Here is a 57,671-nt window from a genome sequence, read left to right on the forward strand (position 1 = left end):
GTTTTCTTTTTAACTCTTCAATTTTTTTATCTAAATTTTTTCCGGTAATATCTTTATCTCTGAACTTATTTATTTCTTTTTTAGATACTAATTTTTCAGTTAGTTTCGGATTTAATTGCATCCAAAAATCTTTCTTATCCGTCTCAGTTAGCTTGTCTATATCTTCTTGTGGTATTTCAATTATGTCTGCAAGTTGTCTTGCTGTTTTTAATATTTCTTCTGATTTTACACCTTTCATCTTTGTATATGTAATTGTACGTAAAGACTTATTATCAACTACTGGATTCCCTTCTCGGTCAAATATTTTTCCCCGCGGCACAGAAAGGCTTACGGTTGCATTTTCTCTCTTCTCCACTTCATTTTTATACGTCTCACCATCGATAATTTGTACTTTACCTAATTGTATAATCATGGCAGAAAACAATATAAATACACATGAGAATAAAATGTTTAACCGCATCGGTACTGCTCTACCGCTTTTTTTCTCTTGTTTTTTCACCTTGTCATAATCTCCTCCTTACTGTATTTCTATTAATAATTGAATCTATATATTAAAAGTAATGCACATTTTCTATACATTACTTTGCACAAATACTAATATATTGATAAAAACTTAATAGAAATTAAAGCAAATCTAAAGAAAAGGTAAAGTTTTCTAAATTAAATACAAAAATACCCAATAACCAAAAGCTTAGCTTTTGGTTATTGGGTATTTAATAAATTTAAGAGTTAATAATTGGACGTATCGATTCAAATCTATCATCATAATTTGATAAAGGCTTTTTACTCTGAAATTTTGGCAAGTAAATCGTTACTGTTGTTCCGACGCCAACCTCACTCATAATACTTATATTCCCTTGATGACTTTCAATAATTTTATAACTTAACATCAATCCAATACCGGTACCTTTTTCTTTTGTACTATAAAAAGGTTCACCTAATCTTTTAATTCGTTCTTCAGGTATTCCTATTCCTTTATCAATTACATTAATAATGATACCATCTTTGCCTATTTCTTTTATGTGAATTGAAATTCTCCCACCATCTGGCATAGCTTCGATTGAATTTTGCAAAATGTTAATAAATACTTGTTTCAGTTGATTTTCTGAGCATTCAATGATTATATCTTTGGAATCTGCATATAATTCAACTTGAATATTTGTCATAATTGCTTTTGTATTTATTAACGAAACGACATTTTTAAATATTTGATAAAGATTTTTCTTTTCCGTGCTTAGTTCATCTGTTTTAGCAATCGATAAAAATTCTTGAAGAATCGCTTCTATTCTTTCAATTTCAGAAAGCATTAGATCAAAATATTTTTCTTGATCTTCTTTATTAATTTGAAATAGCTGTATAAAGCCTTTAATGACTGTTAATGGATTCCTAACTTCATGAGCAACACCAGCTGCTAATTGACCGATTGCTGCAAGTGTATCTGATTTATTTAGCAATTCTTCTGTCTTTTTCCGCTCTGTAATATCACGTACAATAATCATAATTTTATCATGCAATAACGGTAAACATCTAGCTTCGAAGAAATTGATACTTTCATTAATTGTAAGTGGATATTCCACAATTACATTTGTCCCTTTTTCTTTCACTTGACAAATTGCTTCTTGAAATTTTTTTGCTACTGTAGATGGTAATACTTCGTAAAACTTTTTTCCCATAAAAGCTTCTGCGGGTACGTAAAATTTTGTAGGGGATCCTGCTTTATAATCAATAATTGTTCCATCATCTTCCGTTAAGAAACATAAATCTGGTAAAGCCTGAAAAATTAATTCTAACTCAGACGTTTGTTGTTTTAATTTCTCTTCTATTGCTTTTAAATGTGTAATATCCACACCAACAGCCCAATAACTAAATCCACTTACAGGAAACTGTTCTGATATATTGGACCACATTATCGTTTTAATTTCACCATTTTTACAAGTTAAACGCATTTCCCAGTCTCTAAAGTTCTTTCCACGAGTCAAAAATTTCTTTTGTATCTCGTGACGATAATCATGATCCGGATACAGTAATCGAAGTGCGTTTGGATTTCCAATTACCTCTTCCGCAGTATAGCCTGTCACAATTTCACATTCGCGATTCCACAAAACAAAATCTCCATTATAATCAAGTGCATCAACCATAACAGGCATGTTTTGTAAGATTGTATGTAGTTCCTCCTCTTTTCGAGTAAGTAACGTCGTATTTTTATTTTGAAATCCTTTCATTACTCCATCTATAATTAAATTTGAAAGCATTTCAAAGTATTTTTGGCAATTGAAAATTTCGCTTTTCTGAGACCATACAACAAAAGATCCTAAATATTGATTGTATAAAAAAATGGGGATTTCAAGTTTGGGAAGTTTACATATTTTCTTTTCATTTATTCCAAATGAAAATATACATTCTTTTTCAGCATCAAGAAGTTGATGTGATATGTTGGTTAATTGATAAAATTGTTCTGCCATGGTTTCTATTGTACTCACATCAATAAGTTCCATTAGCCGCGCATTCATTCCTTTTTCACCTCAATATGTAAAATTCATACAAATTTAAAATTCATACTTCTCCATTATACGAAGAATGTGCCTGTAGGTATATAGCTGAAGAATAATTATTCGAACAAATTTTATTTTTCAATTAAAAACAAAAAATATATCCGTACAAAATTGAAACTCTAATTAGTAAGTTTTTTCATCAACGATTAATTATTAGCTGTGCCAATCATGATCTTTTATGTTGCACAAACTCTCCTTAGCTCCTTACATTTGTTAAGTTTTGACATGAATTCATACGTATTAGTTGTATTATAAAAATGCATTAAATATAAAGTTCATAAATTTTTCACAATTACTATGAAAAATATAAACATTTATTCCAATATATTCTATATAATAAAATGTAATAAGGCTTCTATGAATCTCATAGAATACCTTACCCCTAATAAAAAGAAAAAAAGAATCTATTTAGATTCTTTTTTTCTTTTTATATTACATTACATATTTATATAAAGCATGTGCAACACCATGTTCTTCATTAGTCAAAGTTTCATATTGACACATCGCTTTTATTTCTTCGACTGCGTTCCCCATTGCAATTGATAGATTTGCTTTTTCCATCATGGATACATCGTTTAACCCATCACCTATCGCTACAGTATTTTCAACTGGAATATTTAGATGTTCCGCTAAAGTATATAGTCCATTTCCTTTTTGAGCGTCTCGATGATTAATCTCTAAATTATGCCAATATGAAGATGTAATTGCTAAATCAGTATTATGCAGAAACGTTTCTTTTAACTTTTTTAATTTTTCCATGTCATAAGAAAATGGTAAAAGCTTATGCACATGTATATCTGTTTCTACAATTGGTTTACAACTTTCTGCACTAAGAAATGCTGTATGTTCAAGGTATAATGCTGCGATCGTTTCCAACTCTTTCAAATCGATATTTTCATTTGAATGTTTCACATAATCGATTTCATTGCGTACACTCTCTACTCCATATTCCGGTACGTACACACCTTTATTAGTATAAAGCTGATAATATAATCCGTTTTCTTCAAGATAATTCACAATCTCGAGTGCCTGCATATTTTGAATTGGATATCTCTTCATCATTTTTTTATCATTATATATAAGCGCACCATTTTCGGCAATAATTGGACACTCCAAATTAACTTCTAACAACAATCGTTCAATATCGATGATAGAACGACCTGTACAAATTGCTACAACATGACCAGCTTCCTGACATTTTCGAATTGCTTCTGCATTCTCGTTACTAATCATTTTGTTCCCCGAAAGAAGAGTTCCATCTAAATCAATTGCGATTAATTTCATTATTTCTTCACCACTTTCTATATATACACGAGCTCATATTAAATGAAAGGTATCGTTTTCATACCCCTCTCGTAAAGCACTCTTTATTTATAATTTATGAAAAGCGTTTCAGGTCAAGAAATAATTATAAATAAAATCCAAAGCAAGGGCTTTGGACTTTAAACTATGAATTATAACGAATATATTTTGTCTCACATGTGTATACATTCTTTTCTTTAGTTGGAACGTATACTTTAAACTTTTCTAAACGTTTTCCGTAAACATGAATTGTGACAACGCTTTCATTGTCATCTATTTCAAGAATGTGACAATCAGCTGGTGGAATGACTTTATCTGTTTCTCCTTCTCCCAAATAAAGATTTCCTGTATGAGTTAAATAAACAAGTGAATTTTCAAGCTGCTTAGTTTGTATAAAGTTCTGCACCATTATTCTCCCTGTAAATACACCTTCTACTCCCCATGTGCCATCATGATCATGCAAAGGAGTCGATTGTCCATCTTTCCATACAAGAGCTAATACTTCAAAACGATTTAAAGGATCTTCATATAATAAGTGTCGTGCATATTGAGCCGAATTCGCCTTCTGTTTTTCTAACGGAAGCCATGTTTTCTTTTCTAAAAGTTCTTCTAATAATTTTTCAATCCCACAAACCATTTGATCTTCTAACAAATTACTATTTATTAAATCCGTTACAGCTTTAATAAATGTTTGGAACGTCTTACTTCCATTACACGTTAACATAAGCATCCTCCTCTACTCTTATTCACACACTTCCATACTAAATAACCAACTAAAATTTCACAATTGAGAAATAAAAGAACAAGGTACAGTAAATTTGTACCTTGCTGAACAGTTTATTGAGTTTTTAAGTAGATAGGTAAGAATTTCAAAGTTTGTTCATTTTCCAATATACATTGTTCTAAATTGAACGATGGAGATAATGCTATCTTTTCAAAAGCATTTATAAAGGTAGTTAATGCAATCTCAGCTTCTAAACGTGCAAGTGGTGCCCCTAAGCAAAAGTGAGGACCTTTACCAAATGTTAAATGCTTTTCATTTCCTATTCGGTGTATATTAAATTTAGAGGCTTGTGAAAACTTTTTCTCATCTAAATTTGCTGCACTTACCCACGCAACCACCATTTGATCCTTTTTCATTAAAGGGCCAAATATATTTGTATCCTCTGTAATTCTCCTAGCTAATGTAATGGGAAAACGATAGCGTAATACTTCCTCAATTGCTTTTGAAATTAATGTAGGTTCTTCTCTTAATTCTTTATATGTTCCTGGTGAATCCACTAAGAAACAGTAAAAACTATTAATAATTAAATTTGTAGTTGTTTCATTACCAGCCGCTAATAAACCCAATGAAAAAGTAACAATTTCTTCATCAGTTAATCTTTCGCCTTCATATTCAGCTCGTATTAAATCTGAGATAATATCATCGGTTAAATGGTATCTCTTTTCCTGAACGATTGGTAGAAGATATGCTTTAAATTCATTTAGTGCTATCCCCTTTTCTACATCCAGATCATTAAACTTTTCTTTACTATACGGCATAAATAAAATATCAGACCATGCTTTAATTTTTTTGCGGTCAGTTGTTGGCACTCCTAACAAATCGGATATAACAGTAACAGGTAAAGGAGCAGCAAACTCTTCAACGATATTAACTTCACTATATTTTCCAATATGTTGTACAAGTTCATTTGCGATAGCCTGTATTCGAGGTTTCCATTGTTCTAAACTCCTTGGAGTAAATGCTTTAGAAACGATAGAACGTACATTGCGATGTTCTGGTGGATCAGTAGAATTAATATTGATTCGAGTCTCTAAAGGAGGGATTGAGAATTGTCTTCGCTCCCTTCTACTTGAAAACAGGCGATAGTCTGATAAAACACGATTTACGTCCTCATACAAAAATACATTCCAAACATCTTGCTCTTCATCATAATGTACGGGGTGATTATCCCTCATAAATTGATACCACTCATACGGATTCCACAATTCCTCTTTCGTTTTCAGCTTTGAAATTTCATGAACTAAAATCACATTTTCAGGCGAAGCCATAGTCCTTTCCTCCCTTTTCTTTTACAATAAAAGTGATAGGTCGGTAATTCAAAGTTGTATAATCTAACATATGTTATTTTAACATATACTAAAGGGGATTTTTCGTAGGAGAACTTGAGAAATAAATAAGGGGGATTTTTATGTATGTCGATATTTTATTGCTCGCAGAATTGACGTCAGGGCCAAAATATGGGTATGAAATAAAGAAAAATATCCAAAATCGGTTAGGAGAGAATTTTGAATTAAATCATAATATGCTTTATCCTTCTCTTCGACGTTTTGAGAATATGGGGGCTATAACGAAAAAGGTACATACACAAGTCGGAAAACCAAACCGAAATATGTATGACATTACTGAAGCAGGAGAAGAAATTTTTTCTGAAATGTTACGCGAGTTTCCCGAAAAACTCGCGACAAATAATGCAGAATTTCTTGTTCGTATCGCGCTATTTGAAAAACTTGATTATGAAGCTAGAAAAGAAATTTTAACAATACGCCAAAACGTACTACATAAACAGCTTACTGCTATTCAATCTTTAGATGCTAGTTCATCTTTTATTACAGAAGTCATTGAATTTAGTAAATCGCGTATTGAACATGAATTGCTCTGGATTACATCACTTATGAAGAAAATATGAAAAATAACAAGAAAAGTTAAAAACAATGAATGAAAATGAGATTTATTATCAATACTATAATTAATAAAAGGGCAACCACGATTTGGTTACCCTTAAAAATTTATACTTCCGGATCGAAAGTTTTGCAATCTGTTTCTTCTGTAGTCGATGCTTGTTTTCCTTTATGACTTACTACATAAATTGCGTCTGCGCTACATTTATTACCGTTAGCCCAAAATTTACAATTGTTTACTTCACATAAAACGTCTTGTGCCATAGTATCACACCTCCTCGTTCTATTATCATTAACAAAATTCGGAGGTATGATACTCTTTGTTATGCATTTTTTATTCCATTTTTAGCTTTCTTAATGGCTCTATATCCCCTTGTACAATAGCATCTATATTTTCAGTTATTTTTTCAATATCAAAATGCCACCATTGAATTTGCAGTAATTCCTCTATTATTGTATTTGTAAATCGTTCCTTTATTTTATTTGCGGGGTTTCCACCAACAATTGTATATGGTGCAACGTCTCTAGTCACAACAGATTTAGCTGCAATGATTGCACCATCTCCTATTTTGATTCCAGGCATAATGGTTGCATCCATACCAATCCAAACGTCATTCCCTACAACTGTATCCCCTTTGTAAGGTAGATCAGACAAATTAGGTGTATGCTTCTCCCACCCATTTCCAAATATATTAAATGGGTATGCCGAAAATCCATCCATCCGATGATTCGCTCCGTTCATAATAAAGGTAACTCCATTTGCAATACAACAAAACTTTCCAATGATAAGGCGATCTCCAAGAAATTCATAATGATGTACTACACGCTCTTCAAATGTTTCTCCATCTTTCGCATCATAATATGAATAGTCACCGGCGAGTATATTAGCTTTCGTTATTGTATTTTTTATAAAGTGAACATTTTTATTTCCTTCAATGGGATGTTTAACATTTGGATTAGGATTCATGTTGCACAGCACTTCCTTTACCGTTTATTTCACTTTCTACCGCTATTACTGGCTTTAAATTGTATATAGGTAAAATAAATAATAATCCAATTATAAATAGTAAAGCTGTGCCTTCGTACATCGTACTTAATGAGAACATTTCTTTTAATGAACCAGCAATACTCATTGTTACTACCATTGAACCGGTGAATAGCGGACTTAAAATGCCATTTACACGACCAATAAAATCAGTATCACTATTTTGAATAATGAGCGTATTAATACCTATTTGAATACAAGGAAGAGCTAAACCGCTAAAAAGTTGTGCTGTGAGTGTTACCCATAAATTGGTGGAATAACCTATAATACCGATGCCGATTGCCTGACCAAGCATACCGATAATTAACATCTTTTGCGGCGCAACGTTTTTTGCAAACACCATCGCTAAAGCACCGCCAACAATCATTCCTGCACCATTTACTGTTAGTAACCATTGTAAACTCTCTTTTGATAATCCTAACTGATCAGTTACAATAAAAATACCTAACGGCTGAATTAAACCAATTCCTAGTCCTGCTGCCATAAAACAAAGCCCTAGCAAAGTTAATGCTTTTTTCTTTTTCACATATTTAATACCATCAAGCATTTCCTGTAATATAGTGATTTCTTTCTTCTCATTATCATTCTCAAGATCTTTCGGAAGAAATAACAACACAGCTGCTGCAAGTAAAAAAGCGATACCTGTAATAATGATTGAAATATAAATTCCAAAACTATGAAAAATAAATGTTCCAAGAATCGGTCCTAACACCATAAATATCGCAAATATTGTTTGATAAATAGACATTGCTAATTGAATTTGTTCTGCCGATAAATGCTGTTTAAACAATTTCATGCCAGATGGCTGAGAAAATTGCGAAAGGATTGCAGAAATAAGTGTGACAAAAAACACGATTTTCCACGTTCCAAACATTAGAGTAATTAATACTGCAAATACTGATAAAGAACTTAAAGTCTCACACCATATCATAGTCCTCTTCGGCTTCCACCTATCAGCAAACGTTCCACCAATAAAGGAAAAGATGAAAATTGGAGCAAACTCCGCCACTGAAATCATCGAAATAGCAAAAGCATCACCTTTTGTCATTTCCATTACGTAAAGTAATACCGCAAAGTTCCGAACCCATATTCCAATTTGTAAAAATAATGCTGATGCTAAAATCACTTGAACAAACCGATTTTTTAATACTTGTGATACCCCATTGTTTTGTTTCGTTACTACATTTGTCGACATAAAAAAGCCTCCTATTTCATGTTCTGAACAGGAAGCAGCACAAATCATATAAAAAGACTATATATTCGCAGAGCGAAATACATCCCTTTTCTATAAATGTACAGACTAATCCTATTCAGAAGAATATTTCGTTTTTTAACGAAGATCTCTTATAAATAGAATTAGTTGATCATTGGGATGTTTTCACCCTTCCGTTTCGAATTTAAATAACACATACATACTCTATGTAAAACATTTTCAATGTATGCATGTCTCCCTTTAACTATTCTAGAAAGTTAAAGGCAATTCCTCTAAAGAACGCATTAAATAGTTACCTTGCCATTTAATGTCTTTACGATCGCCTTTTATTTGTAGTTCAGGCATTCGTTTGAACAAAGTAGTAATAGCGATCTTTGCTTCTAACCTCGCAAGTGGAGCTCCTAAGCAGAAATGACTACCATGGCCAAAGGCAATGTGACGGTTGTTCTCCCGTGTAATATCAAATATTTCTGGATTTTCAAATACTGTTTCATCACGGTTCGCTGAAGCCAATGCGATAATAACCATATCTCCTTTCTGTATTGTTTGATGGTGAATTTGAAAAGGTTCTGCTGCCCATCTTGCAGTTGTAACCTCAACTGGAGAATAATAACGCAATCCTTCCTCAATAGCCGAATCAATTAGTTTTGGATTATCTTTTAATAACTGTAATTGATTTGGATTTTCAAGAAGTGCTAATACTGTATTTGTTATTAAATTTACCGTTGTTTCGTGTCCCGCTACAATTAGTAACATGATCATCGAATATAGTTCTCGGGCGCTAAGTTTATGCCCTTCACTCTCTGCAAGTATTAAAGCACTCACCAAGTCTTCTTTTGGCTCTTTTCGTTTCACATCAACTAAATATTGAAGATATGTAATAAACTCAGATAGTTGTTTTTCAGTTTCTTTTATTTCTTCAGGTGTTTCTGGTGATGCAATAACAGCATGAGACCAAATTCTAAATTTCGCTTGATCTTCTTTCGGAATACCGAGCATCTCACTTATCACAATAATTGGTAATGGAAATGAATAATCATCCACAAGATTTAATGTACCTTTTCGCTCTATATCACTTATCAAATCATCTGCTATTCTCTGAATTCTTCCGTCTAATTGTGCAATCATTTTCGGTGTAAAAGCTTTTTGAACTAAAGATCGTAAACGACTGTGGTTAGGTGGATCTGAATTTAGCATATGTGTTGTCAAGTGATCACTATTATCAACAGAAAGATACATGTTCTTTGTATCTTGAGAAAACACATTTGTCCAATCTTTTTTTAAACGATTATCTTTTAAAAGTGGCAGAGCATCTTCATATCTAGTAATGAGCCATTCTTTACCGATTTCAACTTGGTTTACAAATAATATTGGTTGTTTTTTTCTCGATTCTTTATAAATTTCATACGCATCTTCTTTAAACTGAGCTGAAGCTAAATTAATGCCATCCTCTATGCTTAACCCAACTTTATTTTTCATTGACATTGTATTCCCTCACTCTCATTTGTTGTTGAAAACCAACCCAACATATGCATTATACTCTAATAAAAACGCGAAAATTGTAAATTTTTAATCAAAATCTTACTTCGTATATTGAAAAATAAAAAGTGAGAAAGTAAAATCGTTTCACTCCCTCACTTCTCTTTATGCGAAGCACATAAAATTACTAATTTGTTGATAGCGATAACTTACTTTACGACGACGACCACCTTGCCACGTGTAACCTGATACTCCATTTCTTCTCACTTCAGTCGGGAAGAACCATAAATCCCTTCCGAAAGGACCAGGACGATGTAAGCGTAAATAGCCCCATCTTCCTAGACAGTTACACATCCAGGATTTCATATTACCTGGTTGTGCAGGAGAAGCAAATGTAGACGGTAACGACGGCGCTTGTGACGGAGGTGGTGACGTTGGGGCATCTTCCGCATCATCTGGTCTGTAATCTTCTTGTTCAATATCTCTCACTTCATTTGTAGGTTCATACCCGTAGTTTTGTGGATTATAATACATCGCTTGATCATATGGATAATTTTGTTGGTTATACATATTAATAAATCACCTTCTTTTCATTCATTTCCTTTACCATTCATATGTGATATGCCATCTCTGGGAAGCTTATGTATAGCCTAAATTCAACAAAAAATAAAGCTCGTATTTTAAAAATACGAGCTTCTTCATAAACGGAATAGATGTATTATTTTCTTAATTTCACACTATAGAAACGCATTTCATCTAATGAACCTTCAAATTCAAATACTTCTTGTTTAATTAATTCCTTTAAGCGATATTCTAAAAACGTATCGCCAACTGATTGCTCTACAAGACCAAGTGCTTCACCAATTACTCTAGGAGCTTTTCGGAATTCTTGATCAGCACCTATACTTTTCGCACATTCAATAATAAATTGATCAAAATAATTTTCTTGTACAGAACGCACTTCATTGTCTGTCCAAATTCTTAAAAATTCCGTACTTTTCGATAGACTATCCCACTCATGTTCAAACTGCATACGATTCTCTACAGTTAAATACGGCAATTTTACAAAACTTTTTTGAATTAGAGCTAAACTTTCAGGTGGTAACTCTCCTGTTCCACGAATAACATACTCTAGTTTTAATATTTCTTTACTTGCTTCAGATGTATTCATAACGCGAATATTTTTCTTATCTTTTAATTGCGCCATTACAAAACATAGACCTACATGTTCATGTGCGTTATCTGCCTTCCAAATGGTAATTGGTGTTTCATTCGGAATTGAATGTAAAACTTCTAAAGTTTCCTTAAATCTTGGTAAATACTCTTCTTCAAAATAACAATCATAAGAAGTTAAGTTATTTACTAACCACTCTTTTCTTGCTAGTTGCCCTTCATTCATATGTAACTTATTTATCGGCCCAATTGAAAAGAATTCAGAAAAAGCAACAACCATCTCTTCCAATCGTTCTTCTTGACCAAGCATATGCTTTAAACATCCAGCTGTTGAATCATCAAATGCAATATGTACGTGTGAGACTTCTTTTACATTTCTTTTATAAGATGTATTACTCGTTAGTTGCTTAGGAATATCCATCAAATTTTTAATAGTATCTTCACTATAGTTTTCTTTTAATAAATTTAATTGGATTAGAATACTTTGAAGTAAATGTTTTGCTTCATCTTCGTGCATATCTTCTACAGCATTTTTAATTTTATCTATCATGTAAACCCCTCTATTCATTTCAAAAATAACGTAGATTATAGTGTATCATTTAAGTGTTACTCTTTAAAAGTTTTTTAGCCAAATCATGTATTAGAAAGATTGCTAAATAACCTTTTGTAAATCTTTTTATTTAAATGTATAATTATATAGAAAATAAAAAATATAGGAGCTATGTTTATGGAGAAAGTATTTCCTAATTATAAACATTATCTAAAAAATTGGAGATTTATATTTATTTGTATATTACCTACTATCGCCTTTTTATATGTTTTTGATGTCATCTTTGAATTAATATTTCATCAAGATTTCTATTTATCTAACTTAATTTTTGCTATTATTTTATTTTTAATATTTATGAGCATCAAAGATATGTTTAAAATTAAAAGTTAAAGATTCGGATAAAGTGGGATAAAAAAAGAGCACCCTGCAATCAGATGCTCTCATGTGATAGAGGTTTTTCTGAGTATTAAGTAGGACACGAAGGTCTTGTCCCACTATCTAATATATGCTTGTACTTATTTTTTGTGCATGTACGAAGTATCACTATAAATTCTCCTCATAAATTCATTGTACAATTAACATATTTATACATAAAAAAACATCCCCCGTGGATGTTTTTTTATGTACCGTTTTTTAAGCTTCCATAAACTTAGCCGGTACACCAATTTTTTCAACTACAGAAGATATATTAGTAGGATTAATCATTACATTTTCAATACTAACTAATTTATTTTCTAATAGTCCATCCTCTGTCGTAATAAGTTCTTCAAACCGTTCTAAAGTCATCGAAAATTTATGTTCACTTCCGCCATTCATACTGACTTTTACATACTTCATCGTGCACCCGCCTTTCATAATAATCTATAATTCGATAAAAAGGCGCTTACATCCTTTTTATTTAATACTAGATTTTACACTTTTACACTTGCCAATTTACGTTTATATTTAATATGAAAAAAGCTGATACTATTTTTTGTTCACATTATAATTGCGAGTAAAAATGATAAAGATAGAAATGCACAAAGTGGTATAAATAAAACAGTATCCATTCTAGCAAAACGCGTATCTTTTTTTCGTTTAAAGATACCAAAATAATGAAATTCACCTATTACTCTTATCAAAAAAACAACCATACAAACCCAGGATCCCATTTGAACAATAATATTAGGAAATGCGAAATGAACAATATTTGTTTGTTGTAATAAAATTATTGCGGCCATACTTAGTAATAACGCAATGAACAAAGTCATCCCTGTACCTGGTGTAAATACCTTTTCTCCAGCTTTTGTTGGAATGACACTATTTGTCGCCCACTTACCTCCAAAAGCCCAATAAACATGTAAAAAGCTAACTAAAAATAATATACAGACAGAAACATATGTAATAATAAGCATTTTGTCCTCCTATTATTTTATTTAAGCCCTCAACTTTAGAGTATGCTATAAATTTCACCTTAGCAATCTATTTTTAATAACATAAAAACCCCTTAATGATTTTTCTTAAAATTGATTAATCATTAAGGGGCTTTTAACCTCATTATGCATTATACCGATTTCTACGACGTTCCATCCTCGTTTGTCCTTGAGCAGTCTCTTCTTTATATTGAGGTATTTGCTCTGCCATTTCATATGTTGCAACTGCAGTTGGTTCTTCGTAATTATGCTCACGTATTTCTTCAGGCGTTTTTTGTTTCGATACTTTTCCACCAAACTTAAATAATTTTAACTTAAATTTCGGTAATCTTGGGATCGGAATCTTAAATGATTGCTTTTTACGTTTCTTTTTTTGTTGAAATAAAGTTATATTTTCTTTATAATCCTCTTCTTTACGGTGTAATAACATAGCAATTAATCCACCTAATATAAGTCCACCAACTAAAAGCATAAGATATTTGAAATTACTTGTCATTAAACTCGACATACGTTCAAGTATGACTAACGATTGCACTTCTTTAATATCCCATAGTAAAGCGGCCCATAATGCGAATAAACCGAAAGTAAGCCCATATGTACGAAAACGGAATAAACATGGGATTAAAGCAATACAAGCAGCGATTTTCGCATTCGCTATGATTGAACTTGTTGAAATATCTTGATGCCAAATAACTAACAATAGTGTAATAAATGGCGCATATGCTATCCAGCTACATATACGTGAATATATTTTTTTCGCAAAATAACTACCGAAACTGGTGAAAAATAAAAGGCCTCCAATATATAAAGATTGTTCTAGTGGGATTTGTTTCATAATTCCTGCAACTGGAAAGAGGCCGCTCAATAGCATGAATAGCACATCTAATTTCTTCACAATTCCTCATTCCTTTCCAATTTCTTTTGAATTCATTCATATTGCTTTTCCAAATGATATAGTTTTTTATTTCTAAAAAACATCTTAATCCTGTATGGAAATAAAGTAAATATATAAAAGAGAAGATACATGACAAAAGATATCCTTATTTACATGAAAAAATGACAAATCCTGATTGATATAATAAGCAGGATTTGTTTATTATTATTTACAGTAGAATAATTGAATCTTTCTTTTCTATTTTTATAATATCTACATCCAATTCATCATCAAACTCTTTAAACTCTCTTGCATCTATATCAGTCATATAGCTCTTTATTACTTTCGCCATATGCATAGAATATGGCATGTGTATATTCTTTTCCAAAAGCATACTTGAATTACAGCACATGTAATGTACCATTTTAGCAATATAGTTCCTTTCAACAGCTTTTACACCTAGAGGTAATATTTCAAGTATATATCGATGCAATGTTTCATTATCATTACACAGATACTCACCAGTGCTATAATACATTCCCTTTTGATCTATATATAAACTCGTACTATCTAGTACGTCATCACATTCTATCACACCGTATTTTGGTACATCAAAAGATGTATTTATTCTTACAGCATTTAAGTTTGGAACCTTTAGCACATCTGGAACAATGTCAGGGAAAGTATCTATATCAATTTTTTCATTTTGTAACTCTTTTATCCAATGTTTTCTTACATTCGCATCTATAATGAAGTATACTTGCTCATTTTGCTCTTTTGCAGGTTGTAAAACTTCCGTTAATGTTTCAGAAACAAATTGTTTAAATTGAATGCCCATATCATTTCTTTTTGAAGGCTGCGGCAAAAAGGTGTTATGTTTATCTACATTTAATAATAAACGATCAATCGTTTGCCACTCTGTATTCCCATATAATTTATATGAAATTTCTTTTCCTTTTATTTTTGAAAAAATGGGTAAGAAATCAAATTTCGAGATTCGTTCAATTGATAAATTAACATATGTACAAGGTAAATTTATCTTATTCCAACTACGTTTTAAAAATCCTTTTTGTTCTAATAAACTCAAAATACCATTTATAATCGTTTTACGAGATACACTTTGACCTATAAATAAATTAATAAATGCTGAAATACGGTTTGTTCGTGCAAATCCTTCTCTAACAATTTGCTTTGGATCAATTTTTTCACGTCCATCACAATTTTTCATTGCAATTAACGCCAATGTCGCATCATTACGCTCACCTGCAGTAGCATAAACCGCTTTCATAACATCCTCTACTAAATTCGTTTTATACTTCTGGCAATATTGCATTTTATATGGATTTTGCAATACCTTTTCAATATTACATCTTACTATTTTTAACAACACTGGCGAATCTGCATTTAATATATATGATGACTCACTAATTTGAGCTAACACCATTTCACTTTCAAATAACGCTTGTTCTACTTCCAGCGATATTTTTTCAGACCATATTTCTAGCGTTATAGTCTCTAATCCTTTTGGTGCAATTAAAGGGAATACTTCATTCCCATTATTTTTTGCTAGTTTTTTACATTCTGGTAGTAATGTGAAATAAGAAAATTTTTGCTGAAACCCTTTAAATAAATACTCTCTCTCCTCTACTTTTATACCAGGTTTTATTTTAGTACCTTGAACTTTATATATTCTTTCATTGTATGGAAGCAACACCCTAAGATTTTCTCCCAGCATATAATCTTTCGGATATTGAAGAATATGATCTAATTCAACTTCTCCACCTATACAAAAATCATCTTTTAAATTTCTAAATATCTTAATCCATTTGATACCGTTTGTAGCCTGCTGAACTTTTAGTTTTACAAATCGTAATTTCTTATTATTCGATGCAAATTCTGGAGTAGAAATTAATATCATGCCCCGTTTTCGTCTTAATAGCAAAGGAATGTCTGGATGGTTATATTCTTGATAAAACCTCCGAATTCCTATTGAAACATTTAATAATGGAATGTTCTCTCCTCCGCGCGTTATATATTCGAACCGAAATACATAGGCGAAATAGTCTTGTGTTTTTTCATCTTTAATAGGCTCTGACATCGCCTCACAAATATTTTGTGATCTAAGAGGAGAAAAATATATATCTTCTTCATTTATATTTTCTAATTGTACAGGACGTTCACAAAAAATATGTGAAATTAAAGCGGGCACCCATTTAGAATATACTTCCTTATCATGTAGTACTGTTAAATTAGAAATTAAATCGTAATGCCATTCATATTTTGGCGATTCTATTAATTTATTAGGTTTCCAATCATGAATAATCTCATACCAACTTTGAAAAATATAATCAAGTTGTTCTTTTCTAATAGGTTCTTTACATACAATCCATGGTGTATTTTCATTTAATACATATGGATTATGCTGAATAAATAATATATCAGAAAACATATCATATAATCTTTCATTCAATCGTTTCAACTTACTCGTTAATAAAAATGTCTTATAATGTATCTCTACAATATCGAGCCATTCAATAGGAAAATATATAAATGATACGCTTTCGTTAAAAAGAGGTTCTACTATATTTTCAAATGTTAACAACTTTAATTTTTCCATAAAATGATTACTTCCTTTCTTCATTTTTCTTGATCACAAAAAAACTAAAGTATTATCTCATAATCTAATTATTTAAAAGAATAGCAAATACCGCTTATCCGACTAACATATTAATGACATGACTTTGCTGTAAGTTAAAAGAAATTATCATACATAGCCCTCCTTATATATCACAAATACATTACATTCGAATTATACAATATTAGTAACGTATTGTATTTGAGATTTACAATAACTTTACAAAAGATTATAAAAGAGGTATTGACCATACATATGTATATCAAATCCTCTTTTCACTATCCTATTACCTTTTTCGCTTCTTTATTCACTGACCACTGCTCTAATGTATAAGTCATTTCCCAAAATGAATATTCATATTGACTGCTAATAATAATTTCATCTTCTTAAGAGAATGCCGTAATTGTGGCATGAAGAAAATCATCTAGCACTGGATAGGGCTTTTTTCTTTATAAAATAAAAACCAGTCGTTAGGCTACTTAAAGGTTTTCTTATCACCAAATAAAATGATATATATATATTCTTCAGTTATACTTTCATCAACTCCTGCAACCCTAGCAAATCTCATTATGTCCGCCCCCTAAATAAAATACATCGTTAGCATGACTGGCACCCGTGACCACATAAAACGATAAAGCTCATTTACTCTTTGCCTAGTCATAACAATTAAATCATTTGCAGGTCCATTAATCACAGTTGTCCTAACTGAAGTAAATGGAAGATCTATCCCATTAACAACTATTCTTGCCATACTTTGCGTTATATCCACATCTATCCCCTCATTCCAAGAATCAAATCTGTTCCCCCTATTTACATAAGTATTCTTAGCTATAAGAAATGTTTAAAGTGAGTTTTTATTTTATTTATATGAACTCCCACAAAGTCACCTCAAAAGAATCTTATTTATGTAAACTGTCAACTAAGGAAATGCATTGGTATCAATGGTTTTCATAACTTACGATATTTCGGTCATATTCATAATTTTATATATTGGCTTAAAACCGCCATTTTCACCACCTAATCACCGTTATTTTCTACATAAACTTCACCTTATTAACTATATATATTTTTGTTCTTTTTTTGTTACGAAATTGCGTTTTGTTTGTATATACCCATGTAAGCACTGAATAAAGAGAGGAATTTTTATATGAACACTAAATTCGAGATTAATATTTCACCAGAGTTTATTATCTCTATCGTTCAATTATTAAATTTTTTACCTTAGCAGGAATCATTTGATTCTTGCTTTTTCTATTCATTATGTTCGTTTGTTTTGTGCAAAAGAAAAAGCACCTCTATGAGCGCTTTTTTCTTATCCTCTATTCGAATGTTTTCCTAATAATTCTATAAGTTTCTAGCAACGCAGTGGTAATTAAGAGTAATCCCAATAATGAATACAGAACAAAGACTAATAAATAAATTTTATTTGTTACCTGTAAATATTGAAATATAGAACCTGCTAGCATAAAAATTATCATCATAAACATCAAAGCTAAATAATTCAAATAGACCTCTTTGTTCTCGAGTCTTTTTTGGCTACTTTGATACGAAATACATGCAACTGTTATCGCTATTAAAGCAATAACTACAGTTATTCCTTGCTGAAAGATTAAAGTAAGGAATTCTTTTATTTTCTCTATATCCCTATAAGCATTTGACAGCACAGCGCCTATCGTTGCTATTACAAGCGCAACAGTACCTTTCATAAAATGTTTATTCCTTTTGTACATACCTCTTGTCATAAAAAACAACTCCCTATAAAACTATATTACAAAAACATTATAATATAAAAATATGAAGTGTTACTGTTTTTTGGCTATTTTAAGAAAAAACATTTTGTATCACCAATCAACCCAGCAAATTTACTGAGCTCAATAAGAAACACAAAAGCCACGACACTCACGCACCGCGGCTGAATATATACATATAATTGGTCTTTTCGTCTTTGTATTCTCCGTCCATTCCGACCGAGTAACGTTTTGATAGAGGGGCTATGATCATTGGTTATGAGCGCATAGATACGTTATCCCCACGTTATGCTCTTTTCAAAGAACAAATAACTGTAGGAATATCGTATCGCCGATTCCAATGTAAAAAGGTACCTAATTTAGTGCCCAAAACAGTGCCCTAAATGGTACCCGAAAAGTTCCATTCTTATGTCATACTAAGCGCTTTTGCGAATTGTAAAACACCAGATTTCCTCTTTCTATAATACTTACCTCTCTTCATCCCAAGCACCGTATAAATGTATTCATCATTTAATTCTTTACGACTCATATATTTCATTTTGAGTATTTGTTGCTCGTCCTCATCAAGTGCTTCTTCAAACGCGCGCTTTAATTGTCTATATCTGATTTCGTCTTCCGTACATTTTCTAAGCTCTGGAAATAATAATTCACCTCTGAACGCCGCTTGCTCTTCAATATTTTTAAACTTTACTTTTAACACGCGGTATTCTTGTAACTCTTCTATCACGAAAGGCCGTATTTCCTTTTCATTTACATGCCTAGAAGGTTGATTCATACGATATGGTTCCCCTCCGTTCGATCCACTTACTTATAAAAGGATTATTTTGTTTAAAACTGACTTAAACATTAGTTAATAAATGTAATTATCTTGTTAAAAACTTAATAATATTAACATCTCATACAGTTAGATATTACGTTACAATATAAGTAAATTCGTTTATAGACGAATATCCTATGACTTGCTGGGAGAAATCCTGGCTTTTTTTAACGCTTGAATAAAACCAAATATTCCGTCAATACTATAGATGACATGGGTATCTTTCTCCATTACCTGAGCAGTTAGCTTTTGCTAGCTGCTCTTTTTTTGATCCTTTATCAATTTTCATGAGACAAGAAGAATAGAAGAAGTATATCTTTTCATATGCTTTTATAAAAAAAGATAAAGGACGTGACAGTATTGGGTAACAGAAACAATCAATTTGTTTTTCATATAATAAAAGGTTCATCAATTAAGAAATTTTTAATTATCGACTTAATTACTGGAACTGGAATTTATTGGACAGTAAATTCTATTTCCTCAAGTGCTTTGATTGCAATTATTAGTTGTATTCTAGGAACTAAAAAAATAAAGAAAATGCAACAACCTTAAAATTACAAATTGAAATATACCCAAACAAAATGATTATTTCTTTAAGTTTTCAACAAATATCTCTTCAAATTTTCTAACTCAAATGAACCACTAGACGCATACACCATATACTAATTTAAATAACTTCTAGAAAAGAAGGTGAAAATTATGCCATCTGTTGTTGGAAATATGGTTGTACAAAATAGTAACGGTTCTTTCAACTTAGGTGATTTCTATAACGTTTCTCCAAAGGAAAATACAAAAGCTTATAATGGTTCAGGTGCATCAAATGTTGCTTTTGTTCTCAATACATTTAACGGCGTTAGTGCAACAAATACATTCGATTCTGATGTTGCAGACCAAAGCCAAGTTGGAACATCCTAAATTTATCCATTTCCTTCTCCCTTCCTGAATAAAACTCAATATTCCGTTAATACTATAAATGCACTTGAGTTCTGAACTTCCTTCTTAATGCTTTTCTGGAGAGCAGTTAGCTTTTGCTAGCTGCTCTTTTTTTACCTGACTACTTATCCTCCACCTTGAAGAACTAATATATTTAAAATGCTATATCTACTCCATGCCCATCAACTTAAGAATTTTCACTACCCCTAAGTATAAAAAAATGTTATTCTTTCTAAACACTCTAAGAAAAAACACCTATAAATAAAATTTAATTAATTGGTATATACTTCTTGAAACCCTTACTTATGGTTCCATTGTATCCATTTTTAGTGAAGAATTTATGTGCTTTTATTCTAGTTGCACTACTTAATAAGATAATTCTTGTGGATCCCCTTGTAATTGATATCTCTTCTACATGTTTCAATAACTTTTCCCCTATCCCATTACCTCGAAAATCTTCATTTACAATCACATACTCTAAAACAGTATATGGTCTAAATTGATATCCAGGATCAAGGCAAAACGTCATAAATATACTTCCTTTGACGTTACCACTTTCCTCATAGACAAACAAAAAATTATTAGAATCATCCCTTATCTGCTCAATTCTTTCTGGTAAAACTTTAATATTTTTGCTATGTGGTGCTAATTTTTTATATAGATTTTCAATTACATTACTGTCCTTTGGTTCAGCTTCACGAATCATATAATTACCTACCTTTTGCATTTAATATATCGATGACTTAAATTATTTTAAAATTCCGATTAAATTATATATTAAAACAAGAATTTTTTGGTATAATTTAGGTGAGGAGAGGATGAAAATGAAAAGAATTGGAATAATTGCAGCTTGGCAACCTGAACTGAATTATTTACACGAAGAATACCCGAGTAGAAAAGTTCGTAAAATTGCCGCATGGGAATTCCATTATCATAGTATTAACAATTTAGAGATTATATCTGTTATAAGTGGTGTTGGAAAAACAAACTGTTCTAGTTGTACACAATTACTTATATCAGAGTTTCGTCCTGATGAAATATATATGACAGGAATTTGTGGAAGTTTGTCAGATAGCATAAAGGGTGGCGAAATTGTCATTGCAAGACAAATGCTCCAACATGACGTTACGAATGCTGGAAAAGGCGATGATGTGTGGGACCTGTATACTGGTAGAACATCGATTATTGATGGCGATAATTCTATATTTAGTGATTTTCTTAATTTTGCTATCAATACTAGTGAACATAAAATCAACAACGGGATGTTTATATCGGGAGATCAGCGTATTAGAGAAGATGTTTTGAGATCATCATTAAGTAGTACTCATAATGCTATTGCTGTTGACCAAGAGATAGCATCTTTTTCATACGTTTCTTATGTTAATAAAATACCATTCCTATGTGTGAAGTCTGTATCCGACCAAGCAGATAATAAAACTATTGAAGACCAAAAAAGGTTTAAGCTTTTGGCATGTGAAAATTCATGTAAATTATTAATTGAATTTCTATTGAGATAGAATTTGATAAGATGATTGTTTGTTCAACTAACTGGTGCGTTATTTGTGAGAAATGTTTCTAACTAAAATTGAGAATGGTGAGCTTCTCTTGGAACTGAGGGATTACTTTTATAAAAAGTCTAAGTTTTCCAAGGAATCTTTTATAGAGAGACTGCCACTTCGCTATCAAGCTAACAAAAAATATCCCAAAGTGGAAAAATACGCTATCATTTTTGTAGAAATATACAGAAGGGATGGTGTTTTTTTTATGAATCTATCAATTCAAGATGAACTACAACCATTTGCGGAAGAATTACAACGATATGTTACTCCTATATTTTTAGAAGAACTTGCTAGAGAACTCGGATTTATAAAGCGAAAACGTAAGTTTTCTGGATCAGACTTAGCTGCTATTTGTATCTGGATTAGTCAACGGGTGGCAAGTGATCCATTAGTCCGATTATGTAGTAGGCTTCATGCAGCTACCGGTACTTTACTTAGCCCTGAGGGTTTAAATAAACGTTTAAATGCTAAAGCAGTTTTGTTGTTACAACATATTTTTTCTTTACTATTACAAAAAAAGTATGTGAACAAACGAAAATTTCTAACCATCTCTTCTCTTATTTCAAACGAATTCGTATTCTAGATGCCACCGTATTTCAAGTGCCGAGTGCTTTAGAGAATGTATATCCAGGATCTGGAGGATGTGCCCAAACAGCTGGAATCAAAATTCAATTAGAATATGATCTGCATAGCGGGGAATTTCTTAACTTTCAAGTTGGGCCAGGGAAAAATAATGATAAAACATTTGGTACGGAGTGCTTAGATACCTTACGACCAGAGGATTTATGTATTCGTGATTTGGGTTATTTTTCATTGGAAGACTTAGATCAAATGGATCAACGAGGTACATACTATATTTCTCGTTTAAAACTAAATACAAATGTATATATGAAAAATTCAAACCCAGAATACTTTAAAAATAGTGCAATTAAGAAACAATCGGAATACATACACATCGATATGAAACAGATTTTGAAACAACTACAACTATATCTTGAAGTATGTACACCTGAAATGAATGCATCTTTTATAAATATCGTTTATTTTCATCCTTTATTTTTTGTACTCATTTTTTCAATAGGAACTTTTTTGCTGGTATTATAGGATTCTCTAAGGTAAATAATTGGATAGCAATGCTTAGAAGCATAGTGACAGTTCTACTAACATTGTTATTATCAGTGTTTTTAACAATAACTTTGATTGTTGGCTATGCATTAAGTTAAACGTAGTTCTTCACGAATAAAACTCAATATTACGTCAATACTGTAGACAACCCATTTCGATCCATATTCCATAATTGGAGCAGTTAGCTTTTGCTAGCTGCCTTTTTTGAGTTTGTCTGTCCGAATAAAATTCTAAATTATGTCCAATACTATAAATGGGCTGATACAGCTTGAATTGACAGTGACCTCTGTAATGTTCTTTTCCTCTTTCTCTGAGGACGGAGCAGTTAACGATTGTTAACTGCTTTTTTGTATTAAGTTAATTATAAATTTCAGGTCTTATTTCTCTTCTACGCCATATACTTTTAACCTAACTATCCAGCTCAAAGTGTTACCTCCTATCTTAAAGAGCACTGATGCATGGTGCTCTTTTTTATTTTGTTCCCTTTCATTTCTGAATAACATTTTTAACCCTGTTCATACTATTTTTGTAACTTAAAGTTACAAACTATTTCTGTAAGCGGAGCGTTTCTTTTGTACAACAAGCAGTTAGTTTTATTAACTAGCTGCTTCGTTGTGCTAAAGAAAGATTTTTTAAACTGCACACTTTGTAAGAACATACATAAAATATAATGCGGTATTCTTTTTCAATATTAGTCTTGATCATGAAGCGCCCTAAAAGGCGCTCTTTATATTTGAAATAAATAACCCTTTTGTTCAAACAGACTCACGATTCATATAAACCAAACATATATATACATAGACAAGACATAGCTTTTTATTATACATGCACAATTTTTGTGCATGTTTTTGTTTAATACAATAACTATACCAACCTAAATATGGTAAAATTTAAATAAGGTAGGTGAATATAATGAGTGGATTTGTAGTTTGCACACTTGTTGGTCTAATCATTGTAATAATGGGTTATCTGATTCATATTAAAAAATAATTATTTCTTATTGCTGGATACCAAGATGCTACTTTTATTGGTGATAAAAATAAACTAGCTAAATTATTCGGCATATTTGCTTACATAGTAGGAATTGCTACTTTTTTACTACCTTTCGGACTTGAATTTTTTGGTGGCATAAGTGGCAAAATCTATGCAACCTGTGTTGTTGCAGGTACATTTTTTGTTTTGGTTAGAAAACAAATGATTAATAAACCTTTTTAAAAAGAGTCTTAATATAGCTCTTTTTTTATAGATAAAACTAATTCAAATAACTATTTTGTTAAATTTCTCAATTCACTAAGTGCTAACTTTATAAAATGAATTCATATACATTTATTGAATACATATTACGTTCATATAGAACCAACTAGTTTAGGAGCTGATCAGTATGACAAGTAAACCACTGGTAATAACGCTACCTCCTATATCAAAAACCAAAATCACTTTTTATTCTTCTTCTGGTGAAGTAATAAACCACACTTTTTTTACAAACGAGACTTTAGAACCTATAGCAACGTTTGCATATTGTCCTATAGACTTTGAAAGATTTGAAACTAAACGAATGCCAGTCCTTATAAAATAATTTTTCATTCTCATTTACGAATAATCTTTTTTTCATTACACATACTACATCTGAGCGCTCTCTCCCTGGGCTTCGCTCTTTCAAAACGGAAGGCACTCCTCCGTGCAGTGTATGAACATAGCGGGCAATCCAGTCAGGTGCCTGCTATGTTTGTTTATAGGTGTAAAGATTCTTGTAAAAACTAACGCTTTCATTTTAAATTTATATTGTTTTAAACTATCTATTCTACTTCTCTTCTCTTGTTCATATGCCAAGTTCTCTATTCATACACTAAACATAATTGACATAACTAAGTGGAGGATAACTATGTCTTTTGCAAATATGATTAAATACGGACGCGTTCCCCTCTTTAATTCCAACTTCCCTTTAATTTTATTTTGGAGTCAAAAAAGTGGCTGTACTTCTCTTGCACATTGGTTTTTTTATCAAATAAATTTATTTAAACAAGCCATAAAATACGATTCTTTCATCCATAATTATGAAAATGAAATATATAAAAACTCCTCGGACTACTTTATTGAATTAGCTGCAGCTTTATATTCAAAAGAAAAAGATACCTATAAGTTAGTAAGAAACCCGTATACAAGAGCTGTAAGTTCATTCTTCTCATTAATCGCTCCCCCTTACATAGAAAACCCAGCATGGAATCCTATTCGGAACTTTTATTATGGTAATGAATTTTGTAATAAACCTATTTCATTTAAAATCTTTCTCTACTACTTAAAAGCACAAATGATGGATTTAGAACAAGTAGATCCACATTTAATGCAGCAGTATGAACCAGGTGAGGAGGAGTTTGTTACAAAGTATATCTACCTTGAAAATTTCTCTACTGAAATTATTCGCCTCGAACAAATATATCAACTAAAAACTTCCCCTTTACATATACTAACCAAATCATGGCATCATCAGAAGGACAGGGCGATTTTTAAAGGGAATTTTGCAGATGCTGATATTACTGATCCTTTATTCCCACGGCTCCCAACATACGATAGTTTTTATGATCATGAAACTATCCAATTAGTACAAGATGTTTTTAATAAGGATTTCAGCACATACAAATACCCATTAACCCCTTTAAAAAATAACTGATTTTCTAATTGCAGTTTCATATATTATAGAGAAACTTAAATTGACCTATTTAAGTTTCCTCATAAAACTCTCGTCGTAAGTTGGGACACTGGAAGCCGTGTCTTTTTTTAATAAAATTCAAATCAATATTCATATATTACAATAGCATCAGAAGTACCATTAAAACAATTAGAGCAACTACCACAGCCGCCACAACCTCCACAACTAAAACAACCAAAACAACCGAAGCAACCAAAACAACGGAATCCACCACAACGAAATCCACCGCAACGACCGCCACCGCAACGACCGCCACATCCGCCACAGCGACGAGCAGCATCTTCAATATAGTAATATGGATATTGGTTTTGCTGGTCCCAGTACACAACATTTCCAGACTGGTAATCATTAAGGCTTAACGCTTGTAGTTCTTGTTGAAACTGATTCATTTTCATGACCTCCGTTTATTAACTTTAAACCTTTCGACGCTTTCCTATATTTCTGTTTGTTAAATCTTAGTAGAAATAGCGCTATAAGCTAAGTTCAATACGTACACCTACAAAATATGACCTATCACTAGATGATGCACCTTGTTCATGTACCTATTTTTAGGTTATTTTTCCACGGGCTCATTTTTATAAAGTGAAACTTTAATCAGTGGGGGTTTTCTTTATCCCCCACTGATTATTAGTTGAACCAATCGGAATTTTATGGGCAGCCCGCCCCCCCACCTAAATTCTTTTCTTTCGCTGAATTTTGTTTTGAGGCGGGGGTCTTACTGCCCATTAAAGCGGGATAAATTGAAAAAAGACGCACTTAGATTGATGCGCCTTTTTGTGATACTTCTTTTGTTAAATTATATACATAAGTATTATTCATACCTGTGAATAGCAATACCTCTTCTCTTTATCCTATTACGTTTTTCTCTTCTGTACTTATCGGCCACTTTTCTAATGTATAAGCCATTTCCCAAAATGAATATTCATATTGGCTGCTAATAATAAAATGTTGTTTCATTCGATTTCGGTCTGCCTCTGTTACTTTTTCAGCTATTGCATCTAATCGTGTAATTTGTTCTTCAACCAACGTTCGGAACCAATCAGATCCATAAGCAGAAATCCATTCGTTATAAATTGGCTCTTCTGGCCGACACTCTTTTAAACGCTCACCAATTTCATAATATAACCAATAGCAAGGTAAAATAGCTGCAATGATATCACCTAAATGCCCTTCATACGCAGCACGATACATATGTGAAGTATATGCGTATGCAGTTGGAGCAGGGATAAAAGTATCTTTTTCTTCTTGTGTTATCCCTAATTTCTTCGCAAAATTCTCATGTAAAGATAATTCCGCCTCATATGTATTTTGAGCATGGTGTGCCATACGAGCTGTCGTTTCTAATTCCAGTGCTTTTGCAGCTCCTAAAGTTTGTACTCTAGCAAAGTGACTTAAATAATATGAATCTTGAAGCACGTAATAGCGAAAACTAGCTAAATCTAACGTTCCTTCACCAAGTTTTTTTACAAAAGGATGATGAAAACTAGCTTCCCAAATTGAATCTACTTCTTTACGTAATGATTGTGAAAAAGTCATTTAAGTCCCTCCAATTATGTATAAAATTTAAGTATTTACCCACCATTATTAAATCTGTAAAACAAAAAAACTTTCTTTACAGGCGTAAAGAAAGTGAAATTGACAGTTTTTATTTATTAAATAGCAATGTCTTTCCCACTTCCCTACGCTGGCATTAACCAGATCAGGTACTAAGAGTCTCAAATTCCAATTTGATCTCAGCCTATAATAGGCCCCCCTAGTGGATAAAATATTTAATTTTCGTATTGTATTCATCATAACATACTTCATGTAACTGTCAAAAGTTATTCATGATACCACTACTTAAAATCCTTCGTCTTTTCTTACTCTTAATGAAGTTTCAATAATCATATCTAATAGTTTACTATATTCAATTCCCGCTGCAGCTGCACTTTTTGGTAGTAAACTCGCTTGCGTCATCCCTGGTAATGTATTAATCTCCATTACATATGGAATACCATCCTTCACCATCATATCCACCCTTGCATAAACGCTGCATTTTAATGCTTTATAGCAAGCCAGTGACGCTTTGTTTACACGTTCCTTAAGTTCAGCTGGAAGTTCAATAACTTCTTCAATTGTACTAGTATCATCATATTTCGCATTGTAATCAAAGAACTCCGCCGCATGTCGAATTGAAATAATAGGTAATTGTTTTCCATCAAAAATGGAACATGTAATCTCGTCACCTTTTATATATTTCTCTATTACTACTTCAGAATCCCATTCGAACACCGTTTCCAGCATTGAAATTAATTCATCTTTATCATAGACAATCTTTACCCCCACACTCGAGCCACCAGAGTTTGGTTTTACCACTAACGGAAATCCTAATTTATCTAATTCATCAACATTTAGATCCTCCATTTTTGTAAGTTCAATCCAATCTGGTGTTTCTATTCCTTCATAACGTAAAATCTTTTTCGAAATATTTTTGTCCATACATATACCGCTAGATAACATATTGCTTCCGCTATAAGGAATACCTAAACTTTCAAGCGTTCCTTGAACAGTTCCATCTTCTCCGTATTTTCCGTGTAATGCGAGCAATGCAAAATCAATGTCTTTCGCTTTTTCGATTAAATCCATTTTTTCATTTAATGTAATTGGTACAATTTCATATTTATTTTTATCTAAATTTGCAATCATTTCATTTCCAGTCATAATGGATACTTGTTTTTCAGAGGATACTCCTCCCATAATAACGCCAATTCTCATTTCCTCAACTCCAAATTTCGTTTTTTATTGTATCACCGATTATTTTGATTCCACGAACTATTTCTTCTTCTTTCAGGCGTGAAAATCCTAATCGAAAAGTGGTCGCTCCTTCTCCATCAGAATAAAACACATCTCCAGGAGAAAAAGTAACCCCTTGCTCATAACACTTTTGCAAAAGTGTGCGGGCATGAATTTTTTCTTCTAACTCTATAAATAAATGAAGTCCACCATCACCGGTCATTCTTTGAAACGGAATGTACTCGTTACACGCCCCAACAGCTAACTCATATTTTTTCTTATAAACAGACCTTGCCTTTTTTAAATATTTTTCAAAATATCCTTCATGTAAATATTGAAAAAGAACAGCTTGATCTAAAGTAGATGTGTGAATTGTTCTTGCTCTTTTTACACTTTCTAAATAATGAATCAGCTCTTTATCTGCAATGATCCATCCAACACGTAAACCAGGGAAAAGTACCTTCGAAAAGCTACTAATATAAATCACATTATTACCAGCACCAGCAAAAGTTAATAGTGGGGCTAAATGTGAACCTGAATAACGTAGTTCCTCATTAAATCCATCTTCTATAATAGGAACCTTATATTTTGAAAATAATCTCATCAGTTCCGTTCTTTTCTCTGAACTCGTAACAATACCGGTTGGATTATGATAGGAAGGAATTAAATACGCAAAATCAAACTCTTTTTCACGCAAGCTTTTTTCCACTTCGTTCGTATCAATACCATCTTCATTCATATTTATTCCATCCACTTCAAGACCATGTAGGCGGAAAAGTTTGAGTGCAGCATGATGAGTCGGATTCTCGCAAATAACCCGCCCTGATTTCTTTGATAACGAGGATAGAACAATGTCTAACCCTTCTGTAAATCCATTTGTAATTAAAATGTCTTTATTCGAAATATCTACACCTTTCATTTCCATATAATGAAGTAAATATTTCATTAACGGTCTATAGCCTTTTGCGTATCCGTAATTTAATACGACATCACCTTCAATGGACATACGAGTAAGAAAAGCTCTTTTGAAATTTTCCACATCAAATAGCTTTTCGTCCGGAGCGATACTGTTAAAAACAATCATTCCTTTTTCCCAGCGAACACCATGTTTCATTAAATCTAATTCATCCGCTAATAAAGTAACTGTATTAATTTTATTTTTCCAATCTATTTCAACAGACGAAGTGTTTGAAATATCAACCTTCGCAACAAAATTCCCTTTTCCTTTAACTGCATATATAAGTCCTTCTTGCTCTAAATCCGCATAAGCAGCTAGCACAGTATTTCTGCTCACACTTAATAATTCGCTAAGTTCCCTCGTCGAAGGAATTTTTTGATCCCCGAGCAAATACCCTTTCATAATCATCTTTTTTAAATAATCTTTCAATTGAATATAAACGGGACGCTCTTTGACAACTTTAAAATCTTTAAACAATTCCTTACCCCCTGCAATCATTTTTGCATATTTATTTCATTCTCAAAAGGTCCACTACATATGTATTTTTTATAAAGGGCGGTACGGTCTTATAAAGTGGAACTTTAATCAATGGGATTGTTTATTAAGCTCACTGATTATTAGCCCTCACGAACCAGGCGTTTTACTACCTGTTACTAAGGGATAAATCTTTACGGTATAAGTTAATTATATCTTTTAAAGCTGCTGCTGCGGCTCCGCGTGGATTTGATGCACCACCAATTGTAGTAACTTGTCCCATCGTATCTGTAAAGAACGTAATCCCTTTTTCTGTCCCATTTACATTTGCTAGCGGATGATCCTTATCTATTTCGTACGGTTCTACTTTAAGAGTCACTTTACCATCCTGGTCCTTATACGCTGAAGCTATTAATTTAATAAATTTATTTTGTTCCTTAGCATTTCGAATTTGTTGTTTTGTAACATGTTCAATTCCTTTTATATATATATCTGTAAGCATATGCTCTGTTCCCATTAAACTGTTTGTCAAAAGTAACAATTTACAAGCACTATCAGATCCGCTTACATCCAATATTGGGTTCGTCTCAGCAATTCCTTTACGTTGCGCTTCTTTCAGTGCTTCTTCAAACGTAATATCTTCCTCATTCATTTTCGTAAGAATATAATTTGTTGTCCCGTTTAATATTCCTTCTATTTTTTTAACATGGCAACCAGCTAAACTAAATTGACCAATATCAAGTGTCGGTAATGCGGCCGCAGTTGCACCACTATATCGAATTCGTACATTCGCAATTTTTGCTGCTTCATTTATTTCTCTCCAGTTTGTAACAAGCGCACCTTTTGAAATTGCTACTATATCCATTTGTTTCTCAATCGCTTGTTTTATATATTGTTTCCCTGGATTTCCATCTTTAAGGTTTGTAACTGTTGATTCTACCAGCACTGTACCACTTATGTTATCTGTCGCACGTTCCTCCGGATGATATTCTATATACTTTTCAATTGCAGCACTACTGCTACCATACATTAATAAGTTGTGAATAGATAATCCATCCTCATTATGTATTGCAACATTTCTGCCTAATACGCCACTTACAACTAACTCTATACCATATGTTTCATATATATATGAACATTTTTCATGTAGTAATTTTATAAACTCTCTTCCTACTGTTCCATATCCTGATAGTACAACTTTAATTTTCATAATATCCCCCCATATTTTTCTACCAAATCCCTCTTTCAATATAATATAAAGCGCCCTCGAATTCCATCGAGAGCGCTTTATTATTACCTATTTCGGTAAACGTGATAGCTTTTCAGCAATTGTTCTATAAAACTCTTGAATGTTAGAAAAACCTAACGTGTCTGAAATACTTAATCCTACCATGTCGAGATGGTCCCAATTTGCTTTCGTTTCGATATGATTCCATTTCCCAATCTGTAATGACTCATTATTATTTACGGTAGCATTAGAAGAAGGTGCAATCATAGAACTTGTATTTACTACACCATCATTTTGCCACCAAGTAGTATCAATTAATGGACGATTTTCTTCATACCTTGCATAGGAACCTAAGAAAAATGCATTCCCCATTAACACTTTATTCATCGTTATATGAGGCAAATGTAAACCTGTTATAGGTGCCGCTTGTGATGCATGTCCACTATAGGATAAGTAATACACATTCGGTTGCGTCTTTACCCAATTATTTAACTCCTTTGCACCATCTGTACTTAAATCCCATTGACTTATATCTTTTGTATTTTTCCAAAGTGAACTATTTAGAATACGATTACTGTATTGGAAAAAGGACTCTCCAACATTTTTCTTTATGCCCCATTGATCCAATTTAAAATCATATAGTGATAAATTATCGTTTCCTCCAAAACTTGCAGCTGTAATGAGTAAATCTTTAACGAACGGTAGTAGAAGACTACCATCCGCAAGTGTTGTACCGTTGTGAGGAGTTGCTAATGTTGTAACACTATGAACATATGATTTCTCGCCCTCAAATAATGGTGATATTTTGGTGTTTGGGTGATTTTTCACATAATTTTTTTCTTCAAAACTGCCTTCTTTTAATAGCTGTACTAATGTTCTAATCGTTTGTCCACCCATGCTATGCCCAACTAAATGAACTTTATTTGTTTCACTCCAATTCGGCGCAAAACCACTATAAGTTCTACCAAAACGATTATGTCCATGTTTCTCAGCATGTGCGGCACCGTAGTCTACTGTTCCACCGTTAATTTGGGCATATAATTCACATGCACGGTCCCAGTTACTAGAAACTGGTCCAACAGCTGCGGTATGAACTGTATAACCATTGCGTTTCAAATCTTCTTGTATATCATGAACACCCCCCCAATATTTAACCCCTAGCATTTCCTCTCTACCCCATCCGGCAAACCCATTTACTAAAATGATCGGATAATTATTTTGTTGACTCTCTTCAGCATATGTTATTTTCGCTACCAATGAACAAACAGCCACTAATGCAAAAAAACATATTTTTAAAAATAACTTCCCCATATTTCCTCCCCCTGATAAAACGTTTACATTTTTCACTTTACAGCATGCTTTAATAACTTAAACATAATGTAAATTATTATATATACGTTGTATATATAGAAAACATATACAAATGTTGATAAATATTAATTCAAGTAAACATTTACTTTTTACAATACACCTTGTAAATCTATTTATTTGAATTTATAATTAGGTATAGTTTCCTCATGTTAAAAAGATTTAAAAACCATAAGAAAACTAATCTCATTGCTTGAAAAGGAGGAAAAAGCATGCAAATCAGATCAAATATTCATACATTATCTCAACCTACTAAAATAACTCCATCTAATCTTGAGCATAATACTATCTCTTCTACTAAACTTGAAGATAAAAAATCAAATGATCCCATCAAATTTGATATTCGTTCATCTGAAAAAGAGACGAAACAACCTGAGCATAAATTTAATGAATTAGATTTATGGAAGATGCTAAAAGATAAAGGTGTTCCTTTATGGATTATACTTGAAATGCTACAAAAGGCTCGTAAAGAAAAAGAAGCACAAAATAATTCAGTTCAAAATTCAAATGCGATTGAAGAAACGAGTGAGACTCGATTAAATGAAGTAATGTAATCTATGTTATATGAATGCTCTAAAGTAAAAAGAGTTCGAGATTGATAAAATTTCTATCAACCTCGAACTCTTTTTTAAGATTTTTCTCCAATCGTTACAAACTGAAATGATACCTCCCCTTGATGATCTTTAATTAACTTTTCTACTTTTACTTTTTCATTTATTAATGTATTATCTGTCGACATTTTAGGTTTTTCATCACCTAAAGACTTGTTCAGGTGGAGAAGATGCATTTTCGTTTCATTTGCTTTTAATTCTTTATACACACTATCTTTTGCTACAATTACATACGCTTGTGTTGGATATTTACGAGTGTTACCTATCCAAGCATCACTACCGTATTTAACAGCAAACTCCTTTCCTTCTAATTCAATACTTTTTAAATTTTTTTCATCTTCTTGTGCCAACAAAATCGAGCCTTCTTTTGGTAACTTAGGTAACGTATCTATAGGTCTAAATTTGGATCCATTCTCTCTTTCACGAAAAATCTTTGTTTTAATCAACGCTTGTGCTGTAGATTCATTTAAAATTAAAACTTGTCCATTTCCAAATGTACCCGTTTTCACAGAAAACACTTCATTTTCTTTCGTAATTTCCTGATAACGATTCATAATTAATAAAGTATTATTTTCATCTCCAATGATTAATACACCGTTAGCTGGAAATCTGTTTTCATTTTTAGAGCATGCACTTAAACTTATTAACATTAATATACTTAAAATGAAAATAGATAATATTTTCTTCATCACAGTTCCTTTCATAACTCAAATTGTTTTTACATGCTTTTATGCAGTCTTACTTACTCATATTCCCTACTGTTCCATAGTTTTATAAAGCTTTTGTAAATAACGCCAACGAGTTATATAGAAATATAAAACTTGTATACAGATAAATGAAATTAAAATTACAATAGAACTATTTAAAATAGAAAAATCGACTAATTGTTGTAATGCCATATAAGCAACCACTGTGTGTATTACTGCAATGGTAATCGGTAAAAAGAACATTAATAATAACTGTCTCGTTACAACTTTTTTCAACTCTCGCTTACTTAATCCCATTTTCGAAATCATTTTATATTGTTGTTGATCGCGATCCAAATCAGTATATAACCGGAAGTAAATAAAACTAGCGGCAAATGTGAAGAAGACGATTCCAACTAAAACACTGGCCATAAGTAATAATCCATTCGTTTGTTTTGCCTCTAACAAACTTAAAGTCAAAGCTTGAAAATGGAAATTATCTTCTCTTGCATCTGCATTGAATATACTATTTAATTGATTTGAAATTTCTTTTGTCTTTATCCAGTCATCTACAACAAATCCGTATGTACGATGTTGAATAACTACATCATCTTGATTGATATTAAAAGGAATACCATCATATACACGATCTTGAACCGCGATAAAAATACCGCTAGTATCATGTGGTAAAACTAAATTTTCTACAGCTTTTTTCACACGAAATGTCTTTATCCAATCTCCTTCAATGACTTCAATATTCTTTTTATAATCACCATTTTTAAATTCTTGTTTTTGTGATACCATTCCAGGGATTAGTAATATTTCATCTTCTTTTTCAATCGTTTCTTGTTGATACCCTAGCGCTCTCGCAAGTTCGTTATATTCACTTAATTTCATTACATATACATTACTTTCTGTATATTTATAAGAAGATGAAGCTGTTCGATATGGAATATTCGCATCAGCAAGATGTTTTTTTATAATAGAGAGATGTTTATCCACCACTTTGTCTTTTTCAGGACCTATATAAAGAAACGTATATGGGTTTGTCATTCTTACCAATTCTTTATTCCCAATAGCAGCTGTAGTTCCAATTGCTGTAAAAGCCACTGCTGAAATAATAGACACTATAAAAAACATAGTTGCATTATCTTTCATACGGTAAATTAATTCTGAAAACGTTAATATATTTGTTCTCTTTAAAAAGAAAAATTCACTCCTTTTCGCAAGATGCAATATATAAACACTACATTGTGTATATAAAAAGTACGTTCCTATAATTACTAAGAGCACACCCATTACGAGCATGATAAAACTATGATTTTGAATAAAGCGAAATACTGAAATGTACCCATACCCTATACTAATTAAAGAAAGTAACGATAATATTATTGAAGCTTTCGGTTCAGGCTTTGGCTTTTCTCCAGCTTGAATAAGTTCCACAAGTTCGGTTACTTTAACCGTTTTAAATGTAACTAACGAAACGATTAAAAATAAGACAAGAAACGTGAAAACTGTTAATAATACAGCCTGCACTGGTATATAAAAAGGTAAACCATTACTAATCATTAATACACTGGCACTGATTAGTAAAACTAGTTTAGAAAATATGAGGCCAATGAGGATCCCAATACAAATCGAACCAAGTCCGATTAACATATTTTCAATTAACAATAACTGCTTAAGCTGTCTCATTGACATACCTTGCATCATTAAAATACCAAATTCTTTCTTACGCGTTTTTAAAAACGAGCTCACTGAATATAAAATAAAGAAAAATGAAAAGACAAAAATCAAACCTTGGGATATTTGAAATCCTAATGTACCAAATGTACTTATTGTTTTACTTGTCGATTTCAACTCCCCTTGTAAATCAGGATGGAATAATAAAAGGGCATATGTAAAGAAAATCATAATCGAAAATGCACTACTTAAAAAATGGGCAGCATATGTACGCTTATTTCGAAAAATATTATTAAATGCGAACTGACGAAAAGTCATGCCTTTTCCCTCCTAACAAAGAAAGGACATCCATAATCTTTTGATAAAAGGTTTGCCGACTTTCACCACGATAAATTTCGTTATACAGTTGACCATCTTTTATGAAGATTACTCGGCTACAAAAACTAGCTGCATACGGATCATGTGTAACTAACATCATCGTTGCCTTTTCTTCCTTATTAAGCGTATCCAGCATCTCCATTACATCATTTGAAGATTTAGAGTCTAAATTCCCGGTCGGTTCATCAGCAAGTAATAATTGCGGCTTATGAACAATTGCACGAGCAATTGCTGTTCTTTGAGCTTGTCCCCCTGAAATTTCAAACGTTCTTTTATTCAATATATCTGTAATATTTAATTTCTCTGCAATTTCTTCTACTCGTTTATTCATTTCTTGCACAGAAACACCATCTAATGTCATCGGCAATACGATATTTTCCTTCACTGTAAGCGTACTAAGTAAATTAAATGATTGGAATACAAATCCTAATTGTTTTCTACGGAATAAAGCCAAATCTTCAGATGATAACTGGAAAGGATTCGTACCATTTATTACTATTTCTCCCGATGTTGGAGAGTCGATAGTAGATACCATATTTAATAACGTTGTTTTCCCGCTACCAGATGGCCCCATGATCCCTATAAATTCACCTTCTTGAATTGATAAATCAATATCTACTAATGCTTTAAAAGGTATTTTCCCTTTATATACTTTACTAATATTTTTCGCATGTAAAATTTCCATTTCTATTCTCCCTTCATTTGCACTTCTCACAATAGAGTGTAAATGAATTCTCTTATAGCTCATATTGATTCATCTTTCATTTATCTTACACGCTTGTAAGATTTCTAAAAAAACTGATAATAATACTATTTACAAATTAAAATTACGCATAACTATCTTATAATAATTGTATAGTGGTAGGAAATACAATATCCTATCTTTATTATACGAAAAAGAAAAGACCGATTACTTTATCGATCTTTTCATTCCCAAAGTTATATTTTTAACTTACGCCTTTAATTGAAATGTATTTGATAAATACTCTCTGCATCATTGACCGTAAACTCTTGTAGGTATAGATCTCCACAATCTATTCTAAATAACTTAGTCAAACTCTCTTCTCCCATGTTAATCCCCCTTACTTACATTAAAGTTCCTTAATCTGCTTCGTAAGTTCCTTAAATCGTTCATCCAGTGCTTTATATTCTTTGTCTTTAGAAGTTAAAAAGCTTAATTTCCCTAATACTTCTTGTCTTTCTGTTTCTAACGTTAAACGTAGCTCTTCAATTTCATCTCTTGTTTTCGTAGGTTCTTCAAGTTGCTTTTGTATCGTATTGTTTACAAACACAAGTTTTGTGTTTGTTGTTTTCTCCAGAAAATATCGATCATGAGAAACAATAACGAGTGTTCCGTTATACTCAGCTAATGTATTTTCGAGCTGTTCACGTGAAGGCAAATCCAGATGATTCGTTGGTTCATCTAAAATAAGTACATCTTTTTCATCTAAAATATAAGCCATTAGCTTACATTTTACTCGTTCTCCCATACTCATATATCGTATCGGCTCTGTCCATTGAGAAGATTCAAATCCTAAATGTTTCATTAAATTTTGGACTTTTCCTCTTTCTTCAAATGTCTCTTTATAAAATAAATCTTCTGGTGTTTTATCAAGTGGTAAATCAAATACTTCTTGTGTTAAATAACCGATGTTTGCTGATGGTGAAATCCATATTTCGCCTTGAGCAGTTTCCGCTCCCATAATCATCTTTAGTAATGTTGTTTTCCCGCTACCGTTTGGGCCAACAATCGCAATCTTCTCACCGTGCTGAATTGTAAAATTAACGTTTTCAAATAATAGCCGATTATTAAATTCTTTCCGTAATTGTTTTACTTCTAAAAAACGTTTCCCTACTTTTTTATTCGCTTGAATAGAAAATTCAACCGAATAATCTTCTTTCACACGTTCAACTTTCGTTTTCTCAAGCTCTTTTTCAAGACGTTTTCGTTTCGATTTTACTTGCGCATCCATTCGCTTCGCCTTTACACGATAAAACTCTTTCACACCTTCTTGTTTTGTGGACTGCGCATGTGCCTTTTGTGACCATGAGCTTAATTCTTTTATATGAGTTTCTACTTGTTCTATCTTCTTTTGTTGTTTTTCATATTCACGCTGCTGCGTCATTCTTTTATGCTCACGTGCTTTCATATAACTCGTATAATTCCCGCTATGATCAATTAATTTTTTATCCTCAATTGACCATATTCTAGTCGCGACAACATCTAAAAAATATCGATCATGCGATACGACGATAACTGTACCTTTCATATTTTTTATTTGTTTAATAAGAAATTCCGTACTCATCTCATCTAGATGATTTGTCGGTTCGTCTAATATTAAGACATTAGGATTTTCAGCAAATCCTTTTGCTAATCGAACTTTTAGCTTTTCACCACCACTTAAAGTAAAAAAATCATTCGTTGGCACGCCCCATTTCGCAAGAAGTTCTGCTTCTTTTGCAATTATATCCTTATTAACAAAAGATTCTTTTTCTTGTTCAACATATGCTGTTGTCATGTTCATTTGCATCCATTCAACAGTACCTTTTGAAGGCTCAATCTTCCCATTTATTAATTGAAGTAACGTTGATTTACCGGCACCATTTTTACCAATTAATCCGATAACATCCCCTTGTTTTACTGTCACATTCATTTTCTCTAACAACATATTTTCCTTTATTTCAACATAAACATCATTTAATTTTAATAGTTCTTTCATAATACCGATCCCTTTCATTAAGGGAGAATAAAAAAATCCTCCCAAATAAATTTGGCAGGATTAGTCGTTAAAATATTTATACCCAAATAAGCTATTGCGCAACATAAATAGCAATACCGTTGTATGGAAATTGGGCAGACTAATCCTATTTTTTAGAAATTGAAATGTATTGAATTTCAACATTTAAAAATAAGATTAGTTAATCATCGTCCACCCATCATTCCTTTCCGTCGTTAATAACCATATTGTACCATACTAGTACTGTATGAGTAAATGTAATTATATGTGCTGTTAAAAAGATTGCTTTCTTTTAGATTTATTTATCATTCCTTAACTTCATGTTGAATAAGCACAAATTACATTGATTGTAATACGTCCTTTAGGTTTCCCCAGTAATAAATTTTATATAAAAACAAAATCTTATTCGTTATCCAATAACCACTTATTGTTTTTCGATAAATTTTTATTGATTATTCCCTTGTAATAAGCTATTATATCTTTACAGAAAATATTAATGTAAGGATTGAATTTATGGACAGGACATTAGAAATCACAAAGTTAAATATGTTTATAAGGATTTTTATCCTCCCGATTATAGTAGGGATACTTGTTGGTATACTAACGAAATTGGGGCAAGGTATACTTCCGGGACATTGGAATTCATTAGCTAACCTAGGAAGCGTTTGGTTAGTTCCATCCTTTTTTGTGGCTAGCTTTAGTTATTCTAAGCGTACAGCTATACTTTCTGGTATCCTTGCACTACTCGGTATGGTACTAGGCTACTATGGTTATGCAATAATATTTAAAAATGTATCTCATTCTATTTATTTTATTTCTGTATGGATAACATGTGCATTCATTGGAGGAACTATCTTTGGAATTGCAGGTTTTCTATGGAAAGATACTACAAATCCACTTCATAAATTAGGAAGTGCACTTATTGGTGGAGTTTTTGTAACGGATGGACTTCACATTCTTTTAAATTTTGAAGACTATAATCACATGTTACCTGTTGGATATACCGAAGTCATAGTCGGGATTATCTTGATTCTTGTATTAGAACGCTCTAATGCTAATCGAATTTCTTCTTTCTTAATGATGGTTCCTATCACTATTTTAGGGTTAATTGGATATAAATTATTAAGTTTGTTTACTTAATTACAATAATGTATCATGAAAAAACAAAAGCTATTATAGTCCACAAAATATATCAAGAATTTGATCATTATACTTATTAATGTTGATACACTTATTCATAGGCTGGATTCATGAAGCTATCTCTTTCAAAGGGATAGCTTTTTTCTTACAAAAACTATTCATCAACTTTTATTAAATACTTCTAATTTAACAATCGTATTTATTAGCGTGGCATTATGTATACTAAGATGACCTTTTACCATTCCATATAATCGCCATAAAGTTAAACTTTAACCAGTGGGGGTTTTCTTTATCACCCACTAATTATTATCCCTCATCAATCGGACTTTAATGAGCAATCCGCCCCCATTAAAACGAGATAAAATAAGGCTAAAAAACTTATTTCCAAAGTTATTTAGCCTAGATCACTTATTTATACATTATAAAATTTAATTCGTACAACCGTACCTTTACCAACTTCTGAATGGATTTCTACACTATGTCCTAATTGCTTCGTAATTTCATATACGAGATATAGCCCCATTCCAGTTGATTCTTTAAAATCTCTACCATTTTCTCCTGTAAAGAAAGGTTTAAACACTCTTGGTAAATCTTGCTTCGGTATTCCTACGCCATTATCGGCAATTTCAAGTATAACATTATTACCTTCCTTACAAGCTCTTACTCTAATCTTCTCTCTACTACCAGATGAATATTTAATCGCATTTGATAGTATTTGTCCAATTAAAAATTGTAACCATTTCGCATCACTTTCTACTGTAATGTCCTTATCAATTTTAAGCTCTGGATATACAAAATTTCGGATAAAGAAGCGTTTATGTTCATGCACAGAATCATTCACTATTTTATGTAATTGTACTCTTTCCACATAAAAATCTTGTGTAAATGCTTCTAAACGTGCGACATACAGTGCCATCTCTAATCCCTTTTTCAGCCTATCTGTTTCCTCATTTATACTTTCAAAACGTGGTTCCACTTCATCCTGTGTAATTAATTCTATTACAGATAAAGGTGTTTTCATTTGATGAATCCACTGATTCATAAAAGTTAAATGATCATTATTTTTTCTCTCTTGTATCTGGAGTTGATTTTGATAATGGCGATATTGTACCTCAAGCAAGTCTTGAAGAGCAGCAGATATAGCTGCAAAATCAGATTTTTGAACCGATTCATCTAAAGATTGCATCGGGTTTGCTAAACGTTCATAAAAAGAACGATGTGTATAGTAACGAAATAGTAAATAGCCTACCATAAAAAAGGCACCTAAAAACATTGCATACAATGCCGTCGCAATACGGTTATGTCCATCAAACCAATATACGAGGAATATGGCTAGTAGTTGGATCGCTGTAAAGCAAATAAGTGGTATATGATCACGTATAAACAGCCTTATCATTTTTCCATACCAGTATCCCAAGTAATATGCAATCTATATCCAACACTACGAATTGTTTCAATCGCATTCTCAATATGTAACGTTTTTAACTTTTTTCGAACACGTGTCGTATTTACACTTAATGTATTATCATCAACATAGGATTCGCTATCCCATAATTTATTTAATAACACTTCTCTACTCACAACACGCGGATAATTTTTCATTAACATTTCTAATAAAATAGCTTCATTTCTCGTTATATCAATTTCTTGATTCTTAAGCTTCAATACAAGCCTTTCAGGATATAAACAAAGACCCTGTTGCTCAACCATCCGTTCTTCTACTTTCGGTGCATAATCTCCGTAAGCACGCCTTAAATGACTTCGAATTTTAGCCATTACAACTTCGTAATGGAATGGCTTTGAAATGAAATCATCGCCACCGTTTTCTAGCGCCATGACTTGATCCATCGTACCTTCACGAGCTGAAATAAATAATATCGGACATGTAGAAACTCCACGAATTTGACGACACCAATAGTACCCATCAAAACTCGGTAAATTAATATCTAATAAAACTAACTCTGGTTGTTCTTCTAAAAAAATATTTAATACATTATGAAAATCCGATACAATAATTCCTTCATACCCATATTTCGCAACGTATGTTGATAATAGTTCTGCAATTTTCATATCGTCTTCTACAATCATAATTTTAACCATGTGTTTACTCCTTTTTCGATCCACAATCTTATATTCAATTATATAAAATAAATACTACCTTTTTTTATATAATCCGTAAATCAAAAAAGATACTTTTATACAAAATCATCCTTCTTCTATCATTTCTTATTTAATATGGAATTCATTCATAGTAAACCCCAATTTCTCCACATAATTCATCCCTAATTCCATTCGAGCAGTCTTCAGCGGGTCAACCACTTGACAAACTTTTAAATTGCCGGCAGCTGATAATAAAAGTATTGCATCAGCTTTAGACATTTCTAATTCTTCATGTAAAAATGTCACCATATTACGTACAGCACGATTCGCTGCATCATCTAGCAATTTTTCTGAAGCAATCGTCATTACTTTTTCTTTTTGAATAGCCATTGGTAGTGGCCATTTTTTCCCTTTTATAATTTGGACTGTTACGGTTACCTCACCAGCAACCTCTACTCCACTAACCCCAATTTCACCATCGCCCATCGCTGCGTGTAAATCACCTAATGCTAATAGAGCACCAGGAACATTTACAGGTAATAATAATATTGCCCCTTCTTTTATCTCTTTACAGTCCATATTCCCGCCGTGATCATGCGGTGTGCCACATGAAATGCTCGCTTCTTTCGGCGCTGTTCCAATTACACCGATCATTGGATTAATCGGGATTTGTAGTTCATTTGAAAACAGAACATGTTCATTATGTATTGAGACGATTTTCACTGTATTTTCATGTAGCTCTTCACCCATTACGCCAAGATTCACCCCTGTAGTTAAAACACCTTGCTCTGCAATTTTTATCTTTTCAATCGTAACAACTAATATATCACCAGGTTCTGCACCATTAATATATACTGGACCAGTCGCTGGATTAATCCGATTCCAATCTAATTCTTGAAACACAACATCTTCAGAATTAATTTGATTTTCAAAGCAATCATATGTTTCAAATATAAGGCGACTCCCAATTTCTACTTCCATACATGGTTGATTTTCTGGTGACATTGCGTAAATGATATGGTCTTTCTGAATTCGATGCATATTATCTCTCCTCTTTATATTAGTCTACAATTACTAATTAGCTTTTTTCATAAAAGCTCCTTTTAATAATTAATGAATTTACATATAGAAAAGCACTTAGCTTATTTTCATACATACACTCTTTACTATAACAGGTAAAGAAAGTTGGTATCACTATGCCCTTTATTCCATATAACGAAAGCGATGTTGATTTACTAGCTCGTTTAATGCGTGCTGAAGCTGAAGGCGAAGGTCGACAAGGTGAACAACTTGTTGGCTGCGTAGTAGTAAATCGTGTATTTTGTGATTGCTTAGATTTTAAACAACTCCGTACCGTACGTGACGCTGTATATCAAAGCCCTGGTGGATTCGAAGCAGTGCAATACGGATATTTTTATCAACGCGCTCGTGAGTCAGAAAAAGAAATCGCACGAAAAGTTTTACAAGGTGAATGGCGCTGGCCTGCACGATGGGCTCTTTGGTATTTCCGTCCAGTTGGATCTTGTCCACCCCAATGGTATAACCAGCCATTTGTAGGACAGTTTAAAAGCCATTGTTTTTATGAACCTAGTGGTGATGAATGTCCGAAAATGTATTCACGTTAGTAAAATTCGCAACGCAAGTACTTAGCTGAGTACTTGCGTTGCCTTTATTTTTTAGAAATCTAATAATTCGATAAATTTTTCGATACCTACAACATGTATTAATAACGGTATACGAGGGCCACTGGACTGATTCATAATAAGCCTATAAATTATAATAAATAATTGTTTTTGATTTTCTTTCATTATTTTTTTATTTTCATGATGACAAAGCTCGTACAATTGTTCCATTAAGTTAGAGTAATCTTTGTTAGAACGAAGTATGTTGCAGACTTCTACTAACCATTCTTTCTGTCTTTCATCTAATGTGTTGTAAAACTCTATATTTCTCTCTTGATTTACCGCCATTAATTTTTCAGATTGAAAGTTTCTAACCCAATACTCTGCACGTTTACTTATCGTTATCATATCCTCTAATGCATAATTCCTATCTATTTTGTCTAATATACCTTGTAAAATAGATGAATCAAAATTTAATAGCGGTAACGTTCCTGCTACTTGATTAAATTTCGGATATTCTTTAAATCCGCTATCTACTCTAGAAAGTTTAATTGCATCAAATAAATCTTCATTTTTGAGCGTTTTATTTTTATAACTATCTTTTAATCGTTCATACTCTGTATAATTGCGAATTACATCTTCATCAAGACCGATATGAAACGCTGAGTCTGGCCTATATTTTGCAAACATAAATAGAATCACTTCGGGCAAATACACTTTTAGCAACTCGCTAGGTGTAATACTATTCCCTGAAGAACTAGACATTTTTTCATGATTCCCTTTAATACCAATGAAATCGTAAGCAACGTAATGAGGCGCTTCACGATTAAATATTTTTCTCGCAATTTCTTTTGATACATTATAACTACCCGTTTCTGATGAATGATCTCTTCCGCCTGGTTCAAAAACAACATCCTCTATCATCCATCTCATCGGCCAATCGATTTTCCAATTCAATTTCATATTATTTGTATTTAGTATAGATAATTCATTTTGATTTCCACATTCACATTCATACCGAACTGTTTTTAATCCTTCATCAAAATGCGTAATCGTTGTGGCATCTTTCCCGCATTTCTCACAATATAATGTAACCGGATAAAAGCCATCTCGCTCTTCTTCACTACATTCTCCTGTTTTAAAACTCATTAAAATATCATATATTTCTTTTCTTTTATATAAAGCCTCCAATATGCTTTTGTTATACCTTCCGCTCCTGTATTCATCATGTTGATAAATAAATTCTACTTCAATTCCAAATGCTTGAAGAGATTCCTCAAACTCTTTTTCAAAATGATCAGCATATGAATTATGACATCCATACGGATCTGGTATATTACAGTATGGCATACCGATATACTTTATAAAAGATGGATCAATATTTTTAGGAACTTTTCTAAACCTGTCGTAATCATCCCATGAAAATATAAAACGCGCCTTTTTCCCTAAATCTTGAAGTGCCCTTACAACAAAATAAGTCGTTACGATTTCACGAAAGTTTCCAATATGAATAGAACCTGATGGACTAATTCCAGATGCGCAAACAAAAGTTTCCTTGTTTGGATGTTTTCTAATTAATTCATTTGCTACTTCATACGCCCAATGCATATACTACTCACCTCAATTATATTTTTGTTCTCACATTTTCATTTTTTTGCAATAAAAAAACTCCCACCCCCAAGATTATTCATCTTGAGGACGAGAGTTATTAGCTTCGCGGTACCACCTCAGTTTGTTAATATGTCGCCATACTAACCTCTTCAGGTACGGCAAAATAGCTTATACCCTATCTCTATAACGGGAGAACCCGTCGCACCATCCCTAAATAAATTAGTTCCTTGCGCAGCTCCAAGTCTTTTTTCGTTAAGATGTATACCGCTCTTTCTCAGCTACCAGAGCTCTCTGTATGTATTCTTTCTTAACTACTCTTCTCTTCCATGCCATTTTAAATATTAGTTTTTTCATATGATAATTTAAAATGGTTTTATTGTCAAACTTTTCCGAAATAAAACAGTGTAATTATCTAAAAAAATTCTTTATCGCTTCTAATTGAATTTTGTGGCTACACTCATCACAACAATATAACCCTTTTGGTTTCTCTTTAAATCGCTTATATTTTTCACTACCTTCATACACACGAAATATATTTTTACAAGAAAAGCAAACAATTTCATAAAACATCATATGCATTTTCCTCTCCATGTTTATACATTTTTTAATCACTCGAGAAAATCACTTTTCCATAGTACAAATCTTAATATCTTCTGATTAAAAGGTTTACCTCTATTCTTATCGAATTATATAAATATCTTATAAAGCGAGGTGAACATCTTGGACAGTACTATAGAATTAGTTTTAGATGCGAAAGCAAGTTTAGCTGAAGGACCATGTTGGGATGAAAAAAAGCAACTTTTATACTGGGTTGATATTGTGGAGAAACAATTATGCATATTTAGCCCTACCGTTAATACAAACCGAGTAATTGCTCTCAATCAACAAATTGGCTGTGTTGTTCCATATTTAGATGACGTACTACTCCTAGCTATGGAAAATGGCTTTTATTCTATTAATATAAAAACAGAAAAACTGACACATATTTTTGACCCTGAACCACATTTATTTGATAATCGTTTTAACGATGGAAAATGCGATCCAGCAGGACGTTTTTGGGCAGGTACTACAGATACATACGGTATTAATGCTGCAGGTTCCTTGTATTGTTTAAATAATAGTTTCAAGGTAGAGAAAAAAGTTTCACATGTAAATACATCAAATGGCATCGCTTGGTCACCTGATTATACATACCTTTACTATATTGATACACCTACTAAAAAAGTAGTTCGTTTTCATTATAATATTTGTACTGGAGAAATTCGTAATCCAAATGATGTAATCATTTTCCCCGAAAATGACGGTCTACCTGATGGTATGACAATTGACAAGGAAGGTTGTTTATGGATTGCTCATTGGGGAGGTTCAAAGATTACTAGATGGAATCCTTCAACTGGAGAACGAATATTAAGCATCCCAATTCCAGCGCTATATGTAACCTCGTGTACATTTGGAGGACCTAATTTAACAGACCTATATGTTACAACAGCCAGAACAAGAATGACAAATAACGAATTAAAAGAATATCCACATGCTGGTGGTATTTTTCGAATTCAAACAAATATAAAAGGTTGTCCTACCCATTCATTTTGCAATAATAATATTGGAGCTGAAACAATATGAATCGTCTCAATTACATAAGACAAGAAGAAAAGAAATATCATGACCTTTGCTATGAACAATACAAACTATTTGAAACTGGCTCTTGGCTTTACAAACCGGTTAAAACAGTTATGGATTTGATGGATTATTTTGAAGGAAAAAACAACTTGCAAGTACTTGATCTCGGCTCTGGCGTTGGAAGAAATAGTATCCCAATTGCCCAAAAGATTCAAAATACTAGTGGTACTGTTACATGTGTGGATTTACTTCATTCCGCTTTAACAAAATTACAAACTTATAGTAAAGAATATGGTGTAATTAATAATATTAAAACAGAACAAGCAGCAATTGAAAACTACTACATTCAACCTAATACTTATGATTATATCGTTGCAGTATCCAGTTTAGAGCATGTTGAGTCAGAAGAAGATTTAAAACACGTGCTCCATTCTATGAAAAAAGGTACAACAAGCGGCGGTATTAATTGTTTAATTATTAACTCGAACATACAAGAAATTGACTTACATACAAATGAAGAATTAGATGCTTTAATTGAAATTAACCTTCCTACTGAAGATATAATACATCTATTAAAAAGTATTTATAAGGAATGGAAAGAAATTAAAGTTGAAATAAAAGAATTAGTCTATGATATTGTTCGCGATGAAAGGCATATTCAATTAAAAACAAATGCTATTACGTTTGTTGTTCAGAAATAAAACTATAAAAGGTAAGGTTTTCCCCTCATATATTCAGAGAAACACCCTTACCTTTCAATGATCAATTCTTCAAAAAATTGCTTCGTTATTAGTTTTGGCTTTATCTAAAACATTATTTTTATTAGAAATACTATTAAGCTATTAATTAAATTCATTTGTTAATAATTGCTTGTCGAGCTTTTTCTTTATCATCAAAATGAATAGTTGAATCTTTTAAAATTTGATACGTTTCATGCCCTTTCCCTGCAATCAAAACGATATCATTAGAAGATGCCATGTTTATTGCGTGAGTTATTGCAAGTTCACGATCTACTTCTACTTTATAATTCAAATTATTATTTTGCGAAAATCCTTTTTCAATATCTTTCATTATTGCCTGCGGATCTTCCGAACGTGGATTGTCAGAAGTAATAAAAACAAAATCGCTATAACTTCCAGCAATTCCGCCCATTATAGATCGTTTTTTTGTGTCTCTATCTCCACCACAACCGAAAACAGTAATAACTTTACCTGTTGAAAACTCGCTAATTGTAGAGAGAACATTTTCTAACGCATCCGGTGTATGAGCATAGTCCACTATTACAAGAAAATCTTGATTTTCATCTATGATTTCCATTCTACCTTCAATACTCTTTAAGTTAGATAAGCTATCACAAATGTTTGTAAGCGGAATACCTTCAACCATTGCAACTGTTATTGCTGCTAATGCATTATAAACATTAAAACGACCTACAAGATTAAGGCTAACCTCTATTTCTCCATTAAAGGACGAAACTAAAAAACGAATTCCTTTTGGGCTTAAAGTTATGTTCTTCGCTTGAACATCTGCTCTATTATGTATTCCATATGTGATAACCTCAGCTGAAGTAATTTTTTTAAAGTATTCTACCGATGGATCGTCTGCATTCAAAACAGCTATTTTTTTATCCGTAGTAGATAAATCATTTCCTAATCTTGAAAAAAGAAGACCTTTTACATGCTTATATTCATGAAATGTTCCATGATAATCCAAATGATCTTGCGTTAAATTTGTAAAAACAGCTATTTTAAAGTTACACCCTTTCACTCTTTCCATATGTAAACCTTGTGACGTAACTTCCATAACACAATAATCTGCATTTTGATTTTTCATCATTTGCAAATTCCGTTGAAGTGTTGGAGGTTCTTGCGTATTAATATCAGTAGGATACCATTTTGAATCAACTTTCACTCCGTTATTCCCCATGAGCCCCGTGTGATATCCATAATCACTTAAAATTTTTTCAAGTAAATAGGAAGTAGTTGTTTTTCCATTTGTACCTGTAATTCCAATTAGCTTCATTTTATTAGATGGATAACCATAGAAGTGTGACGCAATAACTGCCATAGCATATCTAGCATCTTTAACAATTATTTTAGGTATCTCAATATTTACATCCCTTTCTACAATTAGCGCTACAGCACCATTCTTCACTGCATCTTCAACAAATTGATGTCGATCTTCAAGAAAACCATCGATACCTGATACACATATAAATAGATCTCCATCAGTTATCTTTCTAGAATCCATTTCTAACCCCGTAATTTCTACATCCATATTGCCAATAGTTTCTTTAATCAATAACAAATTCGCCAGCTCTTTTAGTTTCAAATGTCCCGCCCCCTTAAATATTCCCCCTATTTATTTTACCACTTTATATAAAATAATAGCTTAAAATCCCATATTGATTTAACGAAATTTATTCATCTTAAATAAACAAAAAATAAAAGAGCACTTGTTTCCGCAAGTGCTCTTTTGGGGATTTTGAGATACCCTATTAACGAAAGTTAAGGTTACTTAAAGTTAAAAGGTATTTCTATTATATGCTTGTCCTCTTTATTTGTGCATAATTAATATATAAACATATTTAATCATTCTTAATAACTTTTAGTTATAGTTCTTTCTTACATTTTATCGTTAAAAAGTTGATTGAAGGTTTATTTGCCATGTTCTTATTTGGTTCATCAATTTCCGAAACTTGTACTAATCCATATTGATTAAAATCTTTTTTTATAGATTCAGAATCATAGAAGAACATTTTTACGCCTTCCATTATCTCATAATAATCTTTATCCAACTGTTTTCCTTTTCCGTACATTGGAGCTTTTTTAGAAACAGTTGTAAAAACCATATATCCACCTGGTTTTAACTGATTATAACAATTTTCAATAAATCCCTCTCTTTCCTGATCATTCAACAAATGAAGAAGAGCATGACTAAAGATCCCATCATACAGTTTATTATCAAAAGGCATTTCGTTTACCGAACCGTGATAAATACTAACATCTTCTAGTCCGTTTTCTCTTGCTAAATCGATCGCTGTTTTCGAAATTTCAATACCTGTTACATTTATACTATTTTCGATAAATACCTTCGCGTTTCTTCCATAACCAATACCCGGAACTAATATGTCCTTAACGTTCTTTTCTAGAAAAAAATCTTTTGCCAAAATTGCAGATTCTGTAGGTTCAAAACCCCACATCGTTTGTTTCTCAATAAAACTTGATTCCCAAAATTCCATTATGTTTCTATCTCCTTATTTTTATCTCATGTTTAATATCACATGAAAGACCTATTGCTTTTTTCACCACAGTCACTATAGGTCCATTGAATATATCATATTAATAAGCCTATATCTAATTTAAAGATTGGCTGAATATCTATTCTAAATATTAACTTTTACATTTAGAAAAAAGAAAAAATGCCAATAATTCAATTAGATATTGGCATTTCACATAAGAAATTATCTTTTTATTTTGTGCTGATCTATTACTTTTTCTAACATTTCTAAAGTTAGCGGTTGAGCTTTCTCTATTAATTGATAACCAATACGTCCATTCGGCTCAGCTGTAACTTGCTGTAAGCTCTTCAGATCATGAATTCCTTTTTCTCTTAATTGCATATATAGTTGTTGTTCCGACATTTTCGCCTTCATCAAATTCTCTTTTACAATCTCTCCATTTTCTACTACTATAATGCTACTGCCATTTAGGAATTGTTCCATCTTCTTTGATTTCAATTCAAAGAAATGAATGATAAGAAGGACGCCTGCAAATATTACAGCTGCAAATATAGATGGGCCTACTTTCCTACTTAATACAGGCTCCACAATAATACGTGCAATTGATACTACTATAATAATTTCAGCTCTTGTCATTTGGCTAACAGATTTACTACCTGTCATTTTTAATGCAATAATCCCAGTCAGAATTAAAATAATGCTTTCAAAAATCATATTCATAATAGCCCAATCCTTTAATGGTGAATGTTACTAGCATTCCCATTTCATATAGCATTCTAAATGTAGTTTAATTAAACTTTTTTGTAAAAATCAAACTTATATATACTGAAAAAGAACCTATTTTAATCAACCTTTTTTCAACAAGGATTTGATGGTCCATCTTCCATTGTCAAAAAAAAGAAAAAGCACCCAAATGGATGCATATAGATTAAACTTATTCATTATTACTTTCTTCACTTTCATCATCAACTGATTTGGAGTCTAACATGCTGCCTATATCAGGCGGTAATGCTAACTCTATTCCAGCCACTGGTTGATTATCTTCATTAAACCATTGTTTCTTAAATTTAATCAATTCTTCATTTCCCTTTTTTCCATCCATATTACCCCACCTTTTATGTACATGATATGAAACATTTTACTTAATATGTACATTGAGAAAGATAATATACTATTTGTACATAATGAAAGAGCAAAAACCATTCTCTGTTTTCACAACCCGTTGTACCTATTAAAGAATCCCCGTACATGTTACTCCGCGCTCTGCTATCATATTAGTGTCTAAACATATGTGGGCTATGTGACAAGTACCTGGTCATTTTGTTCATTATTCATATGAGACAAATACTTTTAAAGGGGTAATTATTCCTTGACTTAATTCCTCAAAACATTGAATGAGTCCTGTATATTGTATTTCATGTTGAAAAATCTCTTCTATCCATGGTGTTTGTTCTATTTGACTAAAAAACCAATCTGCATGTTGTTGATAATTATATCCGTCACTTGAACCAATGATCCGCAGTTCTTTCTCATAAAAATCAGCGGTTAATGTTAGTTCCTCTAAATTCCCATCAGAAAGTATACATATTTCACTATTACTGTTAAGTGCTTTTTGTAATGTATGAAATCCGATATTTGTAGCAGAACATTCGAAACCGTAATTATATGTTTCTATTATTTGTTCTTCTGATTCATATGTGTTTTTCGCACCAAAATTCTTTGCAAAATCTCTTCTATTTTTATTAGGTTCAACAACATCTACATGCTTAACACCTACATAGTATTTTAAAAAATAACAAGCGAGTAAACCAATAACTCCCATTCCAGTTATAAGTACTTTTTCATCCTGTCGCATATTTAGTTTTAATACTCCTTTAGCAGCATCACACGAAAGAATAGATAATAACGCCACTTTAGGTTTTATATAACTAGGAACTCGAATTACTTTATCCCCCTTAACTATTCCTATCGTTTCATGTCCATAAAAAGAAACTACTTTATCGCCTATGTTTAAATTCGTTACTTTATTACCAACTTGAATCACTTCACCATAACTTTCATATCCAGTTTTTCTTGGATAAATAGGATTTGTATCTGAAACATCCGATTCTTTATACTGTGGTAACTCTGCTCCAATACTTATTGCACCTGCAATTGTTTTAACGATAATTTCATCATTCTGTATAGACTTAATTTCGCGCGTTTCCCACTTAAGACGTTTTGGTCCTTCTAAAACTAATTTATTTTGTTCCATTTATAACCCTCACATTTTATAAAAATATATTCTCACTACATTTCAAACAATGTATAATAAATTCATCTAAAATTTAAGCTATAACGTTGGCTAGCACCCAACAGTGATAATATGATAATTGAATTTGATGGATATGGTATAAATGAGTATGTAGCTGGACAATGCGTTTCAATTACGAAATTAAAAAGGATGTATTTGAATGTAAAACATGAGGGGATTTCTAACGGTGGTGCCATCGATCTGTTTTGTGTTCGACATAATTATGAATGTCTTCCCCGCTCTTTTTGTAAAGACATTATAAGTGATATTGTAATCGATCTAGATACCGACTATATTTATTTACCTAATCTATAAGCCTATCTTTATCCTTTTCCTTTATTTACCGTACATTTCTGCCCAGCACCTAATAAACAATTAACCATAAATTAACTATTCTGATAACATTTTAAGAAAAGTTGTTGCCGCCCAAATGAAATACGCAATTTGCGTCACGATATACATCGTAATTTCAAAACCTGTAAGCTTTCTTTCCCTTTTTATTTTCTTTAAATATCTATAAAAACAAAATGAACATAAGATTAGTAAAACAATAGACATTTGATATAAATTTTCCACTAAAAGAACTGCCATTTATTTCATCACCTTTCCAATAAAAAAGTATATAGTTCAAGCATATCATATTAATGGAATTCATTACCATAATTTTCAAATTAAATAATCTTCCTAAGTAAAAGAAGTCACTTTTTTTTTTATGTTTCAATACAATATTATGTAATTCACTACGCTCTATATAATATTAGATTACTTTTTCTTTTACTGTACATGCTTAGGAGGAAGTTTTACATGCAATTGATTCATAACATAAAAAAAGCGTTTCATAACTTATGTGACTACGATATGGCCAATCTAATATCCGCTATTCAATCATTAAATATTACACTTCATAAAATATCTCCTTTTATTACTTCACCAATTAACCTTGAATACGGAAGAAATGTTATCTATAAGTCTGAATTTGTGGAGGTTTTAGTATTAAATTTTCCTAGCAAAGCAAAGACTCTTATTCATGATCACGGAATATCTATAGGATGTATATTAATAGTCAATGGTACGCTACAAAATATTAAGTACGAAAAAAATAGCGAACGGATTGAAGAGTTTACAGAGGGAAATATTTTCACCGTAAAAAAAGATACTGTGCATAAAGTGTATAATGCTACAGATTCAACAGCAATAACATTCCACGTATATTCACCACCATTAAAAGATGTACAAATATATGAGTAGTCTTTAAAAGGAGGCAATATGCAAAATTTAAAGGATCACTATATAAAGAGCTTACAAGATGGTCGAAATGTTTGGCTCTATGGAAAAAAAGTAGATGTAACTACAGACAACAATTTTGCGGGGACACTATGTACCATTTCTAATTTATTTTCGTTATTTGATGATCCCAAACAGAGAGATTCTATTGGATATGTGAGCCCAAAAACGAAAGACTTTGTTCATAAATCATTTTTAGTTCCGAATTCCTATAATGAATTATTAATGAGAAGAACTGCATTTGAAACATGGAGTTATGCTACAGACGGTGTAATGAGTAGACTATCTGATTACGCAAGATCGAGACTTACTGGCTGGTACGTATCAAGAGATTTTTATAAAAAGTTCGATGCACAGTTTCCAGATAAAATCGCATCTTATTACGAAAAAGCTAGGGATAATCACTTGTTTTTAAGTGTAGTCCAACGTGATCCACAAATAAATCGCTCAACAGAATCAATGTTAAATGCAAATGACTTAGGGTTGCTAAGAGTTACAAAGGAAACTTCTGATGGAATTTATTTAAGTGGTGCGAAAATGATAGGAACTGCTTCTCCTTATTCAAATGATTTATTAATCTACCCATTAACAAAACTGACTGACGCTCAAAAAGATTTAGCTCACTTTCTTATCGTGGCAGCCAATTCTCCAGGATTACATATGGTTTGTAGAGAACCATATGCAAATACAACTTCAAGCACAGTTGATTCCCCTATTAGCTCACAGTATGATGAAATGGATGCACTATTAATCTTTGATAATGTATTTGTCCCTTGGGAACGTGTTTTACTTTATAATAATCCAAAAGCAATTTGGGCTATAAAATCAGATACAGCTTCTAGTAGTTTAGCTTATCATCAAGCTATAGTAAGATTACTAATAAAGCTAGAATTTATAACTGCGATTGCTTTTGAAATTGCTGAAGCAATTGGAGCTCACACTTATTTGCATGTTCAAGAAAAACTTGGAGAATTAATTATGCAAATCGAAACAATTCGCGCACTTTTAATTGCTGCAGAAGTTGAAGGTAGTACAAATGAAACAAAAACTTATTTACCAAACTTTAAATATATCGAAACTGCAAGGAATCTTGGTTCTAAATATTATCCCCGCGCAATAGAAATTTTACAATTAATTGGAGCAGGTGGCTTCATTCAACTTCCTTCAAGCTCGATTGATTTCCAGAGTCCAATAGCTGATTTATTAAAAAAGCACTTTAAAGGAACAAATATAGATGCCGAACAACGCACAAAATTATTTAAGTTAGCCTGGGATATTATTGGAAGCCCATTAGGATCAAGACACGAATTATACGAAAGATTTTACGCGGGAGATCCAATGCGAAATATAGCTACACAATATGTAAATTATGATAAAAATCACTTTAAAAAGATGCTAAGTAAATATTTATGATGAAAAAGAGCACCCTTTGCTAAGAGTGCTCTTAAAAAATATATAATTATCCAGTTACATATATAGTTGCTCCGACCACAACTGCTACTTTTTCCGTAATGGTTTCATCTTATTCACCTTTATGTTTCTAATTAAGCTTTATAACTTTTGGTATATGATGCTTCCTATCATATTTCCTCGTATAGATCTCTCCATCTGGAGTAACGAATTGTAATACAATCTCACCACAAACTCCATCTAGTATTTCAAATTCATCTTCTGCATTTGAAATACTGCGTTCCTTACCTTTAATAGAACCTTCGTCAACTACCCCCACTGAGATAAAACCTTTCAGTGGGGGCTTGAGTTCGAACACTAGGTCTTTTCGTCTATCGCTAGACAGTTTGACGCTCTAGCATTCATGCTACCTTATGGTAACACCCCAAGTCTGTTTTTGGTTGGTACTGACAACGAACGATTGTTTTCCCACTTGCACCACCCTTTCGAAAAAGAGCGGTTCTCCCTTATGGAAGAAGCCACCACTCAGATGACTCCGGCGTGTGCTACAAGCCCCGACAAGCCGCGTACACATGGATGGTTGACGCACCCACTAAGCTATGCGTGAGGCAATAGCCTTACGTTTTTGCACTTCTAATAGAATCTGCGTTTTCACTTTCAGATTTTCATCCAGTTCTACAACTCCTGATTTTTTCAATATATTCAGCGCACCATTAATATCAGCATGGATACATGTTCCTGCTTTACTTTGATACAGACCACGCGTAATTCGTTTGCCACTAAAGCGATACTGTGTCTTATCATCCTTAGACCAAACTGGAACCGGATCCTTATCAAGAAAACTAGCTTTTGAAGTATAGCTTTCTTCTTGTTTGAAAAATCGAATGCCTTCTTTTACACATTTATTCTCAATCGCTGCAATCAATTTTTGAAATGGGATTTGAACAAACTTTTGATTATTCTTTTTCCCCATATGAGATTTATGTTTCCAACCCGTGTTATATCCTACGACAACCGTATCTATATCGAATTCTTTCACTTTTTTGAACAATAGGCCTAGCGCTTGTGCAATGTAACCGTTTATTTGTCTTTCTCGTTTATGCCAAAGTGCAGCGATTTTATTCGTTACAATACGTTTTGAAATTCCATTGTCCATATTTTTCTGTTGGAGGTTACATATTATTTTGTTGAAGTATTGATTTATGGATTTTAGTTTTTTTCCATCAATTAAGAAGGCATCACCTGTATTGGTTACGCAACTTAACAATCTGTCTACACCTAAATCGCAACTCAAAGCGTTACTCGTGGTCGTGGATGGTTTCTTCATTTGAGAAACGTGCATTTCATATGTGTAATGCACCTCAAAGAACCGACCTTTTTGCTTCGGTACAATCTCAATGTAGGAGATGTTTTTATTTCTTAAGTTTTTTGGCATACGTATTTTAATGGAACCGAATTTTTTTCTGAATGCAACATTCATCGGAATCATCCAATACCCGTTCTCATCCACTTTTGGCACTTGATAGATTTCAATAATTCTTTTGTCAGTGGAACGAGAATAATTCGGAAACTTCGGACGACCTGTGAACTTCTCAGGATTTTTCTTCCACTGTTCCAATGCCTTAAAAAAGCTCTTCACTTCTGTAAATAAGGCTCTACGAATCGCTTGAACAGAATTTGATTGAACGCCCCAATAATTCGTATCGGCTTGCATGGCAGTGTCCACTTCTTTTACAGTAGCCATCCTGTTATGATTCAAGTAACTTTGTTTCATCGTGTACAATCCAACATTCCTCAATGCCTTTGAACTGTGTGACATGCGTTGTAGTAAGCGGAATTCTTTTGCAGTCAGACAAGCTCGTCCGATATTCTGTTTCTGCGTGAATCGTTGCATGTTTTCTCTTTTCTTTTGTTTCCGTAATACTTTCACTGCTTTCTTTCTAGTCATTGTTTTCACCACCTTTCTTAGAGGGAGTATTAAAATTATTTTTGACAAATTAATATGTAGAAAGAAATGGAACAAGTAGCGGAATGAGAATCATTATCTAATTTCGTTGTCTTACAATCTATTTCCTCTTTATCTACATGATATCGTAAGAAAAAAAGAAACAAACATTCGCCCTCAAATATTATTATGAGCGAAACAAAAGAGTTCAGCCTACCTGCTGACGGCAATTCATCTCCACCTGAATTGTTGGGTTTCACCCGTAACACAAATCAGATGGAGTTTTCTTGCCGAAAAGGATAAATTTTCACATTAAATATAGGTTCATTATTTTGACCTATGATAATACCTCTTGAATACTTACCAACTGCAATGCATTTCTTTTTTATATTAATTAGTCACAACTATAGCTCCAATTATTGCAGCGATACACACAAACAAGAGAATTATTTTGCGTCTCACAATAAACCTCCTAATTCAATTTATTCTTTTTTAAATTGAAAATTTAGACGTTCTACTTGTTTGATTTCCTCCACTACTTTACGAATTCCTTCCTCAATCCTATCTTCCTTTACATTCGATACGTTTAACTTTAATAGTCTTTGTTTCGGAAAACCTCTCACATAATTTTTATCAATCGAATCAATCAGGATTTGTATTTCACTTAGTCTTTGTATCAACATGTCCGAAATACTTGTTTTAT

The 57,671-nt window shown here is 32.3% G+C and carries 56 protein-coding genes, 9 pseudogenes, 1 riboswitch and 1 other annotated feature (1 of these 67 running past the window's edge); of the genes and pseudogenes, 19 read left to right on the forward strand and 46 right to left on the reverse strand.

Annotation, left to right across the window (positions count from 1 at the left end; all coding sequences use genetic code 11):
• From MR083_RS01330 to MR083_RS01350, 5 genes and pseudogenes are all read right to left on the reverse strand, one after another.
• A pseudogene (locus tag MR083_RS01330) lies at positions 1-499 on the reverse strand (penicillin-binding protein); the annotation flags it as partial.
• 223 nt (positions 500-722) lie between these two features.
• Positions 723-2,510, reverse strand: coding sequence for an ATP-binding protein (locus MR083_RS01335; RefSeq protein WP_046647136.1), 1,788 nt, complete (start codon positions 2,508-2,510; stop codon positions 723-725).
• Between the two features lie 474 nt (positions 2,511-2,984).
• Entirely contained in the window at positions 2,985-3,836 is an 852-nt protein-coding gene (locus MR083_RS01340; RefSeq protein WP_000766396.1) for a Cof-type HAD-IIB family hydrolase, read from the reverse strand.
• 163 nt (positions 3,837-3,999) lie between these two features.
• Positions 4,000-4,578: a cysteine dioxygenase family protein gene (locus tag MR083_RS01345; protein WP_000954457.1), complete on the reverse strand. Its 579-nt coding sequence runs from the start codon at positions 4,576-4,578 to the stop codon at positions 4,000-4,002.
• A gap of 113 nt (positions 4,579-4,691) precedes the next feature.
• On the reverse strand, positions 4,692-5,906 hold the full coding sequence (locus MR083_RS01350; protein ID WP_242268283.1) for a cytochrome P450: 1,215 nt from the start codon (positions 5,904-5,906) through the stop codon (positions 4,692-4,694).
• Between the two features lie 140 nt (positions 5,907-6,046).
• On the opposite strand from MR083_RS01350, the gene MR083_RS01355 reads away from it, so the two are divergent.
• On the forward strand, positions 6,047-6,544 hold the full coding sequence (locus MR083_RS01355; protein ID WP_000289105.1) for a PadR family transcriptional regulator: 498 nt from the start codon (positions 6,047-6,049) through the stop codon (positions 6,542-6,544).
• 100 nt (positions 6,545-6,644) lie between these two features.
• Here the strand turns inward: MR083_RS01355 and MR083_RS01360 are convergent, their stop codons facing one another.
• From MR083_RS01360 to MR083_RS01385, 6 genes are all read right to left on the reverse strand, one after another.
• The gene (locus MR083_RS01360) at positions 6,645-6,800 is read right to left on the reverse strand and encodes a DUF1540 domain-containing protein (protein WP_000046091.1); all 156 of its coding nucleotides are present in this window, start codon (positions 6,798-6,800) and stop codon (positions 6,645-6,647) included.
• Between the two features lie 70 nt (positions 6,801-6,870).
• A complete protein-coding gene (locus tag MR083_RS01365) occupies positions 6,871-7,503 on the reverse strand; it encodes a Vat family streptogramin A O-acetyltransferase (protein ID WP_001069212.1) in 633 nt (210 codons plus the stop codon).
• Positions 7,493-8,776: an MFS transporter gene (locus tag MR083_RS01370; protein WP_000106409.1), complete on the reverse strand. Its 1,284-nt coding sequence runs from the start codon at positions 8,774-8,776 to the stop codon at positions 7,493-7,495. The genes MR083_RS01365 and MR083_RS01370 overlap by 11 nt, the downstream gene beginning before the upstream one ends.
• 267 nt (positions 8,777-9,043) lie before the next feature.
• Positions 9,044-10,279, reverse strand: coding sequence for a cytochrome P450 family protein (locus MR083_RS01375; protein WP_011040380.1), 1,236 nt, complete (start codon positions 10,277-10,279; stop codon positions 9,044-9,046).
• Between the two features lie 159 nt (positions 10,280-10,438).
• Positions 10,439-10,843: a hypothetical protein gene (locus tag MR083_RS01380; RefSeq protein ID WP_000282687.1), complete on the reverse strand. Its 405-nt coding sequence runs from the start codon at positions 10,841-10,843 to the stop codon at positions 10,439-10,441.
• A 148-nt stretch (positions 10,844-10,991) separates the two neighbouring features.
• The gene (locus MR083_RS01385; RefSeq protein WP_000565675.1) at positions 10,992-11,996 is read right to left on the reverse strand and encodes a DUF1835 domain-containing protein; all 1,005 of its coding nucleotides are present in this window, start codon (positions 11,994-11,996) and stop codon (positions 10,992-10,994) included.
• Between the two features lie 177 nt (positions 11,997-12,173).
• Between MR083_RS01385 and MR083_RS01390 the strand changes: the two genes are divergently transcribed.
• Entirely contained in the window at positions 12,174-12,386 is a 213-nt protein-coding gene (locus tag MR083_RS01390) for a hypothetical protein (RefSeq protein ID WP_000416565.1), read from the forward strand.
• A 243-nt stretch (positions 12,387-12,629) separates the two neighbouring features.
• Here MR083_RS01390 and MR083_RS01395 read toward each other — a convergent pair whose 3' ends face one another.
• From MR083_RS01395 to MR083_RS01415, 5 genes and pseudogenes are all read right to left on the reverse strand, one after another.
• On the reverse strand, positions 12,630-12,833 hold the full coding sequence (locus MR083_RS01395; protein WP_000878373.1) for a hypothetical protein: 204 nt from the start codon (positions 12,831-12,833) through the stop codon (positions 12,630-12,632).
• Between the two features lie 140 nt (positions 12,834-12,973).
• Positions 12,974-13,390: a DUF3995 domain-containing protein gene (locus MR083_RS01400; protein ID WP_000905596.1), complete on the reverse strand. Its 417-nt coding sequence runs from the start codon at positions 13,388-13,390 to the stop codon at positions 12,974-12,976.
• Between the two features lie 142 nt (positions 13,391-13,532).
• Entirely contained in the window at positions 13,533-14,303 is a 771-nt protein-coding gene (locus MR083_RS01405) for a DUF3959 family protein (protein WP_000732166.1), read from the reverse strand.
• Positions 14,304-14,511: 208 nt separating this feature from the next.
• Positions 14,512-16,899, reverse strand: coding sequence for an RNaseH domain-containing protein (locus tag MR083_RS01410; RefSeq protein ID WP_242268285.1), 2,388 nt, complete (start codon positions 16,897-16,899; stop codon positions 14,512-14,514).
• A gap of 296 nt (positions 16,900-17,195) precedes the next feature.
• A pseudogene (locus tag MR083_RS01415) lies at positions 17,196-17,303 on the reverse strand (TenA family transcriptional regulator); the annotation flags it as partial.
• Between MR083_RS01415 and MR083_RS28315 the strand changes: the two are divergent.
• The gene (locus tag MR083_RS28315; RefSeq protein WP_472926922.1) at positions 17,277-17,345 is read left to right on the forward strand and encodes a DUF8096 family protein; all 69 of its coding nucleotides are present in this window, start codon (positions 17,277-17,279) and stop codon (positions 17,343-17,345) included. The pseudogene MR083_RS01415 and the gene MR083_RS28315 sit on opposite strands and share 27 nt — an antisense overlap.
• A 66-nt stretch (positions 17,346-17,411) precedes the next feature.
• Here the strand turns inward: MR083_RS28315 and MR083_RS01420 are convergent.
• The 3 genes and pseudogenes from MR083_RS01420 to MR083_RS01430 form a co-directional block, all read right to left on the reverse strand.
• A pseudogene (locus tag MR083_RS01420) lies at positions 17,412-17,668 on the reverse strand (hypothetical protein).
• Positions 17,669-18,236: 568 nt separating this feature from the next.
• The gene (locus tag MR083_RS01425) at positions 18,237-18,659 is read right to left on the reverse strand and encodes a hypothetical protein (protein ID WP_242268287.1); all 423 of its coding nucleotides are present in this window, start codon (positions 18,657-18,659) and stop codon (positions 18,237-18,239) included.
• Between the two features lie 412 nt (positions 18,660-19,071).
• On the reverse strand, positions 19,072-19,440 hold the full coding sequence (locus tag MR083_RS01430; protein WP_242268289.1) for an ArpU family phage packaging/lysis transcriptional regulator: 369 nt from the start codon (positions 19,438-19,440) through the stop codon (positions 19,072-19,074).
• A gap of 402 nt (positions 19,441-19,842) precedes the next feature.
• Here MR083_RS01430 and MR083_RS01435 point away from each other — a divergent pair, with 402 nt between their 5' ends.
• Positions 19,843-20,034 carry a hypothetical protein gene (locus MR083_RS01435; protein WP_000528279.1) on the forward strand — a complete coding sequence of 64 codons (192 nt, stop codon included), beginning with the start codon at positions 19,843-19,845 and terminating at the stop codon, positions 20,032-20,034.
• A 147-nt stretch (positions 20,035-20,181) separates the two neighbouring features.
• Positions 20,182-20,397: a spore germination protein gene (locus tag MR083_RS01440; RefSeq protein WP_242268291.1), complete on the forward strand. Its 216-nt coding sequence runs from the start codon at positions 20,182-20,184 to the stop codon at positions 20,395-20,397.
• A 286-nt stretch (positions 20,398-20,683) separates the two neighbouring features.
• On the opposite strand, the gene MR083_RS01445 is transcribed toward MR083_RS01440, so the two are convergent.
• Positions 20,684-21,121, reverse strand: coding sequence for a GNAT family N-acetyltransferase (locus MR083_RS01445; protein ID WP_000617455.1), 438 nt, complete (start codon positions 21,119-21,121; stop codon positions 20,684-20,686).
• Positions 21,122-21,239: 118 nt separating this feature from the next.
• Between MR083_RS01445 and mtnN the strand changes: the two genes are divergently transcribed.
• The 6 genes and pseudogenes from mtnN (at position 21,240) to MR083_RS01475 (ending at position 25,767) form a co-directional block, all read left to right on the forward strand.
• On the forward strand, positions 21,240-21,932 hold the full coding sequence (mtnN, locus tag MR083_RS01450; protein ID WP_000821100.1) for a 5'-methylthioadenosine/S-adenosylhomocysteine nucleosidase: 693 nt from the start codon (positions 21,240-21,242) through the stop codon (positions 21,930-21,932).
• A 247-nt stretch (positions 21,933-22,179) separates the two neighbouring features.
• Positions 22,180-22,961, forward strand: a pseudogene (locus MR083_RS01455) (IS4 family transposase); the annotation flags it as partial.
• Positions 22,935-23,197 (forward strand): annotated as a pseudogene (locus tag MR083_RS01460) (hypothetical protein). The pseudogenes MR083_RS01455 and MR083_RS01460, both read left to right, overlap by 27 nt.
• 811 nt (positions 23,198-24,008) lie before the next feature.
• A pseudogene (locus MR083_RS01465) lies at positions 24,009-24,314 on the forward strand (DUF3784 domain-containing protein).
• Between the two features lie 166 nt (positions 24,315-24,480).
• Positions 24,481-24,675 carry a hypothetical protein gene (locus tag MR083_RS01470; RefSeq protein WP_242268292.1) on the forward strand — a complete coding sequence of 65 codons (195 nt, stop codon included), beginning with the start codon at positions 24,481-24,483 and terminating at the stop codon, positions 24,673-24,675.
• 306 nt (positions 24,676-24,981) lie between these two features.
• Positions 24,982-25,767 (forward strand): sulfotransferase family 2 domain-containing protein, encoded by a 786-nt coding sequence (locus MR083_RS01475; protein ID WP_242268293.1) that lies wholly within the window; start codon positions 24,982-24,984, stop codon positions 25,765-25,767.
• Between the two features lie 122 nt (positions 25,768-25,889).
• On the opposite strand, the gene MR083_RS01480 is transcribed toward MR083_RS01475, so the two are convergent.
• From MR083_RS01480 to MR083_RS01505, 6 genes are all read right to left on the reverse strand, one after another.
• Positions 25,890-26,195, reverse strand: coding sequence for a heterocycloanthracin/sonorensin family bacteriocin (locus MR083_RS01480; protein ID WP_001071358.1), 306 nt, complete (start codon positions 26,193-26,195; stop codon positions 25,890-25,892).
• A gap of 457 nt (positions 26,196-26,652) precedes the next feature.
• On the reverse strand, positions 26,653-27,342 hold the full coding sequence (tenA, locus tag MR083_RS01485) for a thiaminase II (protein WP_242268295.1): 690 nt from the start codon (positions 27,340-27,342) through the stop codon (positions 26,653-26,655).
• Positions 27,343-27,465: 123 nt separating this feature from the next.
• Positions 27,466-27,571: riboswitch (TPP riboswitch) on the reverse strand.
• A 74-nt stretch (positions 27,572-27,645) separates the two neighbouring features.
• Positions 27,646-28,560 (reverse strand): D-alanine--D-alanine ligase, encoded by a 915-nt coding sequence (ddlB, locus tag MR083_RS01490; protein WP_001219730.1) that lies wholly within the window; start codon positions 28,558-28,560, stop codon positions 27,646-27,648.
• A gap of 4 nt (positions 28,561-28,564) precedes the next feature.
• On the reverse strand, positions 28,565-30,013 hold the full coding sequence (pdxR, locus tag MR083_RS01495) for a MocR-like pyridoxine biosynthesis transcription factor PdxR (protein ID WP_000471647.1): 1,449 nt from the start codon (positions 30,011-30,013) through the stop codon (positions 28,565-28,567).
• Between the two features lie 166 nt (positions 30,014-30,179).
• Positions 30,180-31,220 (reverse strand): homoserine dehydrogenase, encoded by a 1,041-nt coding sequence (locus MR083_RS01500; RefSeq protein ID WP_000695913.1) that lies wholly within the window; start codon positions 31,218-31,220, stop codon positions 30,180-30,182.
• 87 nt (positions 31,221-31,307) lie between these two features.
• Positions 31,308-32,549, reverse strand: a complete 1,242-nt coding sequence (locus MR083_RS01505; protein WP_000517052.1) for an esterase/lipase family protein — start codon at positions 32,547-32,549, stop codon at positions 31,308-31,310.
• A gap of 269 nt (positions 32,550-32,818) precedes the next feature.
• Here MR083_RS01505 and MR083_RS01510 point away from each other — a divergent pair, with 269 nt between their 5' ends.
• Positions 32,819-33,160 carry a DUF3914 domain-containing protein gene (locus MR083_RS01510; protein ID WP_001167180.1) on the forward strand — a complete coding sequence of 114 codons (342 nt, stop codon included), beginning with the start codon at positions 32,819-32,821 and terminating at the stop codon, positions 33,158-33,160.
• Positions 33,161-33,234: 74 nt separating this feature from the next.
• Here the strand turns inward: MR083_RS01510 and MR083_RS01515 are convergent, their stop codons facing one another.
• The 5 genes and pseudogenes from MR083_RS01515 to abc-f form a co-directional block, all read right to left on the reverse strand.
• Complete coding sequence (locus MR083_RS01515) at positions 33,235-33,906, reverse strand: lipoprotein BA_5634 family protein (RefSeq protein WP_000722811.1); 672 nt, start codon at positions 33,904-33,906, stop codon at positions 33,235-33,237.
• 66 nt (positions 33,907-33,972) lie between these two features.
• Positions 33,973-35,904: an ABC transporter permease gene (locus MR083_RS01520; protein ID WP_046647115.1), complete on the reverse strand. Its 1,932-nt coding sequence runs from the start codon at positions 35,902-35,904 to the stop codon at positions 33,973-33,975.
• Positions 35,879-36,649 carry an ABC transporter ATP-binding protein gene (locus MR083_RS01525; protein ID WP_000404256.1) on the reverse strand — a complete coding sequence of 257 codons (771 nt, stop codon included), beginning with the start codon at positions 36,647-36,649 and terminating at the stop codon, positions 35,879-35,881. The genes MR083_RS01520 and MR083_RS01525 overlap by 26 nt, the downstream gene beginning before the upstream one ends.
• Before the next feature lie 287 nt (positions 36,650-36,936).
• Positions 36,937-37,035: pseudogene (locus MR083_RS27980) on the reverse strand (acetyltransferase); the annotation flags it as partial.
• Between the two features lie 20 nt (positions 37,036-37,055).
• Positions 37,056-38,684: a ribosomal protection-like ABC-F family protein gene (abc-f, locus tag MR083_RS01530; protein ID WP_011040367.1), complete on the reverse strand. Its 1,629-nt coding sequence runs from the start codon at positions 38,682-38,684 to the stop codon at positions 37,056-37,058.
• Between the two features lie 531 nt (positions 38,685-39,215).
• Between abc-f and MR083_RS01535 the strand changes: the two genes are divergently transcribed.
• Positions 39,216-39,842, forward strand: coding sequence for a DUF6518 family protein (locus MR083_RS01535; RefSeq protein ID WP_000376246.1), 627 nt, complete (start codon positions 39,216-39,218; stop codon positions 39,840-39,842).
• Positions 39,843-40,254: 412 nt separating this feature from the next.
• Here the strand turns inward: MR083_RS01535 and MR083_RS01540 are convergent, their stop codons facing one another.
• The 3 genes from MR083_RS01540 to MR083_RS01550 all read right to left on the reverse strand — a co-directional run bounded on the left by MR083_RS01540 (position 40,255) and on the right by MR083_RS01550 (position 42,983).
• Positions 40,255-41,238: a sensor histidine kinase gene (locus MR083_RS01540; RefSeq protein WP_046647112.1), complete on the reverse strand. Its 984-nt coding sequence runs from the start codon at positions 41,236-41,238 to the stop codon at positions 40,255-40,257.
• A complete protein-coding gene (locus tag MR083_RS01545) occupies positions 41,235-41,942 on the reverse strand; it encodes a response regulator transcription factor (protein WP_000239001.1) in 708 nt (235 codons plus the stop codon). The genes MR083_RS01540 and MR083_RS01545 overlap by 4 nt, the downstream gene beginning before the upstream one ends.
• Before the next feature lie 126 nt (positions 41,943-42,068).
• The gene (locus MR083_RS01550) at positions 42,069-42,983 is read right to left on the reverse strand and encodes an acetamidase/formamidase family protein (protein ID WP_000554779.1); all 915 of its coding nucleotides are present in this window, start codon (positions 42,981-42,983) and stop codon (positions 42,069-42,071) included.
• A 155-nt stretch (positions 42,984-43,138) separates the two neighbouring features.
• On the opposite strand from MR083_RS01550, the gene MR083_RS01555 reads away from it, so the two are divergent.
• Positions 43,139-43,567, forward strand: coding sequence for a cell wall hydrolase (locus tag MR083_RS01555; RefSeq protein WP_046647109.1), 429 nt, complete (start codon positions 43,139-43,141; stop codon positions 43,565-43,567).
• 51 nt (positions 43,568-43,618) lie between these two features.
• Here MR083_RS01555 and lysS read toward each other — a convergent pair whose 3' ends face one another.
• Together lysS and MR083_RS01565 are read right to left on the reverse strand one after the other, a co-directional pair.
• Positions 43,619-45,172, reverse strand: coding sequence for a lysine--tRNA ligase (gene lysS / locus MR083_RS01560; protein WP_061529056.1), 1,554 nt, complete (start codon positions 45,170-45,172; stop codon positions 43,619-43,621).
• Between the two features lie 83 nt (positions 45,173-45,255).
• Positions 45,256-45,511, reverse strand: a binding site (T-box leader).
• Positions 45,512-45,583: 72 nt separating this feature from the next.
• On the reverse strand, positions 45,584-45,754 hold the full coding sequence (locus tag MR083_RS01565) for a DUF2197 domain-containing protein (protein ID WP_000551043.1): 171 nt from the start codon (positions 45,752-45,754) through the stop codon (positions 45,584-45,586).
• Between the two features lie 141 nt (positions 45,755-45,895).
• On the opposite strand from MR083_RS01565, the gene MR083_RS01570 reads away from it, so the two are divergent.
• Together MR083_RS01570 and MR083_RS01575 are read left to right on the forward strand one after the other, a co-directional pair.
• Positions 45,896-46,798: an SMP-30/gluconolactonase/LRE family protein gene (locus MR083_RS01570; RefSeq protein ID WP_242268296.1), complete on the forward strand. Its 903-nt coding sequence runs from the start codon at positions 45,896-45,898 to the stop codon at positions 46,796-46,798.
• On the forward strand, positions 46,795-47,496 hold the full coding sequence (locus tag MR083_RS01575) for a class I SAM-dependent methyltransferase (RefSeq protein ID WP_242268298.1): 702 nt from the start codon (positions 46,795-46,797) through the stop codon (positions 47,494-47,496). Before MR083_RS01570 ends, MR083_RS01575 begins: the two co-directional genes overlap by 4 nt.
• A 151-nt stretch (positions 47,497-47,647) precedes the next feature.
• On the opposite strand, the gene MR083_RS01580 is transcribed toward MR083_RS01575, so the two are convergent.
• The 5 genes from MR083_RS01580 to MR083_RS01600 form a co-directional block, all read right to left on the reverse strand.
• Positions 47,648-49,126 (reverse strand): UDP-N-acetylmuramoyl-L-alanyl-D-glutamate--2,6-diaminopimelate ligase, encoded by a 1,479-nt coding sequence (locus MR083_RS01580; protein ID WP_242268300.1) that lies wholly within the window; start codon positions 49,124-49,126, stop codon positions 47,648-47,650.
• A 280-nt stretch (positions 49,127-49,406) separates the two neighbouring features.
• Positions 49,407-50,036, reverse strand: a complete 630-nt coding sequence (locus MR083_RS01585) for a class I SAM-dependent methyltransferase (protein ID WP_049111241.1) — start codon at positions 50,034-50,036, stop codon at positions 49,407-49,409.
• A gap of 222 nt (positions 50,037-50,258) precedes the next feature.
• Positions 50,259-50,756, reverse strand: a complete 498-nt coding sequence (locus tag MR083_RS01590) for a DUF421 domain-containing protein (protein WP_001055959.1) — start codon at positions 50,754-50,756, stop codon at positions 50,259-50,261.
• Positions 50,757-50,970: 214 nt separating this feature from the next.
• Complete coding sequence (locus tag MR083_RS01595; RefSeq protein ID WP_242268302.1) at positions 50,971-51,138, reverse strand: hypothetical protein; 168 nt, start codon at positions 51,136-51,138, stop codon at positions 50,971-50,973.
• Between the two features lie 225 nt (positions 51,139-51,363).
• Entirely contained in the window at positions 51,364-52,290 is a 927-nt protein-coding gene (locus MR083_RS01600; RefSeq protein WP_046647100.1) for an alcohol dehydrogenase catalytic domain-containing protein, read from the reverse strand.
• A gap of 111 nt (positions 52,291-52,401) precedes the next feature.
• On the opposite strand from MR083_RS01600, the gene MR083_RS01605 reads away from it, so the two are divergent.
• The gene (locus MR083_RS01605; RefSeq protein ID WP_041184669.1) at positions 52,402-52,644 is read left to right on the forward strand and encodes a hypothetical protein; all 243 of its coding nucleotides are present in this window, start codon (positions 52,402-52,404) and stop codon (positions 52,642-52,644) included.
• 75 nt (positions 52,645-52,719) lie between these two features.
• Here the strand turns inward: MR083_RS01605 and MR083_RS01610 are convergent, their stop codons facing one another.
• Positions 52,720-52,920 carry a hypothetical protein gene (locus MR083_RS01610; RefSeq protein ID WP_000279696.1) on the reverse strand — a complete coding sequence of 67 codons (201 nt, stop codon included), beginning with the start codon at positions 52,918-52,920 and terminating at the stop codon, positions 52,720-52,722.
• 213 nt (positions 52,921-53,133) lie between these two features.
• Here MR083_RS01610 and MR083_RS01615 point away from each other — a divergent pair, with 213 nt between their 5' ends.
• Positions 53,134-53,577 carry a cysteine dioxygenase gene (locus MR083_RS01615; RefSeq protein ID WP_242268303.1) on the forward strand — a complete coding sequence of 148 codons (444 nt, stop codon included), beginning with the start codon at positions 53,134-53,136 and terminating at the stop codon, positions 53,575-53,577.
• Positions 53,578-53,595: 18 nt separating this feature from the next.
• Positions 53,596-55,026: a 4-hydroxyphenylacetate 3-hydroxylase family protein gene (locus MR083_RS01620; protein WP_242268305.1), complete on the forward strand. Its 1,431-nt coding sequence runs from the start codon at positions 53,596-53,598 to the stop codon at positions 55,024-55,026.
• 127 nt (positions 55,027-55,153) lie between these two features.
• Here the strand turns inward: MR083_RS01620 and MR083_RS01625 are convergent.
• From MR083_RS01625 to MR083_RS01640, 4 genes and pseudogenes are all read right to left on the reverse strand, one after another.
• Positions 55,154-55,327: pseudogene (locus MR083_RS01625) on the reverse strand (carboxypeptidase regulatory-like domain-containing protein); the annotation flags it as partial.
• A gap of 288 nt (positions 55,328-55,615) precedes the next feature.
• Positions 55,616-56,971 carry an RNA-guided endonuclease TnpB family protein gene (locus MR083_RS01630; protein ID WP_061529057.1) on the reverse strand — a complete coding sequence of 452 codons (1,356 nt, stop codon included), beginning with the start codon at positions 56,969-56,971 and terminating at the stop codon, positions 55,616-55,618.
• A 296-nt stretch (positions 56,972-57,267) separates the two neighbouring features.
• Positions 57,268-57,430 (reverse strand): annotated as a pseudogene (locus MR083_RS01635) (carboxypeptidase regulatory-like domain-containing protein); the annotation flags it as partial.
• Between the two features lie 20 nt (positions 57,431-57,450).
• A protein-coding gene (locus tag MR083_RS01640; RefSeq protein WP_242268307.1) for an aminotransferase-like domain-containing protein crosses the window boundary here: on the reverse strand, positions 57,451-57,671 show its final stretch. The gene runs 1,150 nt beyond the window's last position; only the last 221 of its 1,371 coding nucleotides appear in the window; the start codon falls outside the window, past its right edge — the gene reads right to left on this strand; the stop codon is at positions 57,451-57,453.

The sequence above is a fragment of the Bacillus cereus group sp. BfR-BA-01408 genome, assembly GCF_022663305.1.
GTDB classification, from domain to species: Bacteria; Bacillota; Bacilli; order Bacillales; family Bacillaceae_G; genus Bacillus_A; species Bacillus_A pacificus.

Excerpts from the sequence above, each read along its gene's own strand:
- MR083_RS01590 (WP_001055959.1), bottom strand. The coding sequence starts at position 50,756 with ATGAATATGATTTTTGAAAGCATTATTTTAATTCTGACTGGGATTATT.
- MR083_RS01360 (WP_000046091.1), bottom strand. The coding sequence starts at position 6,800 with ATGGCACAAGACGTTTTATGTGAAGTAAACAATTGTAAATTTTGGGCT.
- MR083_RS01510 (WP_001167180.1), top strand. The coding sequence starts at position 32,819 with ATGCAAATCAGATCAAATATTCATACATTATCTCAACCTACTAAAATA.
- ddlB (WP_001219730.1), bottom strand. The coding sequence starts at position 28,560 with ATGAGAATTGGCGTTATTATGGGAGGAGTATCCTCTGAAAAACAAGTA.
- MR083_RS01370 (WP_000106409.1), bottom strand. The coding sequence starts at position 8,776 with ATGTCGACAAATGTAGTAACGAAACAAAACAATGGGGTATCACAAGTA.
- MR083_RS01620 (WP_242268305.1), top strand. The coding sequence starts at position 53,596 with ATGCAAAATTTAAAGGATCACTATATAAAGAGCTTACAAGATGGTCGA.
- MR083_RS01355 (WP_000289105.1), top strand. The coding sequence starts at position 6,047 with ATGTATGTCGATATTTTATTGCTCGCAGAATTGACGTCAGGGCCAAAA.
- mtnN (WP_000821100.1), top strand. The coding sequence starts at position 21,240 with ATGAAAAGAATTGGAATAATTGCAGCTTGGCAACCTGAACTGAATTAT.
- MR083_RS01475 (WP_242268293.1), top strand. The coding sequence starts at position 24,982 with ATGTCTTTTGCAAATATGATTAAATACGGACGCGTTCCCCTCTTTAAT.
- MR083_RS01545 (WP_000239001.1), bottom strand. The coding sequence starts at position 41,942 with ATGGTTAAAATTATGATTGTAGAAGACGATATGAAAATTGCAGAACTA.
- MR083_RS01575 (WP_242268298.1), top strand. The coding sequence starts at position 46,795 with ATGAATCGTCTCAATTACATAAGACAAGAAGAAAAGAAATATCATGAC.
- MR083_RS01540 (WP_046647112.1), bottom strand. The coding sequence starts at position 41,238 with ATGATAAGGCTGTTTATACGTGATCATATACCACTTATTTGCTTTACA.
- MR083_RS01555 (WP_046647109.1), top strand. The coding sequence starts at position 43,139 with ATGCCCTTTATTCCATATAACGAAAGCGATGTTGATTTACTAGCTCGT.
- MR083_RS01630 (WP_061529057.1), bottom strand. The coding sequence starts at position 56,971 with ATGACTAGAAAGAAAGCAGTGAAAGTATTACGGAAACAAAAGAAAAGA.
- MR083_RS01520 (WP_046647115.1), bottom strand. The coding sequence starts at position 35,904 with ATGACTTTTCGTCAGTTCGCATTTAATAATATTTTTCGAAATAAGCGT.
- MR083_RS01395 (WP_000878373.1), bottom strand. The coding sequence starts at position 12,833 with ATGAAGTATGTAAAAGTCAGTATGAATGGCGGAAGTGAACATAAATTT.
- MR083_RS01610 (WP_000279696.1), bottom strand. The coding sequence starts at position 52,920 with ATGGCAGTTCTTTTAGTGGAAAATTTATATCAAATGTCTATTGTTTTA.
- MR083_RS01380 (WP_000282687.1), bottom strand. The coding sequence starts at position 10,843 with ATGTATAACCAACAAAATTATCCATATGATCAAGCGATGTATTATAAT.
- MR083_RS01505 (WP_000517052.1), bottom strand. The coding sequence starts at position 32,549 with ATGGGGAAGTTATTTTTAAAAATATGTTTTTTTGCATTAGTGGCTGTT.
- MR083_RS01500 (WP_000695913.1), bottom strand. The coding sequence starts at position 31,220 with ATGAAAATTAAAGTTGTACTATCAGGATATGGAACAGTAGGAAGAGAG.
- MR083_RS01605 (WP_041184669.1), top strand. The coding sequence starts at position 52,402 with ATGATAATTGAATTTGATGGATATGGTATAAATGAGTATGTAGCTGGA.
- MR083_RS01375 (WP_011040380.1), bottom strand. The coding sequence starts at position 10,279 with ATGTCAATGAAAAATAAAGTTGGGTTAAGCATAGAGGATGGCATTAAT.
- abc-f (WP_011040367.1), bottom strand. The coding sequence starts at position 38,684 with ATGAAAGAACTATTAAAATTAAATGATGTTTATGTTGAAATAAAGGAA.
- MR083_RS01385 (WP_000565675.1), bottom strand. The coding sequence starts at position 11,996 with ATGATAGATAAAATTAAAAATGCTGTAGAAGATATGCACGAAGATGAA.
- MR083_RS01445 (WP_000617455.1), bottom strand. The coding sequence starts at position 21,121 with ATGATTCGTGAAGCTGAACCAAAGGACAGTAATGTAATTGAAAATCTA.
- MR083_RS01535 (WP_000376246.1), top strand. The coding sequence starts at position 39,216 with ATGGACAGGACATTAGAAATCACAAAGTTAAATATGTTTATAAGGATT.
- lysS (WP_061529056.1), bottom strand. The coding sequence starts at position 45,172 with ATGCATTGGGCGTATGAAGTAGCAAATGAATTAATTAGAAAACATCCA.
- MR083_RS01470 (WP_242268292.1), top strand. The coding sequence starts at position 24,481 with ATGACAAGTAAACCACTGGTAATAACGCTACCTCCTATATCAAAAACC.
- MR083_RS01615 (WP_242268303.1), top strand. The coding sequence starts at position 53,134 with ATGCAATTGATTCATAACATAAAAAAAGCGTTTCATAACTTATGTGAC.
- MR083_RS01340 (WP_000766396.1), bottom strand. The coding sequence starts at position 3,836 with ATGAAATTAATCGCAATTGATTTAGATGGAACTCTTCTTTCGGGGAAC.
- MR083_RS01400 (WP_000905596.1), bottom strand. The coding sequence starts at position 13,390 with ATGCTTATTATTACATATGTTTCTGTCTGTATATTATTTTTAGTTAGC.
- tenA (WP_242268295.1), bottom strand. The coding sequence starts at position 27,342 with ATGACTTTTTCACAATCATTACGTAAAGAAGTAGATTCAATTTGGGAA.
- MR083_RS01550 (WP_000554779.1), bottom strand. The coding sequence starts at position 42,983 with ATGCATCGAATTCAGAAAGACCATATCATTTACGCAATGTCACCAGAA.
- MR083_RS01350 (WP_242268283.1), bottom strand. The coding sequence starts at position 5,906 with ATGGCTTCGCCTGAAAATGTGATTTTAGTTCATGAAATTTCAAAGCTG.
- MR083_RS01430 (WP_242268289.1), bottom strand. The coding sequence starts at position 19,440 with ATGAATCAACCTTCTAGGCATGTAAATGAAAAGGAAATACGGCCTTTC.
- MR083_RS01595 (WP_242268302.1), bottom strand. The coding sequence starts at position 51,138 with ATGGATGGAAAAAAGGGAAATGAAGAATTGATTAAATTTAAGAAACAA.
- MR083_RS01565 (WP_000551043.1), bottom strand. The coding sequence starts at position 45,754 with ATGCATATGATGTTTTATGAAATTGTTTGCTTTTCTTGTAAAAATATA.
- MR083_RS01410 (WP_242268285.1), bottom strand. The coding sequence starts at position 16,899 with ATGGAAAAATTAAAGTTGTTAACATTTGAAAATATAGTAGAACCTCTT.
- MR083_RS01480 (WP_001071358.1), bottom strand. The coding sequence starts at position 26,195 with ATGAATCAGTTTCAACAAGAACTACAAGCGTTAAGCCTTAATGATTAC.
- MR083_RS01345 (WP_000954457.1), bottom strand. The coding sequence starts at position 4,578 with ATGTTAACGTGTAATGGAAGTAAGACGTTCCAAACATTTATTAAAGCT.
- MR083_RS01440 (WP_242268291.1), top strand. The coding sequence starts at position 20,182 with ATGCCATCTGTTGTTGGAAATATGGTTGTACAAAATAGTAACGGTTCT.
- MR083_RS01515 (WP_000722811.1), bottom strand. The coding sequence starts at position 33,906 with ATGAAGAAAATATTATCTATTTTCATTTTAAGTATATTAATGTTAATA.
- MR083_RS01600 (WP_046647100.1), bottom strand. The coding sequence starts at position 52,290 with ATGGAACAAAATAAATTAGTTTTAGAAGGACCAAAACGTCTTAAGTGG.
- MR083_RS01365 (WP_001069212.1), bottom strand. The coding sequence starts at position 7,503 with ATGAATCCTAATCCAAATGTTAAACATCCCATTGAAGGAAATAAAAAT.
- MR083_RS01585 (WP_049111241.1), bottom strand. The coding sequence starts at position 50,036 with ATGGAATTTTGGGAATCAAGTTTTATTGAGAAACAAACGATGTGGGGT.
- MR083_RS01390 (WP_000416565.1), top strand. The coding sequence starts at position 12,174 with ATGGAGAAAGTATTTCCTAATTATAAACATTATCTAAAAAATTGGAGA.
- MR083_RS01525 (WP_000404256.1), bottom strand. The coding sequence starts at position 36,649 with ATGGAAATTTTACATGCGAAAAATATTAGTAAAGTATATAAAGGGAAA.
- MR083_RS01335 (WP_046647136.1), bottom strand. The coding sequence starts at position 2,510 with ATGAATGCGCGGCTAATGGAACTTATTGATGTGAGTACAATAGAAACC.
- MR083_RS01425 (WP_242268287.1), bottom strand. The coding sequence starts at position 18,659 with ATGACAAGAGGTATGTACAAAAGGAATAAACATTTTATGAAAGGTACT.